Annotated in this window: 25 protein-coding genes and 1 pseudogene; 9 read left to right on the forward strand and 17 right to left on the reverse strand. The window is 72.8% G+C overall.

Features of this window, described 5'->3' with window-relative positions:
• Positions 1-1,171: 1,171 nt before the first annotated feature.
• Both mftE and MXD60_RS19045 read left to right on the forward strand, forming a co-directional pair.
• Positions 1,172-2,020 (forward strand): mycofactocin biosynthesis peptidyl-dipeptidase MftE, encoded by an 849-nt coding sequence (gene mftE, locus MXD60_RS19040; protein ID WP_248820675.1) that lies wholly within the window; start codon positions 1,172-1,174, stop codon positions 2,018-2,020.
• Entirely contained in the window at positions 2,017-2,820 is an 804-nt protein-coding gene (locus MXD60_RS19045) for a mycofactocin-coupled SDR family oxidoreductase (protein WP_248820676.1), read from the forward strand. Before mftE ends, MXD60_RS19045 begins: the two co-directional genes overlap by 4 nt.
• Positions 2,821-2,916: 96 nt before the next feature.
• Here MXD60_RS19045 and MXD60_RS19050 read toward each other — a convergent pair whose 3' ends face one another.
• The 3 genes from MXD60_RS19050 to MXD60_RS19060 all read right to left on the reverse strand — a co-directional run bounded on the left by MXD60_RS19050 (position 2,917) and on the right by MXD60_RS19060 (position 5,946).
• Positions 2,917-3,969 (reverse strand): ROK family protein, encoded by a 1,053-nt coding sequence (locus MXD60_RS19050; protein WP_248820677.1) that lies wholly within the window; start codon positions 3,967-3,969, stop codon positions 2,917-2,919.
• A gap of 216 nt (positions 3,970-4,185) precedes the next feature.
• Positions 4,186-5,148, reverse strand: coding sequence for an electron transfer flavoprotein subunit alpha/FixB family protein (locus tag MXD60_RS19055; protein WP_248820678.1), 963 nt, complete (start codon positions 5,146-5,148; stop codon positions 4,186-4,188).
• Positions 5,149-5,160: 12 nt separating this feature from the next.
• Positions 5,161-5,946 carry an electron transfer flavoprotein subunit beta/FixA family protein gene (locus tag MXD60_RS19060; protein WP_248820679.1) on the reverse strand — a complete coding sequence of 262 codons (786 nt, stop codon included), beginning with the start codon at positions 5,944-5,946 and terminating at the stop codon, positions 5,161-5,163.
• Positions 5,947-6,464: 518 nt separating this feature from the next.
• On the opposite strand from MXD60_RS19060, the gene MXD60_RS19065 reads away from it, so the two are divergent.
• Both MXD60_RS19065 and MXD60_RS19070 read left to right on the forward strand, forming a co-directional pair.
• On the forward strand, positions 6,465-7,850 hold the full coding sequence (locus tag MXD60_RS19065; protein ID WP_248820680.1) for an NsdA family TPR-like regulatory protein: 1,386 nt from the start codon (positions 6,465-6,467) through the stop codon (positions 7,848-7,850).
• A 153-nt stretch (positions 7,851-8,003) separates the two neighbouring features.
• Positions 8,004-9,074 carry an endonuclease/exonuclease/phosphatase family protein gene (locus tag MXD60_RS19070; RefSeq protein WP_248820681.1) on the forward strand — a complete coding sequence of 357 codons (1,071 nt, stop codon included), beginning with the start codon at positions 8,004-8,006 and terminating at the stop codon, positions 9,072-9,074.
• Between the two features lie 30 nt (positions 9,075-9,104).
• Here MXD60_RS19070 and MXD60_RS19075 read toward each other — a convergent pair whose 3' ends face one another.
• Entirely contained in the window at positions 9,105-9,881 is a 777-nt protein-coding gene (locus MXD60_RS19075) for an enoyl-CoA hydratase/isomerase family protein (protein ID WP_248820682.1), read from the reverse strand.
• Between the two features lie 175 nt (positions 9,882-10,056).
• Here MXD60_RS19075 and glgX point away from each other — a divergent pair, with 175 nt between their 5' ends.
• Positions 10,057-12,303: a glycogen debranching protein GlgX gene (gene glgX, locus MXD60_RS19080; RefSeq protein ID WP_308222536.1), complete on the forward strand. Its 2,247-nt coding sequence runs from the start codon at positions 10,057-10,059 to the stop codon at positions 12,301-12,303.
• Positions 12,304-12,347: 44 nt separating this feature from the next.
• Here the strand turns inward: glgX and glgP are convergent, their stop codons facing one another.
• The 13 genes and pseudogenes from glgP to MXD60_RS19145 form a co-directional block, all read right to left on the reverse strand.
• The gene (glgP, locus tag MXD60_RS19085; RefSeq protein ID WP_248820683.1) at positions 12,348-14,903 is read right to left on the reverse strand and encodes an alpha-glucan family phosphorylase; all 2,556 of its coding nucleotides are present in this window, start codon (positions 14,901-14,903) and stop codon (positions 12,348-12,350) included.
• 215 nt (positions 14,904-15,118) lie between these two features.
• Positions 15,119-17,119, reverse strand: a complete 2,001-nt coding sequence (gene acs / locus MXD60_RS19090) for an acetate--CoA ligase (protein WP_248820698.1) — start codon at positions 17,117-17,119, stop codon at positions 15,119-15,121.
• Between the two features lie 54 nt (positions 17,120-17,173).
• Positions 17,174-18,007 (reverse strand): annotated as a pseudogene (locus tag MXD60_RS30390) (HAD family hydrolase); the annotation flags it as partial.
• Positions 18,008-18,078: 71 nt separating this feature from the next.
• Positions 18,079-19,287: a cysteine protease StiP family protein gene (locus MXD60_RS19100; RefSeq protein ID WP_248820684.1), complete on the reverse strand. Its 1,209-nt coding sequence runs from the start codon at positions 19,285-19,287 to the stop codon at positions 18,079-18,081.
• The gene (locus MXD60_RS19105; protein WP_248820685.1) at positions 19,284-20,636 is read right to left on the reverse strand and encodes a phosphoribosyltransferase family protein; all 1,353 of its coding nucleotides are present in this window, start codon (positions 20,634-20,636) and stop codon (positions 19,284-19,286) included. Before MXD60_RS19105 ends, MXD60_RS19100 begins: the two co-directional genes overlap by 4 nt.
• Complete coding sequence (locus tag MXD60_RS19110) at positions 20,633-21,844, reverse strand: HpcH/HpaI aldolase/citrate lyase family protein (protein ID WP_248820686.1); 1,212 nt, start codon at positions 21,842-21,844, stop codon at positions 20,633-20,635. The genes MXD60_RS19105 and MXD60_RS19110 overlap by 4 nt, the downstream gene beginning before the upstream one ends.
• Before the next feature lie 334 nt (positions 21,845-22,178).
• Entirely contained in the window at positions 22,179-23,789 is a 1,611-nt protein-coding gene (locus MXD60_RS19115; RefSeq protein ID WP_308222537.1) for a glycoside hydrolase family 26 protein, read from the reverse strand.
• A gap of 628 nt (positions 23,790-24,417) precedes the next feature.
• Positions 24,418-28,242, reverse strand: a complete 3,825-nt coding sequence (locus tag MXD60_RS19120) for a zinc ribbon domain-containing protein (RefSeq protein ID WP_248820688.1) — start codon at positions 28,240-28,242, stop codon at positions 24,418-24,420.
• A 370-nt stretch (positions 28,243-28,612) separates the two neighbouring features.
• Positions 28,613-30,283 carry an Hsp70 family protein gene (locus MXD60_RS19125; RefSeq protein WP_248820689.1) on the reverse strand — a complete coding sequence of 557 codons (1,671 nt, stop codon included), beginning with the start codon at positions 30,281-30,283 and terminating at the stop codon, positions 28,613-28,615.
• 154 nt (positions 30,284-30,437) lie between these two features.
• Entirely contained in the window at positions 30,438-32,825 is a 2,388-nt protein-coding gene (locus MXD60_RS19130) for a hypothetical protein (RefSeq protein WP_248820690.1), read from the reverse strand.
• Positions 32,826-32,892: 67 nt separating this feature from the next.
• A complete protein-coding gene (locus MXD60_RS19135) occupies positions 32,893-33,567 on the reverse strand; it encodes a TerD family protein (RefSeq protein ID WP_248820691.1) in 675 nt (224 codons plus the stop codon).
• 227 nt (positions 33,568-33,794) lie between these two features.
• A complete protein-coding gene (locus MXD60_RS19140; protein ID WP_248820692.1) occupies positions 33,795-34,958 on the reverse strand; it encodes a DUF475 domain-containing protein in 1,164 nt (387 codons plus the stop codon).
• Between the two features lie 346 nt (positions 34,959-35,304).
• Positions 35,305-35,880 (reverse strand): TerD family protein, encoded by a 576-nt coding sequence (locus tag MXD60_RS19145; RefSeq protein WP_248820693.1) that lies wholly within the window; start codon positions 35,878-35,880, stop codon positions 35,305-35,307.
• Positions 35,881-36,770: 890 nt separating this feature from the next.
• Between MXD60_RS19145 and MXD60_RS19150 the strand changes: the two genes are divergently transcribed.
• From MXD60_RS19150 to glgB, 4 genes are all read left to right on the forward strand, one after another.
• Positions 36,771-38,765 carry an alpha-1,4-glucan--maltose-1-phosphate maltosyltransferase gene (locus MXD60_RS19150; RefSeq protein ID WP_248820694.1) on the forward strand — a complete coding sequence of 665 codons (1,995 nt, stop codon included), beginning with the start codon at positions 36,771-36,773 and terminating at the stop codon, positions 38,763-38,765.
• A gap of 149 nt (positions 38,766-38,914) precedes the next feature.
• The gene (treS, locus tag MXD60_RS19155) at positions 38,915-40,612 is read left to right on the forward strand and encodes a maltose alpha-D-glucosyltransferase (RefSeq protein WP_248820699.1); all 1,698 of its coding nucleotides are present in this window, start codon (positions 38,915-38,917) and stop codon (positions 40,610-40,612) included.
• Positions 40,613-40,744: 132 nt separating this feature from the next.
• Complete coding sequence (locus MXD60_RS19160; protein ID WP_248820695.1) at positions 40,745-42,136, forward strand: maltokinase N-terminal cap-like domain-containing protein; 1,392 nt, start codon at positions 40,745-40,747, stop codon at positions 42,134-42,136.
• A gap of 130 nt (positions 42,137-42,266) precedes the next feature.
• A complete protein-coding gene (gene glgB, locus MXD60_RS19165; RefSeq protein ID WP_248820696.1) occupies positions 42,267-44,708 on the forward strand; it encodes a 1,4-alpha-glucan branching protein GlgB in 2,442 nt (813 codons plus the stop codon).
• Positions 44,709-44,852 lie beyond the last annotated feature (144 nt).

Below are 44,852 nucleotides of genomic sequence, written 5' to 3' on the forward strand. Positions count from 1 at the left end.
CGACATCAACACCCACAAACCCCACACAACCGTGTGAGACCCACGAGCATCGTGTCCAAAGGAATCCCTCACAACCACAACCAGCCACACCCCCACAAACCGTGGAAGCACAACCAGTCAGGCCATGAACGGGGTCAAACATATTTGGCACTGACAATCGGCACGCTGTTGAGTTCTCAAGGAGCAGGCGCAACCAGCTCGCTGCCGTTTTGGCTTTGCTCTGGCGCTTCTTTAATTTACCGGCCGTTTCGGTCGGTGTCAAATCGCTGTTTTGTCTGCGATGTAGACCCGGTCGAGCTGGCTTTTTGCTTTGTTATGGTGCTTCTTTAACTTACCGGCCGTTTCGGTTGGTGTCAAATCGCCGTGTTGTGTGCGATATGGACCCAGTCGATGTGGCGTTTTGTTGCGCGCTCGAATCAACATGGTATTTCATGTTGATTTCGTGCGATGTCGCCAAGTTACAGGCTTTGGCTTGATTGTGTCAAATCGTCCCAGCCGCTGGATTTCTCCGAAGGAGGCTGATGATTGCCACTTTCACACCTTATCGCACCGTCCGCGGCCCGTTTCCTCGGGGGGTCTGTGCCCCCTCGGAGGAGATTTGGTCCTGCGCGACATCGAGCTCGAAAGCTCAGTGGGCGACGAAGGAGAACTATACACGAGAAGAGCCGCTGCGCACGGGCGCAGGGCGATAACTTTCCGCCACCATCGATGAACGGTGGGCCACGGGCCCGGCAGGATGCGCCGTGGACCGTGTTCCGGTCTTGCCCACCCACACCGAGGTGAGCCGCTACCACCAGGTCCAACGCCTCGTTGGCCGGCGCCGTTCCCGCTGCTGGAGCCCGTCCGCTGGCGAGCCCTGGTTACTGTTCTTCCCGCCCTCGCCGGCGCCAAACATCTCGATGCCCGGCAGTGCGCGGCACGGGGGCGCGGACACAGGTGCCGGCGCGGGAGGGCTGTCGACGCGACGCGGGCGCGCCCCGGTCCCTGTGCCGGACTCCGTTCCGTGCGGCACCGGTGGCGGCGCGGGCCCCCACCCCTGCTACCGCGCCAGGCAGGCCCCACGGCAGGAGCAGGAGGTGTCGACCAGGCCGGCACCACCGTGCTGGGATGGGTTCACTCCTCGGCCGGCAGCCGCGGTGAGCGACGGCCGACACGGCGGGGGGCGGACCACGTGGTGACTCTCGGCCGGGCCGCCTGGCCGGACCTCGCCGGCGCACGACCCGTCCTCGTCCTGCCACTCGGCAGCACGGAGCAGCACGGCCCGCACCTGCCTCTGGACACCGACACCCGGATCGCCGACGCGGTCGCCCTGGGGCTCGCCGAACGACTGGCCCCCCTGCTGGTCGCGCCCGCGCTGGCGTTCGGTGCCAGTGGGGAGCACGCCGGCTTCCCCGGCACGCTGTCGCTGGGCACCGAGGTGCTCGGCCGGGCGCTCGTCGAACTCGTCCGGTCGGCCGACGACACGGCGGCCGGCGTGTTCGTGGTCAACGGACACGGCGGGAACGCGGACGCGCTGCGCGCGGCCGGCCGGGTGCTGGCGGCGGAGGGCCGACCCCTGCGGGTGTGGACGCCCACCGTGGCGCTCTCGCGGACCGCCGGCGTGCCCGGCGCCGCCGGTGACCTGCACGCCGGCCGCGCGGAGACGTCCCTGCTGCTCCACCTCGCCCCCGACCTGGTGCGGCTGGACCAGGCGCGGGCCGGGCCCATGCCGGCGCTCGCCGATCTCGTCGCCCGGGGCGTCGCCGCGCTCAGCCCGTCGGGGATCCTCGGCGACCCGACCGGCGCGTCCGCCGCCGAGGGCGCCCGCCTGCTCGACGCCTACCTGCGCGACGCCACCGAGCACCTGCGGCGCTGGGCCGGACACCTGGGCCCGTGCGCGCCGCGACCCATCGCCCAGCCAGCCGTCGTCCAGCCAGCAGAGGGCCCGCAAGCCGAGGACTCGCCGGTTGAGGATCCGCCGGTTGATCCGCGGGCGGCGGCGACCCGGCCCACTCCCCCGTCGACCGAGAGGTTCGCATGACGCCCGGCCCCGACACACCGGCCGAAGCCGCCCCCGTTGCCCTGGTGACCGGCGCCGCCCGCGGGCTCGGCGCGGCGGTCGCCGCCGCCCTCGACGCGGCCGGCCACCGCCTCGTCCTCGTCGACCGGGCGCTGCCCGGCACACCCGCCGCGGGGTACCCCTACTCGACCGCGCGGGAGCTCGACGCCGTCGCCGGCCGCTGCCGGGACGCGATCGCGGTGCCGGCGGACGTGGGTCGGCAGGCCGACGTGGACGCGGCCGTCGCCGCCGCCCTCGAGCGTTACGGCCGGCTCGACGTCGCCGTCGCCGCCGCCGGGATCATCGCGGGCGGCCCGCCGGTCTGGGAGACCGACGACGAAAGCTGGCAGGCCCTGCTCGGCGCCAACCTCACGGGTGTGTTCCACGTCATCCGGGCCGCGGTCCCGCACCTGCTCGCGGCGAGGGCCGGACGGTTCGTCGCCGTCTCCTCGGCCGCCGGGACCCGTCCGCTGCCGCGACTGGCGGCCTACTCCGCGAGCAAGCACGGTGTCGTGGGTCTCGTGCGCAGCCTGGCCGCCGACCTCACCGGCACGTCGGTGACCGCGAACGTCGTCTGCCCCGGGTCGATGGACACCACCATGCTGCTCGAGTCGGCCCGGATCTACGACCTGGCGGACGCCGGCGACTTCGCCGGCCACGCGTACCTGCGGCGACTGCTGCGGCCCGAGGAGGTCGCGGCGGCCGTCGCCTTCCTGTGTTCCCCCGCCGCCAGCGCGATGACCGGCTCGGTCCTGGCCGTCGACGGGGGTTTCACCGGCTGAGCTGCCCCGGCCGCGGACAGCCGCCGCCGTCCGGGGAACCACTTGTGCCGGGAGCGCTCCCCGCACGGGTGACACCCCCGCGCCGGCGGGGTCCGGTCAGACCGGGTCGTCGTCCGACCAGCCGTACCGGTCCGGCGCCAGGACGAAGGCCGCGGCGCCGCGCAGCGCGCCGCCGGCCGGGTCGGCGCTGGGCATGATCCGCAGCCGACGGGCGAACGCCAGTCCCGCATGGCGCCGGAACGACCCGCCGACGGCCTCCCAGAAGATCGGGCCGGACTGGGCGAACCCGCCCGCCACAACCGCGGCGTCCAGATCGAGCAGGCTCGCGCAGGACGCGAGGCCGGCGCCGACCGCCGCACCGGCCCGGACCAGCTCCGCGCGGGCCACCGCGTCGCCGGCGGCAGCGGAGCGGGCCAGCGCCTGGCCGTCGGCGATCTCACCCGGCGCCGGGTTCCAGCCGGCCGCCAGGGCGCGCCGCACGGAGTGCGGGCCCGCGGCGATGGCCTCGACGCAGCCCTGGCCGCCGCAGGGACACGGCGGCCCGTCGGCCTCGACCACCACGTGACCGATGTGCCCCGCGTTGCCGGAACCCCCGTGCAGCAGCCGGTCGCCCAGCACCAGCCCGCCGCCGACCCCGGTCGAGACGGTGACGGCGAGCAGGTTGCGCACGCCTCGCCCGGCCCCGGACCAGTGCTCGCCGGCGGCGAGTGCGATCCCGTCGTTGTGCACCCGCACGGGCAGGTCGGCGTAGAGCTCCCCCAGCCGGGCCCGCAGCGGGAAGTCCCGCCACGCGGGGATGTTCAGCGGCGACACCTCGCCCACCGGCCAACGCATCGGCCCCGCGCAGCCGCAGCCGATCCCCGCCAGCTCCGCGCCAGTCATCCCGGCCGCGGCCAGGGCCTGCTCGGCGCAGTCCCGCACCGCCCCGAACACCGCCTCCGCGGAGGGCTCCCCCGCCGCCACGGCATCCGCGGGGGGGGCGGGCACGGGGCGGCGCGCCGTACCCCGCAGCGTTCCGGTCACGTCGACGACGGCAGCCGCGATCTTGGTTCCGCCGATGTCGAGCGCGAGCGCGCACGCCGACGCGGACAGGCGCGGGGAGTCCGCGGAGTCCGCGGGAGCCGCTGACACCGGCGGCGGAGACGACATCGCTATCTGAACACCTTTCGCTGACTAATCAGGCGCCGGCGCCGGCGCTGTCCGGCCCGCGACCGCGACCTCGAACTGACAACGGCCGGGCTCCAGCCTCGTCCGGGGACGGGTGGAGTCCGGCCGTGGTACAGCCAGGCGAGCCTGCTCAGCCGGCCTGTCTGGTCAGCCGGCCTGTCTGGTCAGCCGGCCTGTCTGGTCAGCCGGCCTGTCTGGTCAGCCAGCCTTGTGCTTACCGATCTCCTCGGTGAGCTGCGGGACGACGTTGAACAGGTCACCGACCAGGCCGTAGTCCGCGAACTCGAAGATCGGCGCCTCGGGGTCCTTGTTGACCGCGACGATCGTCTTGGACGTCTGCATACCGGCCCGGTGCTGGATGGCGCCGGAGATGCCGACCGCGATGTAGAGCTGCGGCGAGACGGTCTTGCCGGTCTGGCCGACCTGGTTCTGGTGCGGGTACCAGCCGGCGTCGGTCGCGGCGCGCGACGCTCCGACGGCGGCACCGAGGGTGTCGGCCAGCTTCTCCACCAGCGCGAAGTGCTCGGCGGCACCGAGTCCACGGCCGCCGGAGACGACGACCTGCGCCTCGGTGAGGTCCGGGCGACCGGACTTCGCCTCGACCACCCGGTCGACGATCTTCGCGCCCTTGGCGGCGTCGCTGACCGCGACGTCGACGATCTGCTCGGCCGGCGTGCCCGGCGCGGCCTCGGGGGCGGTGGAGTTCGGCCGCACGACGACGACCGGGACGCCCTTGGTGACCTTGGACGTGACGATCGTCGAACCGCCGAAGATGCCCTGGGTGGCGACGAGGTCGGCGCTCAGTGCGGTGGCGTCCCAGATGAGACCGGAGTCGATCCGGGCCGCGACCCGGGCGGCGATCTCCCGGGAGTCCGCCGTCGCGGCGACCAGGACGGCGACCGGCGACGCCGCACCGACGAGGTTCGCGAGCACCTCGGCGGCGGGGCCGCCGCCGTACCCGGCGATGTCGTCGGACTCCGCGACGTACACCTTGGCGGCCCCGTACGTGGCCAGGTACTCCTTCGCCTTGGCGTAGGTGCCCGGCGCGCCGAGGAACACCGCCGCCGGCTCGCCGAACGCGCGGGCGAGCGTCAGCAACTCGGCGGTGACCTTCTTCGGCTCGCCGTCGGCGTGCTCGACGAGAACGAGAACTTCAGCCATCGAACAAACCCCTCAGATGAGCTTCTGCGCGGCGAGGAAGCCGGCGATCTTCGTTCCGCCGTCGCCCTCGTCCTTGACGATCGTTCCGCTGGACCGGGGCGGCGCGGGCACGGCCGTCACGACCGAGGTGGCGGCGCCGGCGAGACCGACCGAGGCGGCGTCGAGGCCGGCGTCGGCGGCGGACAGGGTCGTCAGCGGCTTCTTCTTCGCCGCCATGATGCCCTTGAACGAGGGGTACCGCGGCTGGTTGATCTTCTCGACGACGCTGACCACGGCGGGCAGGCTCGCCTCGACGAGGGCGTAGCCGTTGTCGGCCTGCCGCTCGATCGTGACCTTGCTCGCGGCCGGGTCGACCGTCACCTTGCGGGCCTGGGTGAGCTGCGGCAGGCCGAGCCGCTCCGCCAGCAGGGCACCGATGACGCCGCCACGGGCGTCCGATGCCTCGGAGGAGGTGATGACGAGGTCCGGGGACAGCGTCGAAATCACCTTGGCGAGCGCCGCGGAGGTGGCCAGCGCGTCCGACCCGTGCAGCGAGTCGTCCGTGAGGTGCACGGCCTTGTCGGCGCCCATCGACAGCGCCTTGCGGATCGTCTCGACCGCCTTGGCCGGCCCCATGGTGACGACGGTGACCTCACCGCCGTGGGCTTCCTTGATCTTCAGGGCCTCTTCGACCCCGTACTCGTCCATCTCGTTCATGACGTTGTCGACGCTCTTGCGGTCGACTGTCTTGTCCGCGGCATCGAGCTTCTTTTCCGCCCAGGTATCGGGAACCTGCTTGACGGTAACGACGATGTTCACGCCTAGGGGCCTCCGTAGCCAACATCGGATGTCAGTGCTCTTGACATCGTCGCATCTGGGGCGCTTGCGCGCCCGATGATCGGTGGCGTGACGAGGGCCGCACCGAGCCCCTGACCTGGACGGTCGGACCGGACACCGACAGCAACTACACGCCGTCACCGAGGCTAGTCCGTGCACCTCGCCGGAGCCATCCCCAGTGACCGGGGTATCACCCCGCCCTCCGGGGCTCCCCCGCGGCGACCCGCGTCCCTCGAACGGCCGGACGTGGCTGCACGTGCAGAATATCCTGCATAGGCGAGTGCAAATGAGCCGGCCGACTCGATAGCGTGTTCCTGCGGAAAAGGGAACCAATCATCACGCTAGAACAAGAGTCCGGAGTCCCGGACGAGGCGTGCATTCCGTCCTCCTTGTGCACACCCTCTTCCCCTGTTCACGGCGCACCAACTACTTTCTGCCTTATGCGGTGAACATTGCGCAACCACCGCTACTCAGGTCGCTCATACTTCGACGGGGGAAAGATGTCGAACACGCCACCGGAAGATCCTTCAGTAAGTACGATGTTCGCCCGCCTTCTCCGCGAGGCCGGAGTCTCCGACACCCGCTTCGCCTGCCTGGTCAACGCCCGTGCGCGGCAGCAGCGCCAGGTCGAGCTGGGCCTCGCCCGCACCACGGTCGGTCACTGGCGGCGCGGCATGCGCCCACGAGATCCAATGGTCGCCGAACTCGCGGCCGCCGAGATGTCGGCCGCGCTGGGTTATCCCGTCCTTCCGGCCGACCTCGGTTGGCGCGGAGAGTCGTACCGCAATGACGACCTGGGGCTCACTGGCGCAAATGCCCCTGTTGAGACACTACGGACACTTACTGGCCTTTCGGGACGAGACATGCGTCGACGTGACCTTTTGCAGGAGGGAACCGCTTTCATCGCAACCGCTTTCGCCGACCCGGTTCTGTCCAGCCTCACCGGCGTCGTCGACCGGATCGGCCGGACCGAGCAGCCGGCGGTCGGCGGCGGAGCCCTCGTCCGCGATGTCACCGCGACCTTCCGCACCCTCGACGCCAAGTTCGGCAGCGCGGAGATCCGCCCGCAGGTCATCAGCTTCCTGCACGACCAGACCCGGGCGGCCCGCGACCGCCGCCCCGACCCGGACCTGTTCAGCGCCCTGGCCGAGCTCACCCAGTTCAGCGGCTGGCTCGCCCAGGACAGCAAACGCCACGCGCTCGCGCAGCGCTACTACATCCAGGCGCTCAGCCTCGCCGAGCACGCCGGAGACCACATGCTCGCCGGCCGCGTGCTGTCGGGGATGAGCGACCAGGCCGCCCAGCTCAAGCACCCCCGTCAGAGCCTGGCGCTGGCCCGCGCCGCGCTGAACCGTTCCCACCGGCACTCCACCAACACCGTGCGGGCGATGCTCTACGACAAGCACGCCTGGGCGTTGGCCCGCAACGGGGACGAGGCCGGCTGCCGGCAGGCCCTGGACCTGATGGACGACGCGATCGACAGCAGCGACGGGGAGGAGTCCCCGTCCTGGGCGGGCCACTACAACCGGGGTGACGCCGCGGAATGCCGCGGGCACTGCCTGCTGCTGCTCCAGCGCTCCCAGGAAGCCACCACGAACCTGCTGGCGGCTCGCGCCCTGCAGGGCGACGCCCGGGCCCGGACCCGCAGCTACGCCGAGGCGGACCTGGCCCTGACCTATCTGCTCGGTCCCAGCCCGGATCTGGAGGGCGCGCTGGAGGCCGGCTACCGGGCGGTCGGCGTCGCCGGGCAGATCACCTCGCAGCGCATCACCGACAAGCTGACACAGCTCGACCAGGAGCTCGGCAGCCACCACACCGTGGCCGTGCGGGAGTGGCGGGAGCGGACCCGGCCACTGCTCGCCGCCACCGCGGCCAGCCCTGTCTGACCCGCCCCGACCCGGGCTGACGTCGGCCCGTCCGTGGCCCCGGCCGGCGGCAACGGTGCGCGCCACCGGCGCCACCGTTGCCGCCGGCGCCACCGTGCCGCCCCGGGGTCCCCCGCCGGCCGTCCGACCCGGCCGGCCAGGCACTCTGGAACGGTGACCTCCGCGCAGGATTCGGGGCAGACCGCACCGGACACCCCACCCCGGATCGGACCGGGCGACATCCCGGTCGCCCCCGTCGAACCCCGGCACCGCACGCTTCCACGGCCCGCGGCGGTCATCACGGCCGTCGCGCGGGTCGTCGCGGTCGGCCTGGCCCTCCTGGCGCTGGGCCGGCTGGTCCACCTCGACGACGCGTTCGACTGGCCCTACTCGGCGATCAACGCGCTGACGCCGCTGCTGTACCTGCCGGCGTACGTCACCCTGGCGGTGTCCTTCGCGCGGCGGCGCAACCTGCTGTTGATCCTGTCGGCCGCACTGATCGTCATGCACCTGTTCTGGTCACTGCCCGAGGTGCTGCCCGGCAGCGCCGAGAACGCGGCGCCCGGCTCCGCCCGGCTGCGGGTGATGTCGGCGAACCTGTACTACGACAACGCGCACGCCGACCGGCTCGGCGCGCAGATCCGCGCGGCGAACCCCGACGTCCTGGTCCTCCTCGAGCTCTCCCCGCTCACCCTGGCGCGGGTGAGCGCCTCCGGCGCGCTGGGCGCCTTCCGCTACCACGAGGTCCGCGTCCGCGACGGGGCGTTCGGCGCCGCCCTCTACTCGCGGCTGCCACTGCGGGACGCGGCCGCGCCGATCGTCGGCGGCTCGATGTCGCTGCGGGCCACCGTCGAGGTCGACGAGCAGCGGCGTTTCGTGATGTACGCGGTGCACACCATCTCCCCGACGACCGGGCCGTACACCAGCCGGTGGCGCACCCAGCTCAGCGCGCTGCGCCAGGAGGCCCGCACGGCGACGCTGCCCGTGGTCATGGCCGGTGACTTCAACGCCACCCGCGACCACCGGCCACTGCGCCGCCTCATCGACGCCGGGGTGCGCGACGCCCATGACGTCGTCGGCGCCGGCTGGGACCCGACCTGGAGCGCCCGCGCGGTGCTGGTGCCGCCGGTGCTGCGCCTCGACCACGTGCTCGCCTCGCCTGCCTTCGCCGTCACCGGCTTCCAGGTCGGCGGGGACTTCGGCAGCGACCACCTACCGGTGATCGCCGACCTCGCGATGCGCTGAGCCGGGGTCCGGCTCGGGCGGGGCGTGCGCTCAGCGGCCGAGGAAGGTCGCCTTGCCCGGGCCGTCGGCGAGGAACGACTCCATCCCGATCCGGCGGTCCTCGCTCGCCCACAGGCCGGCGAACAGCGCGGCCTCCAGCCGCAGCGCCTCGGACAGGCCGACCTCGGCGCCGTCGTCGATCGCCTGCTTCGCCGCCGCCAGCGCCATCGCCGGCCCGGCGGCGTAGCTCCGCGCGATCTCCGTGGCCCGCTCGTAGGTCTGCTCGGCGGGGACGACGACGTCGACCAGGCCGATCCGCTCGGCCTCGTCGGCGCGGACCTGCCGGCCGCTGAAGACGAGGTCCTTCGCCCGTGACGGGCCGATCAGCCGCGGCAACCGCTGCGTGCCGCCGGCGCCCGGGATCACCCCCAGCAGGCTCTCCGGCTGGCCGACCTTCGCGTTCCGCGCGAGGACCCGGACGTCGGCGCACAGCGCCAGCTCCAGGCCGCCGCCGAGCGCGTAGCCGGTCACCGCCGCGATGACGGGCTTCGGGATGCGGGCGATCAGCTCGAACGTCGAGCTGAGGTCGCGGACCCAGGCGGTGGCCTCGGCGAAGTCCATCGGCGCCATCTCCTTGATGTCGGCGCCTGCGGCGAAGACCTTCTCGCCGCCGTAGAGCACGACCGACCGGATCGCCGGGTCGGTCGTGGCCCGCACGGCGGCCTCGCGCAGCCCCGCGGCGACCTCGGCGTTCAGCGCGTTCATCGGCGGCCGGTCCAGCCTGATGGTGCCCACGCCCCCGTCAACATCCAGCCGCACGACGCTCATCGCTGTCCTCCCGCCGCCTGGCCCCGCACTGGTCGGCGGGGCCTCCTGCCCGTCCGTCACGATAGGGCGGCAGGAGCTGATCTTCATCGGAGTCGACGATCCGCTGCCGGCCATGGGGCCGACGGGGCCGCGGATCGGCCGACGGCGCGTCGACGACTCGATTAGCGTCAGTGGGGTGTCAGACCCTGGCGGCCGTGTCCGCGCATCCGACCGGTCGGCGTCCGCCGGCGCCCACTCGGGCCTCGCCGACGCCGACGGCCCCGGTCCGGGGGCGGCCTGGCCGCTCGGGGTGAGCTGGGACGGCAGCGGGGTGAACGTCGCCGTCGCGGCGCCGGGGGCGGACGCGGTCGAGCTGTGCCTGTTCGACGCCGCCGGCGCGGAGACCCGCCATCGCCTGCCGGAACGTGACGGCGCGGTGTGGCATGGCCGCCTGCCCGGGATCAGGCCCGGGCAGCGGTACGGACTGCGCGCGCACGGCCCGTACGATCCCGAGCGCGGCCAGCGGTTCAACCCGGCGAAGCTGCTGATGGACCCGTATGCCCGGTTGGTCATCGGTACCCTGCGGGCGGACCCGGCGATCTACGGCTTCGCCGACGGCGACCCGTACGGCCGGGAGCCCGACGGCCGCGACTCGGCGCCGTTCGTGCCCCGCTGTGTCGTGACCGGTCCGGGCGGGCGGCTCGGCGACGGTTACCGGCCCGCCGCCGGGGATCACGGCCATCCGGCGGCCAACCGCCCGGGCATCCCGTGGGAGCGCAGCGTCGTGTACGAGGCGCACGTGCGCGGCCTCACCCGCTGCCACCCCGGCCTGCCCCCCGAGCTGCGTGGCACCTACGCCGGCCTGGGCCACCCGGTGATCGTCGACTACCTCCGCCAGCTCGGGATCACCGCGATCGAGCTGCTCCCGGTGCACGCCTCGGTCTCGGAGACGACGCTGCTGGCCCGGTCGACGTCGAACTACTGGGGCTACAACAGCCTGTGCTTCCTCGCCCCGCACGCCGCGTACGCGGCCACCGACGACCCGGCCGGTGAGTTCCAGGCGATGGTCGCCGCGCTGCACGCCGCCGGCATCGAGGTGATCCTCGACGTCGTCTTCAACCACAGCGCCGAGGGCAGCGAACGTGGGCCGACGCTGTCGCTGCGCGGCCTGGACAACACCGCTTACTACCGGGTGGAACCCACCGACGCGCGGCGCTACCGGGACGTCACCGGCTGCGGGAACACGCTGAACATGACCAGCCCGCACGTGGTCCGGCTGATCTGCGACTCGCTGCGGCACTGGGTGGCCGAGATGGGCGTCGACGGCTTCCGGTTCGACCTGGCCACGGCGCTCGCCCGCAATCCCGACGCGTTCGACCCCGCGGCGCCGCTGCTCACGGCGATCCACGCGGACCCGCTGCTGTCGTCGGTGAAGCTGATCGCCGAGCCGTGGGATGTCGGCTGGGGCGGCTACCAGGTCGGGTCGTTCCCGGCGCCGTGGGCGGAGTGGAACGGCCGGTTCCGCGACACCGCGCGCGACGTGTGGAACGGCCGCACCAGCGGGGTCGCCGACCTCGGCTACCGGCTGACCGGGTCGTCGGACCTGTTCCAGCACTCCGGGCGGCGGCCGTGGGCGTCGGTGAACTTCGTCACCTCGCATGACGGCTTCCCGCTGGCCGACCTCGTCTCCTACGCGGACAAACACAACGAGGCCAACGGCGAGGGCAACCGGGACGGCGAGTCGGACAACCGGTCGGCGAACCACGGCGTCGAGGGCCCGACCGACGACCCGGCGATCCTCGCGACCCGCCGCCGGGTCCGTCGCGGCCTGCTCGCCACCCTGCTGCTGTCGGCCGGCGTGCCGATGCTGCTCGCCGGCGACGAGTTCGGCCGCTCGCAGGGCGGCAACAACAACGCCTACTGCCAGGACAACGAGGTGTCCTGGCTGGCCTGGCCGACGGGCGACCAGGCCGGCGCCGCAGCCGATCCCGCCGGGCCGGATCCGGCCCTGCCCGGCCTGGTCCGCGGGCTGCTGGCGCTGCGCCGCGACACCCCGGCGCTGCGCGGGGACCGGTTCTTCCGGGGCGGTGAGTCGGCCCCGGGCCGGCTCGCGGACATCACCTGGCTGCGCGCGGACGGTCAGGTGATGTCCCAGGCGGACTGGAACGCCTCCCGGCTGGACACCGTCGTCGCCGTCCTTGCCGGCGAGGACGGTGGGCCCGGCCTGGTCTACGTCCTGCATCCCGACGACGCCGACGCCGCGATCGTCCTGCCCGGCGCGCCGTGGGCAGCCCGGCTCGACCTGCTGCTCGACACCACCGACGACGACCTCGCCGGCTTCCCGGCCAGCCTCGCCGAACCGGGCCGGGTGCTGCCCGGCGGCGCGGACCTGACGGTGCGCGCCCGCAGCGTCATCCTGCTGCGGGCGCATCCCCTGGGCTGACGGACCGTGCCGACCCCACGTGCGCCGGCACGGCCCGGGACGGCCTACGGGTTGGCGACCAGGCCGAGCTCGGCGACGCTCGCGGTCAGCCGGTGGCGCGGCAGCACCCGCACGGTGTAGCCGAACGCGCCGGTGTGGCCGAGCGGGATGGTGCCCTCGTAGCGCAGGGCGCCCTCGCTGTCCCCCACCGCCTGCAGCGACAGCGTCGCCGGGGCGGCGATCCGGTCGGACTGGTCGACCCGACCATAGGAGGCGAGGACAGCGACGTCCTCGGGGGCGAGCCCGCCGAGCTCGACTGTCGCCCGGACCACCAGCGACTGTCCCGCCTGGGGGGTGTCGCCGAGACCGGCGGAGTCGACGTTGAGCACCCGCACGCCCGACCAGGCGGCGCGGACCCGGTTCTTCCACGCCGAGAGGTCGCGGGCGCCGGCGAGGTCGTCGGCGGCGGCGGTCCGGGCCGAGACGGCGGCCGGGACGTAGTACCGCTCGACGTACTCCTGCACCATCCGGCTGGCGAGCACCTGAGGCCCGAGGGTCGACAGGGTGTGCTTGACCATCGCCGTCCAGCGCGGCGGCGGCCCGCCGGCCGGGCGGTCGTAGAACCGCGTGGTGACGGTGTTCTCCAGCAGTTCGTACAGGGCGACCGACTCGAGGTCGTCGCGGCGGTCGGGGTCCTCGACGCCGTCGGCGGTCGGGATCGCCCAGCCGTTCTGGCCGTCGTACATCTCGTCCCACCACCCGTCCCGGATGGACAGGTTCAGGCAGCCGTTGAGCGCCGCCTTCATCCCGGACGTGCCGCACGCCTCCAGCGGGCGCAGCGGGTTGTTCAGCCACACGTCCGAGCCGGAGTACAGGAACCGGGCCATGCCGATGTCGTAGTCGGGCAGGAACACGATCCGCGCGCGCACGGACGGGTCGTCGGCGAACTGGACGATCTGCTGGACGAGCAGCTTGCCGCCGTCGTCGGCGGGATGCGCCTTGCCGGCGATCACCATCTGGATCGGCCGCTCGGGGTGCAGCAGCAGGCGGCGCAGCCGGTCACGGTCGCGCAGCATCAGCGTGAGGCGCTTGTAGGACGGCACCCGGCGGGCGAACCCGATGGTCAGCACGTCCGCGTCGAACACCGACTCGACCCAGTCCAGCTCGCCGGGGGCGGCGCCGCGCTCCAGCCAGGACGCCCGGACCCGGCGGCGGACCTCGGCGACGAGCCGTTCCCGCAGCTGGCGCCGCATGCTCCAGACGACGTCGTCGGGCAGCGTGGAGATCTTCGCGAAGCCGGCGGCGTCGTCGGAGAGCAGGCTCGGGCCGGGTTCACGGTCGGTGAGTTCCAGCACGGCGCGCGAGACCCAGGTGGGGGCGTGCACGCCGTTGGTCACCGAACCGATCGGTACCTCGGCGGCGTCGAAGCCGGGCCACAGCCCGGAGAACATCTCCCGGCTGACGATGCCGTGCAGCTTGCTGACCCCGTTGGACCGCTGCGCGAGGCGCAGGCCCATGTGCGCCATGTTGAACACGTTCGGGTCGGGCTCGACGCCGAGTTCCAGGATCCGCTCGACGGGCACGCCCGGCCAGGAGTTGTCTCCGCCGAAGTGGCGGGCGACGATGTCGCGGGGGAAGCGGTCGATGCCGGCGGGCACCGGGGTGTGCGTGGTGAACAGGGTGCCGGCGCGGGCGGCCTCGAGCGCCTCGTCGAAGCTCAGCCCGGTCTCGACGAGCTCGCGGATGCGCTCCAGGCCGAGGAAGCCGGCGTGCCCCTCGTTGGTGTGGTAGACCTCCGGCGCCGGGTTGCCCGTCACGGCCGCGTAGGCGCGCAGCGCCCGCACCCCGCCGATGCCCAGCAGCATCTCCTGCAGCAGCCGGTGGTCGGTGCCACCGCCGTAGAGGCGGTCGGTGACGCCGCGCTCGGCCGGCTGGTTGTCCTCGACGTCCGAGTCGAGCAGCAGCAGCGGAACCCGCCCGACCTGCGCCTTCCAGATCTGCGCGTGCAGGGTGCGCCCCTCCGGCAGCCCGACCGCGACCTTCACCGGGCGACCGCCTGCGTCGGTGAGCTGGGTCAGCGGCAGACCGTGCGGGTCGATGCCGGGGTAGCGCTCCTGCTGCCAGCCGTCGCGGGAGAGCGACTGGACGAAGTAGCCCGCCCGGTACAGCAGCCCGACCCCGATGATCGGCACGCCGAGGTCGCTGGCGGTCTTGAGGTGGTCGCCGGCGAGGATGCCGAGGCCGCCGGAGTACTGCGGGAGCACCTCGGTGATGCCGAACTCCGGCGAGAAGTACGCGATCGCCGACGGCGCGCCCGCCAGGTTCGCCCGCTGGTACCACAGGTCCGCGGCGAGGTAGTCGGCGAGATCGTCGGCGACGTCGGTGAGCCGGCGCACGAACCGTCGGTCGGCGGCGAGTGCGGTGAGCCGGTCGTGGTCGACCTCGCCGAGCAGGCGGACCGGATCCCCCTTGGTGGTCCGCCAGAGCTCGGGATCGACCGACTCGAAGAGATCGAGTGTCTCCGGGTGCCACGACCAGCGGAGATTGAGAACAAGTTCCCCCAGCGGAGCGAGCTGCTCCGGGAGCTGCGCACGGACGGTGAACCGTCGTAGGGCTCTCACGAAGAGGTGAGCCTAGACAGTGTTGGTGACAACTACGCAGCCGGGTTCGACCGGCGGGTTACGTTCCCCGAACATCTCGCCGTCGGACCGGGGCGAAGGGCCCCGATCCTCCGGAAATGCCTGCTCTCCACGGTCAGATCGCAGTGCGCGGCGGGCCGGATCGCGCTGCGCGGCCGGTCGGATCGGGCTGTCCGACCGGTCGCGGGTCGGCGCTCCTACTCGTCGTCGTGGGCCGCCCGCACCGCCTCGGTGATGACCGCCATGACGGCCGGATCGCGCAGGGTCGTGACATCGCCGAGCTCCCGGCCCGCGGCGACGTCGCGCAGCAGCCGGCGCATGATCTTGCCGGAGCGGGTCTTCGGCAGGTCGTCCGCCCAGATGATCCGCCGCGGGCGGGCCAGCTTGCCGATCCGGCGGGCGACGTGCTCGCGCAGCTCGGCCTCGGTGGCCGCGTCGCCGGCGCGGTTGCCGGTCAGGGTCACGAAGGCGACGATCGCCTGCCCGGTCTGCTCGTCGGGCTCCGCGACGACCGCGGCCTCGGCGACGGCCTCGTGGGCGACGATCGCCGACTCGACCTCCGCGGTGGACAGCCGGTGCCCCGACACGTTGATCACGTCGTCGATCCGGCCGATGATCCAGAAGTAGCCGTCGGCGTCGAGCCGGGCCGCGTCGCCGACCACGTACGTCGTCGGCCCGAACCGGGAGAAGTACGTCTCGACGAAGCGGTCGTCGTCCTTGTAGAGGGTGCGCAGCATCGACGGCCACGGCTTGGTGATCACCAGGATGCCGGTGCCCTCGGTGACCGGCTCGCCGTCCTCGCTGAGCAGCGCCGGGCTGATCCCCGGCAGCGGCTTCGTCGCCGAGCCCGGCCTGGTCGGCGTCACCCCGGCCAGCGGCGAGATCAGCACCGAGCCGGTCTCGGTCTGCCACCAGGTGTCCACGATCGGGCAACGGCCGCCGCCGATCACCAGGTGGTACCACAGCCAGGCCTTCGGGTTGATCGGCTCGCCGACCGTGCCGAGCACCCGCAGTGACGACAGGTCGTGGCGGCCCGGGTACTCGGCGCCCCACTTGATGCAGGACCGGATCGCGGTGGGCGCCGTGTAGAACACCGTGACCCGATATTCCTCGACGATCCGCCACCAGATGTCGTGGTCCGGGTAGTCCGGCGCGCCCTCGTACATCACGCTCGTCGCGCCGTTCGAGAGCGGACCGTACACGATGTAGGAATGGCCGGTGATCCAGCCGACGTCCGCGGAGCACCAGTACACGTCGGTGTCCGGATCGATGTCGAACACCATCCGGTGGGTGTACGTCGCACCGAGCAGATAGCCGGCGGTGGAGTGCAGGATGCCCTTCGGCTTCGCCGTCGACCCGGAGCTGTACAGGATGAAAAGCGGATGCTCCGCGGGCAGCGGGATCGCCGGGCAGTCCGGGTCCGCGCCGGCGAGCAGCTCGTCGAACCAGACGTCACGCCCGGGAGTCATCGGCACCTCGCCGGGGTTCTCCCCCGGACCGCGCACCACGACGATGTGCTCCAGCGCCGGCAGTTCGCCGAGCTCGGCGTCGACGGCGGCCTTCACCGGGGCGCGCCGGCCCTTGCGCCGCGCGCCGTCGACGGTGATGAGCACCTTCGCGTCGGAGACCTCCATCCGCTCCCGCACCGCGGACGGCGCGAACCCGCCGAAGACCACGTTGTGCACCGCGCCGATCCGGGCGCAGGCCAGCATCGCGACCGCCACCTCGGGAATCATCGGCAGGAAGATGCCGACGACGTCGCCGGCGCGCACCCCGAGCGCACTGAGCCCGTTGGCGAGGCGCTGGGTGTCGGCGAGCAGGTCCGCGTAGGTCACGTCGCGGCGCTCGCCCTCCTCCCCACGCCAGTGGAACGCGACCCGTTCGCCGCGGCCGGCGGCGACATGGCGGTCCAGGCAGTTGGCGGACAGGTTCAGCTCGCCGTCGGCGAACCAGGTGTAGAAGGGCGCCTTCGTGTCGTCGAGGACCTGGGTGAACGGCTTGTCCCAGGTCAGCAGCTCGCGGGCGGCGTCGGCCCAGAACGCCTGCGGGTCGGCGTCGGCGGCGGCGCGGTCGGCGTCGACCGGCCGGCGCCGGGTGAACCCGGCCGGCGGGTCGAAGCTCTCCACGGCCAGCAGGTCTTCGAGCGTCGCCGCCAGGTCCGCCACGGTTCCTCCCACGTCGATGTGTCCGGGACCGATTCGGTCACCGATGATCACCGGTCTACCACGAACGCGGGCCCGCGCGCAGTCCTCAGCCGGCCGCGTCGGCGGCCGGTTCGGCCCGTCTGGCCGGTGGGTCGCGGCGCGGGCCCGGGCGAGCAGGGCCGTGACCAGTTCCTCGCCGGCGAGCGCGCCGGCCGCGGCGGTGACCGTGACGCGCGGCGCCGACCAGCCCAGCTCGTGCAGCTCGCCGTGCGCGGGCCGCACGGCGGCGTCGGCGGCCAGCAGCATCGGGATGTCCAGCACCGAGTCCCCGGCGGCGAGCAGCAGGCCCGTGCCGGCCCGGCGCCGCACCTCGTCGACGGCGCGCTGTTTGGTCAGCACCGACGGCACCAGGTACACCTTGCGCCCCTGGGCGGAGACCTCCCAGCCGGCCGCCAGCGCGTCCGCCGCGAACCCGGTGAGATCCGGGATGTCCGGCCGGGCGTGGGCGACGAGGTAGACGAACAGGTCGTCGGCGGCGCGCACGACGCGGGCCCAGCCACCGGCGGCGAACCGTTCGGCGAGGGCGCGCATCTCGGCGAGCGGGGCGCAGGCGGCGGTCACGTCGGCGGCCACCGCCGCGGCCCACGCCGGATCGGGTTCGCCGTCGACAAGCAGATGCCCGCCGTTCGCCGCGATCGCGTACCGGGGCCGGAGCCGCAGGTCGACCCGGCGGTACTGGGCGAGCGTGCGGGTCGTCACCGGGACGACGACGGCAACGCGGTCCAGCTCGGCGAGCAGCGCCAGCTCCCGGGCCGTGGCGAACGACAGCGGCGCGCCGTCGAGGCGTTCCACCTCGACGAGCTCGCCCCCGCCCCCGTCCGCGGGCAGCCGCGCCGAGCGGGCCGAGAAGATCAGCGTCTTGTCGAGGTCGAGCGCCGCCAGCGGTCGGGCCGGGCCGCCGGTGCCGCCGCCAGCCCCGCCGCCGGCGTCGTCGGCCGGGGTCCCGGCGGCGGTCACGAGGCCTCCGGGCGCCAGCGGGCGCCCGGGGTGTGGAACGTCGGGTTGGCGCCGAGCGGGCGCACCAGGCCGACGCAGGAGAACGGCAGGTCGGCCATCTCCTCGACGGGAACCCCGCGGTCCTCCGCGAGCGCCAGGACGTGGGCCAGTTCGTCGAGCCGGTCCGGGGCGACGAGGATCCGCCACGGCACCCGGCGCAGCAGCACCCGGGTGGTCTCACCGACACCCGGCTTCACCATGACGACGTCCGGGATGTCGTAGGCGGCGGCGATACGTTCCACCGCCGCCCAGCCGGCCCACGTCGGCGCCCGGTCGGCCGCCCACAGTCGCGGCCAGGTCGCCGCGACCTCGTCCGCGACGGCGTCGAACTGCGCGACGACCGTCTCGATGAAGTGCCGGGACAGGTCGTGCGGGGCGAGTTCGGCGTAGAACTTGGCGCCGTGGAAGTCATCCGGGCCGATGTGCTCGGCGTTCAGCACCGTCCGGCTGACCAGGCCGCTGACCGTCGAGTTCAGGCAGGCGCTCGGGATGAGGAAGTCGTCGCGGGTGCCGTAGAGCGGCACGCAGTGGGCCGGGTCGGCGAGCACGGCGAGGGTGTCGTCCAGCCCGAGGGGGGCGACGGCCTCGGTGAGCACCCGGGTCATCACGCCCTTGCCGGTCCAGCCGTCGACGAACTGGATCGCCGCCGGGTCGAACCGCTCGGTCAGGTAGCGCACGGCGTTCATGTCGACGCCGCGATCCTTGATCACCGAGATGGCGTGGTGCGGCGTGTCGAGCCCGTGCCGCCAGCCGTACCAGCGGCGCATGAGAATCCCGACCGGGGTGCCGGCGCGGGCGATGGAGACCAGCACCGGCTCGGGCCTGGTGACCCGCACCAACTCGGCGACCACGCCGGTGGCCAGCGCCACCCGCCGGGCCGAACGCTCCAACGCCTGGTGGTAAAGCCGCAGGTAGGAGGCGTCGGGCTGGTACTCGACCGGAAGATCCTCGGAGTAGTGGCGGCCGGCCTGCATCGCCTCCTCGCGGTCCTCCGTGGGGCGTTCCAGAGCCACGTCACTCAGGTCGGTCAGCAGGAACGTGACGTCGGCGGGATCGTACGAACCCGCGCCGATCGTCCGCGGCGCCGTCGGACCCGGCACCGCCGCACCCACCGGCTCGGCACTACCCACCGGGACAGCACTACCCACCGGGACGGACTCGCTCATGGGGTGGCTCCACTCGTGGGGGCGGCGGGGCGGGGGGCCGGTCGGTAGGAGGGGACGGTGAGCACGGTCACCGGGGCACAGCGGCGCAGGTGGGCGACGAGGCCGGTCGGATCGGCCAGCGCGGACGGCGATCCGGCGTCGGCGCCCGAGTCGACGGCCACGACGATGTCGTCGTAGCGGTCCGGACCGACGTTGTACACATGGCTGACCCGGCGGGGGTCGTCCGGCGCCGGGAAGGTCAGCGCGGCGCGGATGGCATAGCCGTCGACATCGACCGGGTGGACGGGCGAACGGGTCGTCGACTGGTAGCGCACCTCGCCCGGACCGCCGCGGGCCAGCTCGGCCGCGATCCGCATCGGCACGTACATGAACTCCTCGGTGCCCAGCACGAGCGTGCGACCCGCCGGCCGGGTCAGCGCGGACCGGACCGTGGTGGCCAGGGAGGCGAGGAGGTCCTCGAGTCGGCGCCGGTGCTGCGCCGACCACCCGTGCCGCCCGCCGTCGGGCAGGTCGGCCGGCCAGGCGGCGGTCAGCCACCGCACGCTCCCCTCCGCGGCGGTGCCGGCCCGGTCGATGCCGGCCCGGTCGGTGCCGGCCGCGGGGGTGAACCGGGCGCGGATCGCCGCGGCCCGCTCGGCGATCTCCGGGGGGACGGTGACCGTGGCGGCGACGAGGGCGACGACGTCGATCCGCACGCCGAGTTCGGCGGCGAGGTCGTCGAACGCCGCCCGGGCCGCCGTCGGCCGGGCGTCCACCAGGGCGGCCACGACGTAGTGCCCGCGGGGGACGTGCTCGTGCAGGATGCGGATGGTGCCGAGCGCCGTGCGCCCGGTCGACAGCTCGTCGTCGACGAGCACGATCGGCTCGTCGGTCGCCAGGATCGACGGGTCCTCGGGGACGAGCCAGTGGTGCGAGGCGTGCGAGTGCGACTCGGTGAACTCCAGCACCGGCGGCACGCCGGGCAGGTCCCGACGGGTGGTGTGCAGGTAGTGGCTGCCTGGCAGGCCGTCGGCGACCGTGTGGCCCAGCGCCGTGGCCGTCTCGCAGTAGCCGATGACGAGCCCGCCGACGCCCGGATAGCCGGGCAGGTCCCGGACCAGCCCGGCCAGGGCCGCGCCCACCTCCAGCCCGGCGGCCGGCGCGACCGGCAGGTGCTTGCCGAGAACGCGGCTGACCAGCAGGTGGGCCCGGCGCGGGTTGCGCCGCAGCGCGAGCCCCACCAGCGCGTCCAGACCGCCGCCACCCACGTCGGCGGTCACGTCGACGGTGAGCCCGAGCTCCGTCCACAGCCACCCCGCGTCCGCCGGGGATCGAGCGCCGCGGCCGGCTGCCCCGGTGGCCGTGGTCACCGGGGCACCCGTGCGTTTTCGAGAGCGGTCCGGGTCGCGGCGAGAACCTCGACGAACGTGTCGCCCTCGCGCAGCACGCCGAACGCCCGCGCCCGGCGCAGCACCGCCTCGGCCCAGGCCCGGTGCGGGCCCAGCTCGTTCATCTTGTTGGCGTAGCTGCTCGGCCGCACCCCGCCGGCACTGCCGGCAATGATCGACTCGGCGTCCGCGTACTCCTCCTGGCTGACGACCTGCAGCGCGTGCACCGCCGGGACATGACTGGGATGGATCACCGTCTTGCCGTTCAGCCCGTTGGCCTTGTCCAGGACGACCTCCCGGATCAGCCGGTCGAGATCGGCGGAGACCAGGGCGTTGCGCATCCGGATGGCGGACTGCCCACCGTCCGCCAGGTCGGCCTGCGCGAACGGGCCGACCCGCAGCGAGCTGACGAACAGCCGCTCCGGCTGGGCGAAGTACTCCCAGACAGGGCCGGTGACGATGTGCTCGCCGCCGCGGGCGCAGATGTTCACGATGTCGGCGATGCAGTCACGCACCACCGCGATGTCGTAGATCGTCAGGTCACGGTCGCGGCGCAGGCCGAACAGGCCGCACAGGTCGGTGGCCCCGAGGCGGATCGCCAGCACCTGGTCGGCGTGCTTGTCGACCAGGCGGCGCACCGCGGTCAGCGCGTCGATCCGGGTCTCCCGGTTGATCACGGGCGGGCTCTCCAGCACCGGCATCGCCCACAGCGGCCGACCGGCCGTCTCCCCGGCGCGCAGCACCGCGTCGAGGGCCGCCGCGCCGCTCTCCTCGGTGAACTTGGGCAGGACGAAGCCGGACAGGCTGGCCGTCCCCCGCGGGCCCAGCCGGGCGACGATGTCCGGAATCTGGCCGGTGGCCCGGACCCGGACGAACAGCAGCGGTGGCCCGCCGCCGTGGTCGGGCGGTTCCTCCGCCAGCCCGCGCAGCGCGGCGATCACGTTCGACTCGGCATCGGCGACGTCGGTGTCGGCGATCGAGTCCTCCAGGCACAGCACCATGGACGTCACCCCGGCCGCGGTCTGCCTGCGCACATCGTTCGCCAGCCGGGGCCGGGTGCCGGGCGCGTAGAGGGTGGCGCCCAGTGCGGTGGCCAGCAACCTGCGGTCGCCGGCCGGATCGATCGTCTCCGGCGGCCGGTGGAACAGTGCTTCGGCGGCGTGTGGGTCGAGGAAGGCGAAATGGCGCAAGCGACGGTCCCCTCGTTCTCCAGCGGCGGCGTCGCGCGACCCGGGTCCCGGGCCCCTGCCCGGCCGGGGCCGGGAAACCGGACCTGCCGACCGAACAAGGCAAGATCGTGAAACGTCGCCTTTGGGGTGACGGTACCCGCCCGGGGGTGCCTGACGACAGACAATGACGCGGGTCGGCCTACCGACACCCAGGCGTCACCGCGGGGCCACCGTCAGGCCGCCTACCTGCGACTTTGCCGACGCATCGGCGTCACCCCGGGAACGGGTCGAGGCGCGACGAAGGGCCGGGACGTGGTGATCCGTCCCGGCCCTTCGCCGCGTGCTGCCGCCGGTGTTACGCCTTGCCGAAGAGCTGCTTGTACTCGGCCGCCGCCTTCGGGTTCTGGCCACCGTTCGTGATCGTCGAACAGACGTTGCCGGGCGTCGGATCGCTGAAGTAGGCGTCGTATCCCATCACGTCGCCGGCCGCCTTGAACGTCTCGAACATCTTCTGGATGTAGAACGGGTTGTCGCCGCCGCCGTCACCGGAGCAGGAGGCGACCCCCCACTCGCCGACGCCGACCTTCTTCCCGTGCTCCCGGGCGAACCGGATCACGTAGCACAGCCCGTTGACGTCCTCGCACTGCTTGTTCCACGTCGCCTCGTCCTTGGACGGCGGGTAGTGGTCGTACGCGTCGATGCCGACGTAGTCGACGTACTCGTCGCCGGGGTAGGCGCTCCAGGGGCTGTTGCCGCTGGGCACCGGCGAGTTGTGCGCGTTGAACGTCCAGTCGATCAGGACCTGCGGGTCGGTGGACCGGATCGCGGTGGCGATCTTCTGGAAGCAGGTCCTGAAGACCGTCGGGTCGGCATCGGTGTGCCAGTACATGAAGGTCCCGTTGAACTCCCAGCCGATCCGGACGATCGAGTCGGCCCGGCTGTGGGCCACCAGGAACGAGCCGAGCTTCTTCCACTGGTCGTCGTAGGCGCCCTTGGCGCAGTCGCTGTTGCTGCCGCCGCTCCTCGGGTAGGTCGGCTCACTGATCAGCAGCTTGCCGGCGAAGCCCTTGAACAGGTCGACCGGCCAGGTCGGCTCGACCAGCCCGCCCCAGCCGGACGTGCGGTCGGTGTAGACGTGGACGAGGTCGTTGGGACGGCCCCGCCAGCTTCCGAACTCGGTCAGCTGGGCGACCTGGTGGGACTGGAAACCGGACAGCCAGGGCAGGCCGGACTGCGGGCCGCCGGCGTCGATGTCAGCGGTGCCGCCGGCCGCCGGGGCGGGCTTGGCTGCCGGGGCGGTCGGGGTCGCCGGTGTCGCCGAGGAGTCGGTGACCGACGGGAGGGGCGCGACCGTGGTCGACGGCGACGGGCTGGTCCCACCGCGCCGGCGTGGCGTCGCGGTCGGGGTCAGCGGGGTCGTGGGCGCGGCGGTCGGGCGCAGCGACGTCGGTGTCGGGAAGGGGGTCGTGGACACCTCGGGGCTGCTGGGCGTGGGCGAGAGACTCGACGAGGTCCCGGCGCCGGTATCCGTCGTGGCGCCGCTGCCGACCGGCAGGTCGGGCAGCGGCGGCGCCGCCTTGAACTCCTGGGCGGCGGCCTCGGGCCCGGTGACGTCGAGGGAGTTGCCGACGGCCTTGCCGCCCTGGGTCGCCCGGATGTTCACCGCGCCCTTGAAGTCGGCCGGCACCCGGAAACCAAGGATGAACCGTCCGTCGCCGTCCGCCTTGATCAGCGCGCTGCCGCCCAGGTCGGTGGTCTGCGCGGCGACCGTGACGTCGTCGCTGGGAGTGAAGTTGCGCCCACCGACCAGCACGATGTCCTGGTCGAACAGCACCATCGTGATGCTGCTGTTGGTCTGCGGGGTCATCGTCGTCAACGGCACCCCGGGCTGGGGGCTCGGCGTCTGCCCGGCGGCGTTGGCGACCGGGGTGAGCGCTCCCAGGGCGCCGAGGACAAACACGGACACGAGGCCGAGCCGGACGCTGGTACGGGCCGGGCCGCGGCGACGGCCGACCCGCGGTCGGCCCGGCCCGCCGCGAGGTCGGGACAGGGGTGAAACCGGACGGCCGACCGGAGGGGTTGGTCGGCCACGAGAGGTCGAGGCCATGCTCGCGCGTTGCCTTTCGACGTGGGCGTGAGACACCTGCCGCCCACAGCACCGACCGCCGGCGGGGCAGGCCGCATCACGAGCGCCCGATGAGACGTCCCCTCCGCGCGGGCCGCGGATGTGCGGCCGCTCAGCGTTCCATCAGGCTCGACGACACCGCGCCGGGTCGTCGATCGGGCGGCGCGAGGGCCGCCCGTTCGTGATGCCACCGACCCCGACCTCGCGGTCGGGACGGACCGACAGGTGCCCCGACCTGACGGCAAACACCCATCAGGCCGGTACTGGAACTACGCGTGACGGAACCAATCGTAAACGGAGCACCCGGGGCGAGGAACAGCGCCGGGGTGAATACTTTCCGTGGTAGTGACATTCTTGCCGATCTGATCGCATATCACCCCACAAGAGCAGCACAAGGCCAACATTCCGCCAATGGATCGTCGGGGCGGCGCTCCCCCGTACGGGCAGTGGTCACTCCCCCGTCCGGGGGTCAGCGGACGACCAGGTCCTCGTCGGCCGGATGCGCGACGGTCCAGCCGACCGGATTCATCGACGCCGGCAGCAGCCGCACTCCCCAGGGCAGCTGGGCCCCGTCCAGGGTCACGTCGATGGTCCGCGTCACCGCCTGGTCCACCGGCGCCAGCCGGGACAGTTCATGCGCCTCTACGGCGGCCCGCGGCGGCGCGGTGCCCGGCCGGGCGAACAGGATCAGCTCGCCGACCGGACCGGAGGTGCGGACCTGCACCCGCATCGTCCGCCGCCGCCACCCGGAACGGCTCACCGAATAGCTCACCGTCGGCCGCCGCGCAGCGGACTCACCGCGCTGACCACCCTCGTGGGGACCAGCGTCGTGCGGACCAGCATCGTACGGACCAGCATCGTGCGGACCAGTGGTCGCGGTGCGCCCCGGGCCGGTGCCGTCGGCCGTGCCCGGGCCGTCGGCACCGACGGCCAGCGGCCCCGTGACACCCGCCGGCGCACCGGCGTCCGCGGGAAAGACCCCTTCCCCGTCCCCGGGTGCCCGGTGGGGGGGCCGACCCACCCCGAACGGCATTCCCCCCGTGGGTGGACCCACCGGGCCGCCAGCGGGCACGACGGGCCCCTCCGCGGGGTGACCGACCGGCGCGACCAGCGGGTTTGGCGGTGCGTTGTGGCGCGCCAACGGGTTCGTCGCCGGGGTGGGACCGGTCCGTCCCGCCCGGGCGAGCGTCGCACCCGGGCCGCTCTGGCCCACCCCGACCGGAACGGGCAGCGGACAGGCCCCGCTGGGCGGGTGGGCCGGGCCGCCCCGCGGAGGCGGGGCGGTGATCGAGTCCTGGCCGCCCCGCGGCCCGGCGCCCGGGCGCGCTCCCGCGGCCCCGGGCGCGGCCGCGGCGACATGCCCGATGACGGGGGCCCCGGTGCTCGGGGAGATGGCCGCGGGGACGCCGGCCGGCGGCGGGTCGGCGCGGGTGGCGGCGCGGGCCAGCACGGAGGCACCGGCCCCCGCGATCCGGGCGATCCCACCGACCCGGTACACCGGGTAGGCCGCGACGTGGTAGGCCCAGCCGTCGGCGGGTGCCGCGAGATGCCAGCCGCCCTTGATCTCCAGGCTGGCGTTCGTCACCCTCGCGCTGGCGGCGAGCGGGTCGTCCGGACCCGTGGGCGGTCGGTCCCGCCGCCAGAACACCCGGGCCTCGTTCACCCCGGGCGGCATCTGGAACGACAGGATGATCGACTCGCCGCGGTCGTCGGCCCGCAGGTCACGCACCGGCTCGATGACGACGTGCCGCACGGCCCGGCCGACCACGGCCCTGGCCCCGTGGACCGTCACCGGGGTGTAGACGGCCTCGCCGACCGGCGCGGACTCGACCGCCTGGCCGGCGCGGCTCGCCGCCACCAGCCGGACGGGGCCGGTGATCGCGTCGAGCGCCACCTCGTCGCCCTCCACGCCGAGCCCGCCCAGCGGCAGTGGACCGGAGCCGGGCATGACCAGCGGACCGGAGCCGGGCGTCGGCAGCGGCACCGGCAGCGCGCCGCGGCCGGCGCCCGGGCCGGGCTGGGCGGACGTCGCGTAGATCCGCACCTCCCAGCCGGGCGGCGGCGTCCACCGCAGGGTGGTCCGCCCACCGGCGGTGACCGCCGCGAGATCCCGCACGGGCCGCGGCCGGGCGATCACCTCGATGTCCGCCGTGGCCCCGGGCGTGCGGGCCGGCTGCCCGGTCACGTCGTGGTACTCGACGAAGACGTGGTAGCGGTAGGAGACCCCGACGGCGACGTCGGTGTCGTGGAACACGCCGCCGGTCACCCGGGCGCGCCGGGGCGGCTGGGCCGCCGCGGACAGGTCGGTCCGCTCGACCGTGACGACCGAGGTCGCCCCGTCCAGGCGCCATTCCAGCCGCACGCCGCTGGCGCTGCGCTCGGCGCGCAGGTCGGCGAGGTCGCGGGTGCACACCACCGGCGCGGTGACCACCGGCTCGGACCGGCGTTCGCCGCAGACCGCGGTGATCTCATGACGCACCGGGGTCCACGCCGGGGCACCGGCGTCATACAGCTCGGTGGCCCGGGTGGTGCCCAGGCCGCGCCGGCCCAGGGTCGCGCCTCCATCCTCGACCAGGACCACCCGCTCGACCCGGTACGACACCGGTCCGCAGACCGACGGCGAGGGCCGCCAGCGCAACTGCACCGAGCCGTCGGCGCCGGCCACGGCGGTGAGCTCACCGGGCGGGGCGAGCGGCAGTGCGGCGAGGGCGGCGAGAGCCTCCCGGTTGTCCGCGGCGGTGGCGAGAACAGCGGCCAGCGCCGCTTCCTGCGCCTCCGCCGGCAGGACCCGCGCCGCCTCGACCCGGCGGCGGATGACGGCCTGCGCGGCGACGAGTTCGGCGAGGACCTCGGCCGGGCCGCGGCCGTCGGGGCCGGGCACGTCGGCCGCCTGCGCGGTGAGCCAGCGGGCGTCGTCGAGCGCGGCGTCGGCCCGGCTGGCCGCGCGGGCCTCGGCCAGGGCGCGCCAGCCGGCGTCGGCCGCGCCGCGCGCGGCCGCCACCCGGGCGCCGCGTTCCTCGGCGGCGCCGGCGACCGGCCCGCCGACGGCCGCCAGCACCGGACGCGCGGCGGCCAGGAGGTCCCCGGCGGAACGGGGATGCCCGCTCTCCAGCGCGCGTCGCACCGCCGCGAGTGCCTCTGCCGCCTCCCGCGCCTGGCGCAGGCTGTGGCCGCAGTGGCGGCACACGACCGCGGCGGCCTCGGTCATCGACCCGCAGGACGGGCAGCCGGTGTACAGGTCGGTGTCGCAGTACCGGCACTGGCGGGCCGCGCCCGCTGCCTCCGGCCGCCCGCAGCCCGGGCAGACCACATAGTCGACGACGCCGCCGACGTTCACCGCCGCGCCGAGTTCCCGGGCGACCCCCAGCACCACGGCCTTTGCCTGCGCCGCGGTGAGGCCGCGGCCGGTGGCGAGCGCCGCGCGCACGAGGCCCTCGAAGGCGACGGCGGTGAGCTCGCCGTCGAGCACGACGTGTTCCTCGACGGCGGGGCGCAGCTCGTCGGCGGCGTCGGCGAGCAGGCCGACGGTGTACGCGGCCGGGTCGCCCTCGATGAGCCGGGCCGAGACCAGCGCCAGCAGGTCGGCGGTGACCGTCTTCTCCCGGTCGTGCGGACGGCGGTTGTTGGCCGCGCCCGCCGCCGCGTAGGCGGCGCTGAGCCGTGCCGGCGAGGCGTCGGGGGCGAGACCGAGGAAGGCCCACAGCGAGGCGGTGGACACCCGGTCGCCGCCGCGCAGCGCGCGCAGCTCGCCGAGCCGTTCGGCGATCTGCCGGCGAACCTCGCTCGGCAACGGTTTCACCCCGCCACCGACGCCGTCGATGATGATCTGCTCGCGGCTGAGCCGAGCGTCGAACTCCTCGACGGTCACCCCGGCGGCTACCGCGAGCCGGCGCAGCCCGTCGACCCGCGAGGCGGGGATGCCGCCGAAGCGCTCCCGCACCGTGGCGAGGTAGCCGTCGACCTTGGCCAGTCGCTCGGCGTCACCGCTGCGGCGGGCGGCCAGCACTCGGGCGCGGACGCGCTCCCGGGTCTGTGTCTCGCGCAGCGGCTCCTCCCACTCGACGCGGCGGCGGACCAGCTCGGTGGCCAACGTCGCGTACTTGGCGGAGTTGCGCTCGCGTTGCAGGAAGGCCAACACCCGAACCAGATGCGCGCCGACCTCCGAGTCGGTATGACCGACCGTCGGGTCGAGACCGGCGATCAGAAAGGGGTCGGCCGTGTCCACGGAGGAGCCCGCCCGCAACGGCGCCAGCACGCGCTGGCGGTACCCGCTGCCATCGAACGCCGCGCTCAACGATCCACCTTCGTCCCACCTGCCCGTCGGGCCGAACGGCGATCCGACAGGTCCACGGACACCGAATGCGGGAGGCGGGGCGGCAGGTCAACCGCCCCCCACCCGCAGGCCCACACCTGAGAGTACGGAGCGACGCCCTGCCACGGGCCCGGACGTCGCGGACACCCGGTCCGGCCGCGGTGGGGGCCGGCCCGGCATCGCCGTTCCCGCCCGTTCCCGGTCATGTTTGGGTGTCTGCGGTGAACCATATCGACTTCCGGGCCGATACCCGAAAGCGCCCACGAAGATGGATGATTGCTTTTTAATAACTTACGAAGTTACTAATTCTTAAATGTAGTTCGGAAAAGCGCAGGTCGCAGAGAGGCGGTGGTCAGTCCCGCTGCTTGAGGAGGTTGACCTTCGCCGACTCCGCGGCCCGCATCTCCTCCGAGCCGACGCCCGCGTGCACCTGAAGTACCAGCGCGGAGGCGGCACCCTCGTGCGATGCGGTAACCCGGATGGTCTGGTCCGCGGCCATCGAGAAGGTCACCTCGACGGGCGTGCCGCGCTGGTGACCCGGCGGAATTCCGGTGATGGCGCCGGCGACGATCACCTTGTTGTCGTCGATTTCCGTCGACTCGGTCGTGGTGCCCTGCTCGAACACCCGGATGTCCACCTCGGCCTGGTCGTCGGTGACGGTGTAGAAGGTGCGGGTCACCGAGATCGGCAGCGCGTCGTTCTGATGCGCGAGGAAGGCCGCGACCGGCACTCCACGGTCCTCGGCGAAGATGCCAAACCCGCGGGATGTGACATTGGTCACTTTTGTTCGGACAAGATCGACCACCGAGGCCGTGGCGAGTCCCGCCTCGCCGGCGCTCGCCGCCGCCGCCTTCTCCACGTCCGCCGCGTCGGCCGCCGCGAGCTCCTGATCTGGCCGCAGTGCCCCGCTGGCGACGAGGTCGGAGTGCACGGCGCGCTCCAGCTCCTTCTTCTGCCCGAAGACCGCGGCGCCCTTGGCCACCGCGAGATCCGGATCGGCCAGCCGCGAGGTCAGCCCGAACGACTCCTGCAACCGCCGAGCCACCGCCGGCGTCTTGCTCATGCCGCCGACGAGCAGACACAGGTCGATCTTCTCGACCCCCTTCTCCCGGGCCCGTTCCAGCACGGAACCGGTCAGATCCAGGGTGCGCCGCAGCAGCGGGCCGGTGATCTCCTCGAAGGTCGCCCTGGTCACCGGCACGCTGACCCGGTGGCCCCTGTGCACGACGAGGACGTCGACGCTGTCCCGGCCCGACAGCGCGAGCTTGGCGTCCTCGGCCGCCGTCAGCAGCTCCTGCTCGTCGTAGACGTCGTCGAGCGGGTCGCCCGCCTCCGGCTCCGCCTCGGTGAACTTCTGCGCCAGGTAGCGGACCAGCTCGTTGTCCCAGTCCGCCCCGCCGAGCTCGTGGTCGCCGTCCGTCGCGACCACGGTGATCGCACTCTCGCTGAGCCGGATGACCGTCGTGTCGAACGTGCCGCCGCCGAGGTCGTAGACCAGCACGGTCGACTCCTCGGCGCCGTCCTGGCCGAACCCGTACGCGAACGCGGCAGCCGTCGGCTCGTTGATGATGTCGACGACGTTGAGGCCGGCCAGGTCACCGGCGAGCTTCGTCGCCTTGCGCTCCTCGTCGCCGAAGTAGGCCGGGACCGTGATGACCACGTCGGTCACCGGCGTGCCGGTGGCCCGCTCCGCGTCCGCCGCGAGCGCCTTGAGGACCAGGCTCGACACCGACGCGGCGCTGTACTCGACGTCATGCGCGACGAAGCGCCAGTCCGACGTCCCCATGTGCCGCTTGACCAGCCTGGCGACATCGTCGGGGCGGATGCGTGCCTGCCGCTTCGCCTGGGTCCCCACCACGAACGACGTGGCGCCCGCGGCGCCCTCGTCGAACAGGACCACCGACGGCGTCGTCGGCTGGGACTCGATGTTGCGGATCACGTCCGGTCGGCCGTACTCGTCGACCTGGGCGATGCAGGAGTAGGTCGTGCCCAGGTCGATCCCGAACACCTTGGTACCCGCCACCGTCTGAACTCTCCTCTTCGCACAATGTTGTCGCGCCTCGCCGCTCTTGCGCGGACGGGCCGTCTCTCACCCACGGCGGCGCTGCGACCACCCGGACGATCCGCAGCGCGGAGCCGGCCAGCCACTCGGCGCACGCCGGCCCACGGCCGCCCACTCAGCGGGCGCGGTAGACCTCGGTCTCGGCCGGCCGGACGACAGTCGTCTCGCCCCGGACGAAGCCGGGACGCACGGTACGGGCAATCGTCCCGTCCCGGCTCTGGTCGTCCGTGGGTACCCGCCGCACGCCCAGATGCCGTGCGGGGTCGAAGGTCCCACCCGGCACCGCCGTGTACGGCCGCACGTCCACGGCGAAGTCCAGGACCTGGAGCAGCTGCTTGCGCAGGATGCCGGCGACGCTCTGTGGATCGTCGGCCCCCAGGCTACCCATCTGGTCGTGCAGTCTGATCAGCCCGCGCAGGAGCGGGGCCATCGCCTCGGTGAGCTCCCCGGAACGCAGCCGGCTGTTCTCGGCGTGCAACCGGTCGACCAGATCGGAATCGAGGCGCCGCAGGCGGGCCAGTTCGTCGACCCGGCCGGCGAGCCGCTCCAGCGCGACCGCCTGCACGGCCCCGACCGAGTCGGCAAGCCTGTCGGCGGCCGCCGCGATCCCGTCGGGGGAAGGCTTCCTCACCCCGTCGTCCACCCCCGGTCCACCGCCACCAGCCACCTGGGCTCCCTCGGGCTCCGCCGGGCCGTCGAACTCCGGTGCGCCATCGATCTCCACAACCACGTCGGGTTCCAGAGCACTGTCGACCTCCGGAGCACTGTCGACCTCCGGAGCACTGTCGACCTCCGGACCACCGTCGAACCCCGGACCACTGTCGACCTTCGGGCCGCCGGCGAACTCCAGGAAGCTGGCGAGGTCGAAGCCGTCCCCGGCCCGATCACCGCTGTCCGCCCTCACTGCGGGGTCGATCGGCGGGAGGGCCTCCCCACCCGGCCGATATACCGCCGGCGCGGGGCCACGATCGTCCGCGTCGGGTGTCTCCGAACGGGTGCCCGCGGCCGCCGGGTAGCCGGCGGCGCCGTGCCCCGGACCGGTCGGTGACTCGCCACCGGACCCGAAAGGATCGCCGCGGCCGTCCTGGACGCGCTCGCCGTCGATGCCAAAGGCGGCCGGCTCCACCGACAGCGGAGGGTCCGGGTACTCCCGGGAGCGTCGGTCCGCCGGCCCCAGCGAATGGTGCCGGTCGTCGCCGGTGCGCCACGGGTCCGCCACGGCGACGCCCTCGGCGCCATGCGGGTCGGCATCGCGCAGGCCGGCATCGCGCAGGCCGGCGGGGCGAGCGGGATCGACGTAGGCGCGGGCGGTCGCCGGCTCGCCGCCGAGCTCGCCGTAGCCGCCGGACTCCCCGTGAGTGGCTGGCTCGCCGTAGGTGGCTGACTCGCCGTGGTCGCCGTGGCCGGCAGGTGCGGCGCCCGCCGACCAGCCGGTCGGGTCGTAGCCGCCGACCACCCTCGCCGGGAGCCGGGGCTCGCCGCCAGGTCGGTCGGCGCGCTCCGCGCGCGGCCCGGTCCCGCCAGTGCCGGGTTCGTCCCGCCGGTGCTCGTCCGCGCTGGCGCGATAGCCGCCGGAGACGTCTTCCAGAGCGTCGGACAGCGGATCGCGACCCGCCCGCGGGGGGCGTGCGTCGCCCGGCACGGACGACGGATCGTCACCGGACTGGGCCGAGCCGGACGGTGGCACGCCGAAACCGCGCACTCCGAACGGTGCGGCCACGTCCCAGCCTGGTGTGGGGCCGGCGCGACCCGCGTCAGGATGGCCGCCCGTGCCGTGCCGGCCCGGATCCCTGTACCCGGGCTCCGGCAGGCCGGCCGCCGGGTACTCGGATCCGTAGGACTCGGACGCCGCCCCACGCGGCCCCGGCTGGTCCGGCCCGGACTGGTCGGGCGCCGAGTAGCCGGGCCATGCGCGTCGGACGTGACCACCGGAGGGGTCGACGTAGCCGGGTACGGCGGCACGGGTCGCCGGATCCCGGCCGTAGGACGGCCCGTTGCCCGCGGGCCCGGCGCCGCGCCAGCCGAGCGGGTCGGACCCGGTGGCGTCCCGCCGGGCCGGGTCGTCCGCCGGCCGGTACCGCTCGCGCCGCGGCGCGTCCCGGCCGTGCGCGTCCAGACCCCGCACGTCGAGACCCCGCACGTCCAGTCCGGGAGCCGCGGGTTCCGGCGTCCCCGACCCCCGCGGTTCGGGCTCCACGACGTCCGCCTCCGCCTCGTCCGGGGCAGCAAGGTCCGATGCGGGACGGTCCGACCTGGACCCAGCCGGTTCCAGGACCTCCGGTTCCAGGACCTCGGGTTCCAGGACGTCGGGTTCCAGGACGTCGGGTTCCAGGACGTCGGGTTCCAGCATGTCCGGATCGCGGGCGCCTGAACGCGGTGCCCGCGGATCGTCGGGCGCGCCGCCCGGTCCGTGGCCGGCGGGCGGCCCGCCGCGCGCGGGCCCCGCGGGAAACCAGCGCGTCCGCTCGGTGCGGGGCGCGGGATCGCGGCGTGGCTGGAACATCGGGTATCGATCCTCCTCGCCGCCGGATGGCGGGACCGGGGGGGTCATCGCGAGGTGCCGGCGTGTCTCACTTACGGCCGGCGGTCCAGTTCAGCCCCCATCCGTAAGCCTGGTCGAGCTCACGGTGACCGCTTACGTACCGGACCTCCCGGCTCACGCTGAAGTCGCCACCAGTATTGGTCAGCAGGGCGATCGCGCACATCCTGGCCCCACCGGCCTTCTCGTCGAGACGTACCTCGATGGGGGCTCCCTGCGCGGGGGTCAGGGTGACCACCGCGTCGGCCTGGTCGAAGGAGGCGACGCCCTCGTAGATGAAGGCGAACACGAGCACCCGGCGGATCTGCGCGACCTGGGCGAGGTTGACGTACAGGTTCTCCCCGCCGGCGGTGGCGCCGGTGCGGTCGTCGGCGTCGAGGTGGATGTAGGGCGGCCCGTCGAAGGATCCGAACGCGTCACCCAGGGCCTGCACGACCCCCGCCCGACCGTCGGAAAGCTCGAACAGGGCGGCCAGGTCCAGGTCGGTCCCGCCGCCGGCCGCGCCGAGCACCCGCTTGAGGAAGCCGCCCTTCTGCGGGGCGCCGCCGCCCGGGTTCTGGTTCCAGTTCAGGTTGACGTGCAGCCGCCCGCCGCCGCCCTGCTTGCTCAGCGACACGGTCGGCGTGGCCTTGGTCAGGGTCACCTTGCTCAGGGAGACCGAGCCCGGGCTGGCCGGCCCGGGACGCTTGTTGTAGTCGATGCCCATGGTCCGCTCCCTCGCGGTCGCCAGCTGCCTGTGCGGTTTCGGCCGGAAGGGCCGTGGTTGAACAATGACGCTGCGGAGCCCGGGGGTGGGAGCCGACCCGGCAGGCGGATCGGCTCCGGCACGTCCGGTTACTGATAGTCCTCTGACAATGTCACATCGGCGTCGGACCGATTTCGCTTCGGGTCGCGTCCCCGGCGGGTCCCGCCGCCGCGATGGGCGCCCACGGCCTACAGCGGTGCGCCGACCGGCTGCCGGTCCGCGTCGTCGCCGTCACCGGCGGTCGTCGGCCCCTCGTCGGCGGCCAGGCGCCGACGGTGCAGGATGGACGAGATCAGCGCCAGCCCGATGAAGGCCACCCCGACGAGGCCGGTGACGATCTCCGGGACCTCCGTCTCGATCGAGATCGCGAGGATGATCGCCAGCGCTCCGATCGCGTAGTGCGCGCCGTGCTCCAGGTAGATGTACTCGGACAGGGTGCCCCGGCGGACGAGGTACACCGTCAGGGACCGGATGTACATCGCGCCGATGCCCAGACCGGCGGCGATGATGAAGATGTTCTGCGAGATGGCGAAGGCTCCGACCACACCGTCGAACGAGAACGACGCGTCGATGACCTCCAGGTACAGGAACAGGAACGCGGCGGCCTTGCCGGTGGCGAGCACGAGCTTCGGCGTACCCGACGCGGCGCCGGTCCGGGCGGCCGGCGCGGCGGCGGGTTCCTCGGCCTCGGCCTCGTCGTCCTCGGCCTCCTCACCGACCCCGCGGGACTCGAAGAACTCACCGAGGCCCCGCACCCCCAGGTAGGTGGCGAGTCCGGCGACGCCGGACGTCAGCACCTGCTGCGTGTGGTCGCCGGAGAACGCCTCGCCGACGACGAGCAGCGAGACGAGCGCGATCACGATCGGGATGACGTCGAGCTGGCCGGCGCGGCGCAGCGGTTCCTCCAGCTTCTTGATCCACTGGACGTCCCGCTCGGGGTCGAACAGGAAGTCCAGGAACAGCATGAACAGGAAGATCCCGCCGAACGCAGCGATCGCCGGATGGGCGGCGTTGAGCTTCTCCCCGTACTCGTCGCCGTGGTTGAGCGCCAGGTCGAAGACGTCGGCCGGGCTCAGGTGCGCGGTGAGCGCCACGATCACGATGGGGAAGAGCAGCCGCATGCCGAACACGGCGATGAGCACGCCGACGGTCAGGAAGATCTTCTGCCAGAACGCGCTCATGCGACGCAGAATCGTCGCGTTGATGACCGCGTTGTCGAACGAGAGGCTGATCTCAAGTACCGCGAGAATCGCCACGAGCGCCGCGTCCCGGGGGCCGCCGATCACTCCCGCGGCGGCCACCCCCAGCACGGTGATCGCCAGAGACCACCCGAAGATCCGCAGGGCGTGCACGCCTATCAACACCTTCCAGGACCAATCGCCAGACCCCGGTCGCGCCGCGTGGCAGATCCGCGGTCCCTCGGATCCATCCCCGTCGCCTGAACTCGCCGGCGACCGCGTCGGCCCGGGCCAGGCGGCCCCAGACGGCGGTCGACGGCATCGTAGCTGCAAGTTCGGCGGGCGCTACCTGACAAACGGGTTACAGCGGGCCTAGCACCCGCTACCCGTGCACGACGCCCCACAGCTACCGGTGGACCGAACGGCACGGCACGGCACCGGTGGTCCCGCACCGATGACGCCTGCGCCGGCTGAGCCGCCCCGTGTCAGACGACCGGGGCGGCCCGTCGACGGCCCCGCGTCAGACGTTGACGCCGAAGTCCCGCGCGATCCCGGCGAGACCGGAGGCGTAGCCCTGACCGACGGCCCGGAACTTCCAGTCGGCGCCGTGCCGGTAGACCTCGCCGAACACCATGGCCGTCTCGGTGGAGGCGTCCTCGGTGAGGTCGTAGCGGGCGATCTCGGTACCGCCGGCGCCGTTGACGATGCGGATGAAGGCGTTGCGGACCTGGCCGAAGTTCTGCTGGCGCGTCTCCGCGTCGTAGATCGAGACCGGGAACACGATCTTGTCGATCTCCGCCGGCAGGGAGGTCAGGGCCACCGTGATGGCCTCGTCGTCGCCCTCGCCCTCACCGGTGAGGTTGTCGCCCTGGTGCTGGATCGAACCGTCGGGGCTCTTGAGGTTGTTGAAGAAGATGAAGAACCCGTCCGAGACCACCTTCCCGTCGGCCCGGCACGCGATGGCGCTGGCGTCGAGGTCGAAGTCCGCGCCGGTCGTGCTGCGCGCGTCCCAGCCGAGACCGACGAGGATGCTGGTCAGGCCAGGGGCCTCCTTCGACAGCGAGACGTTGCCGCCCTTGCTGAGACTGACTCCCACGATGTCCTCCTGCTCCGTGTTGACCGCTGTTCGGGTGTGGCGCTGTTCGCTGGTGGCACTGTTCGCTGGTGGCGCTGTTCGTCGTGTCGCCGGGTGCTTCCCTGCGTCGCTGCGCTGATACTGATGGGGTCGAACTGGTACGGGTGCCGCTTCGGTGCTGGGTGTCGGTGGTGCCTCGCGGACGTCGGCGGTGTGCCCGGGGCCGGCGCCGAGCCGCCCGGCGCACGCGCCGCGGGTCCGTGGCACGCCCTGACTCCCTGACGCCGCCCTTACCCCCGCCGCCCGGCGCTCCGCCGGCCGGGCGCCGGCAGCGTACTGCCGGGCACGATCGTCGACGCGCCTCCACCCGCGGAGGCCACGCACCGGAGTACGTCTGCTCTGCGGGACGAACGGCTCGCCCGGGAGGTTCCCACCCGCCGTCGGGTGCCGGCACGGGTATACCCGCCCGGCGCGGCCGGCGCCGTCACGAATCCGACATCGGCCGGGCGGTCCACCGACCCGACCGACCCGGGAGCCGCGTCACACCGCTGTAACGCGCCCGGAACCCGCTCGGGCCGGCTTTCGGCCCGACACCCACCGGAATCACACCGACAGGAGGTGCTCCGAGCAGTCACCGGATGGCCCGCTGTCACCGGGCCCGATGGCCCACCGTCACCTGACGGACCGCGAAACCACCCGCCCGACAGCACAACGGACACGGTTCGGACGTTCATGGGTCCCGCAACTGGGGAACATCGGGTTCAGCGCGAACCATCCGGACGGGGCAGACAGACCCACCTCGACACCAACAATCACCCACGAGATGGTCGCAGGCCGTTCACGCAGAGGTGTCGTTATTCGCCACGTACAGGGCGGACCATTGGGGCGTGGTTCGTCTGGATAAGGTCGCCATGATGATCGGACGTTCAGTAGGCCGGGTTGTCATCTCCGACGTGACCCCGGTCGTGTCGTGTGGGCAGTGGCCCGCACGCGCGGTCGTGGGCGAGACTTTCACCGTCAGCGCGACCGTCTTTCGAGAAGGTCACGATCTGCTCGGCGCGAACGCCGTGCTGTCCGGTCCGGACGGCCAGGGCGCGCCGTTCATCCGCATGCACGCCGTGGGCGAGGGCACGGACCGCTACGAGGCGGAGATCACCACAGGCGAGGAAGGCCTGTGGGGGTACCGCGTCGAGGCATGGTCCGATCCCGTCGCCACCTGGCGGCACGGCATCGAGCTCAAGGTCGGGGCGGGGCAGACCGTCGACGAGCTCGCCGTCGACCTCGAGGACGGCGCGCGGCTGCTGCTGCGGGCGCTGCCGGGCGTGCCGGAGGGACGCCGGGCCGAGATCGCCCGGGCGGTCGCCGCGTTGCGCGACGACACCCTCGAGGATCCGCACGACCGGATCGCCGCGGCGGTCGACCCGCGCCTGGCCAGCCTGCTCGACGCGTTCCCGCTGCGAGAGCTGATCACCCGATCGCCGCTCTACCGCGTGTGGGTGGACCGGCCCAGGGCGCTGTATGGCAGCTGGTACGAGATGTTCCCCCGTTCGGAGGGGGCGACGCTCGACCCGCCCCGTTCGGGGACGTTCCTGACCGCCGCCGAGCGCCTGCCGGCGATCGCGGAGATGGGCTTCGACGTCGTCTACCTGCCCCCGATCCACCCGGTCGGCGAGGTCAACCGCAAGGGCCCGAACAACACCCTCGTGCCCGGCCCGGACGACCCGGGCTCGCCGTGGGCGATCGGCAGTGAGCACGGCGGCCACGACGCGGTGCATCCGGACCTCGGGACGATCGAGGACTTCGACCTGTTCGTCGCCCGCGCGCGCTCGCTCGGCATGGAGATCGCGCTCGACCTCGCCCTGCAGTGCGCGCCGGACCACCCGTGGGCGAAGGCGCATCCGGAGTGGTTCGTCGTGCGCAGTGACGGCTCGATCGCCTACGCCGAGAACCCGCCGAAGAAGTACCAGGACATCTATCCGCTGAACTTCGACGCCGATCCGACCGGGCTGTACCAGGAGATCCTGCGGGTCGTCCGGCACTGGACCGCGCACGGAGTGCGCATCTTCCGCGTCGACAATCCGCACACAAAGCCGGTCGAGTTCTGGGAATGGCTCATCGGTCAGGTGAAGGCGGCCGAGCCGGATGTGCTGTTCCTCGCCGAGGCTTTCACCCGGCCGCCGATGATGCACACCCTGGCGAAAATCGGCTTCACCCAGTCGTACACGTATTTCACCTGGCGGACCGAGAAGTGGGAACTTGAGGCGTACGTCCGCGAACTCGTCGAAGCCGGTCACTACATGCGGCCGAACTTCTTCGTGAACACACCGGACATCCTGCACGGCTACCTCCAGGACGGCGGGCCGGCAGCCTTCCGGATCCGCGCGGTTCTCGCGGCGACGCTGTCCCCGACCTGGGGCGTGTACGCCGGTTACGAGCTGTACGAGAACGTGGCGGTCAAGCCGGGCAGCGAGGAGTACCTCGACTCGGAGAAGTACCAGTACCGGCCGCGGGACTGGGCGGCGGCCGAGCAGGCGGGCCGATCGCTCGCGCCCTACCTGACCCGGCTCAACCAGATCCGCCGGGCCCATCCGGCGCTGCACTGGCTGCGCAACCTGCATGTGCACCACGCCGACAGCGACCAGATCATGGTCTACTCGAAGCGACTCGCGGACACCGGGACCGGCCCCGCCGACACCGTGCTCGTCGTGGTCAACCTGGACCCCCGCAACGCGTACTGGACCACGGTGCGGCTGGACATGCCCGCGCTGGGGCTGGACTGGCACGACACGGTCGAGGTCACCGACGAGATCACCGGGTCCACCTACCAGTGGGGCCGGGACAACTACGTGCGGCTGGACCCGTCGGTCGAGCCCGCGCACGTTCTCACCCTGCGGACCCGGTCGTGACGGACGAGCCGCGGTCCGCCCACGACACCTCGGTCCGGGACGAGGCATCGTCCGCCGGTGCACCATGGTCCACCGATGAAGGATCCGTTGGTGGACCGGAGTCCCTCGACGAACCGGCGAACCACGAGCCGCAGCCACTCAGCGAGCCGATGGGGGCCGACGTGCCCGGCCCGGGTCCTGCCGGCCCCGTCCGGGAATCCCCCCGCGACCCGCACTGGTACAAGCGGGCGGTCTTCTACGAGGTGCTGATCCGCGGCTTCGCCGACTCCAACGGCGACGGCACGGGCGACATCCGCGGGCTCATCGACAAGCTCGACTACCTGGAGTGGCTCGGCGTCGACTGCCTGTGGCTGCTGCCGATCTACAGTTCGCCGCTGCGCGACGGCGGCTACGACATCGCCGACTACTTCCAGATCCTGCCTGAGTTCGGCGACCTGGGCGACTTCGTCAGCCTCGTCGACGAGGCGCACCGCCGCGGCATCCGGATCATCGCCGACCTGGTCATGAACCACACGTCGGACGCCCATCCGTGGTTCCAGGCGTCGCGGTCGGACCCGGATGGTCCGTACGGGGACTTCTACGTCTGGTCCGACACGGACGAGCGGTACCCGGAAGCCCGCATCATCTTCGTCGACACCGAGAAGTCGAACTGGTCGTGGGACCCGGTGCGCGGCCAGTACTACTGGCACCGCTTCTTCTCCCACCAGCCCGACCTGAACTATGACAACCCGGACGTGCAGGAGGCGATGCTCGAGGTCCTGCGGTTCTGGCTGGACCTCGGGATCGACGGCTTCCGCCTCGACGCGGTGCCCTACCTCTACGTCCGGGACAACACCAACGGCGAGAACCTGCCGGAGACGCACGAGTACCTGCGCCGCGTCCGCAAGGAGGTCGACGCCAAGTACGCCGACCGGGTGCTGCTCGCCGAGGCCAACCAGTGGCCCTCCGACGTCGTCGAGTACTTCGGCGCCGACGACGAGTGCCACATGGCGTTCCACTTCCCGCTGATGCCACGCATCTTCATGGCGGTGCGCCGCGAGTCGCGCTACCCGATCTCGGAGATCCTGGCGCAGACGCCGCAGATCCCACCGAACTGCCAGTGGGGCATCTTCCTGCGCAACCACGACGAGCTCACGCTCGAGATGGTGACCGACGACGAGCGCGACTACATGTGGGCGGAGTACGCCAAGGACCCCCGCATGAAGGCGAACATCGGCATCCGCCGCCGCCTCGCGCCGCTGCTGGACAACAGCCGCGACCAGATGGAGCTGTTCACCGCACTGCTGCTCTCGCTGCCCGGTTCGCCGGTGCTCTACTACGGCGACGAGATCGGCATGGGCGACAACATCTACCTCGGTGACCGGGACAGCGTCCGGACACCGATGCAGTGGTCGCCCGACCGCAACGCCGGTTTCTCCACGTCCGACCCGGCCCGCCTCTACCTGCCACTGATCATGGATCCGGTGTACGGATACCAGGCACTGAACGTCGAGGCCGGACAGCGGATGCCGACCTCGTTCCTGTCCTGGACAAAGCGGATGATCGAGGTGCGCAAGCGGCATCCCGTCTTCGGCCAGGGCAGTTACGAGGAGCTGGCCGCATCCAATCCGTCGGTCTTCGCCTATGTGCGCGAGTTCGGCGACGACTCCGTCCTGTGCGTCGCGAACCTGTCCCGTTTCGCCCAGCCCGTCGAGCTTGACCTGCGCAGATTCGCCGAAATGGTGCCGGTCGAGCTGCTCGGCCGGGTGCACTTCCCGCCGATCGGCGACCTTCCCTACCTGCTGACACTGCCCGGTCACGGACATTATTGGTTCGCGCTGACAAGAACGGGGGAATTCACCCCCTAGACACTTCCGTGCGGGCGACCGCCACGGGCGCAGGGCGATCGGTACGCACCCGGTGCACCGATGATCACAGCCGGCTTACTCGGCGTTAGGTTGACATCATGACAGTCGTGCACAGGCACCAGGAGGCCGAGGATGGGTGACCACCACGCCGAACTGGCGGGCCTGCTGAACGACTGGCTGCCCCGGCAGCGCTGGTTCGCCGGCCGGGGACGCGGCACCGGGCGGGTGCACATCCGCCGCGACGTCACGCTCTTCGCGCCGCTGCGGCTGCTGGTCGTGGACGTCGACTACGACCGGGGCCCCCGCGACCACTACCAGGTGCCGCTGGTGATCCGGTCCGACGCGCCCTTCGGCCACGAGGGCTTCCTGCTCGGCGAGTGCGCCGGCGGGCTGGTGTACGACGGCCTGCAGGACCCCGACGGCGCCGCCGCGCTGCTGCGGTTCCTCGGCCGCGCGACCCATCGCGACGATCTTGTCGCGGAGCTGCGCGCGCCGGCGGCCGAGGGTGCTCCGGCGCTCGAGAACCTGCCGTCCCATCCCGTCGGCGCCGAGCAGTCCAACACGTCGATCATCTACGGCGACGCCTACATCCTGAAGGTCTTCCGCCGGCTCTGGGCGGGCGTCAACCCCGACCTGGAGGTCACCCGGGCCCTGGCCGACGCCGGCAGCCAGCACGTGGCCGCCCCTGTCGCCTGGTACTCCGGCGACGTCGAGGGTCGCCAGACCACCTTCGGCTTCCTCCAGGAGTACCTGCGCAGCGGCACCGAGGGCTGGCGTCTCGCCCTCGCCAGCGTGCGCGACCTGTACGCCGAGGCCGACCTGCACGCCGACGAGGTCGGCGGCGCCTTCGCCGCCGAGTCGGAGCGGCTCGGCGCCGCGACCGCCGAGGTCCACGCGGACCTCGCCCGGGCGCTGCCGACCCGCCCGCCGACCACCGACGACCTGCGCGCCCTGGTCGCCTACCTGCACGGCCGGTTCGACGCCGCGGTCGAGGCCGCCGCCAGCCTGCGACCGTTCGAGGCCGCGGCGCGAGGGACCTACGACGAGCTCACCGGCGCGGCGCCCGAGGTCATCCATCCGCGGCCGTTCCAGCGGCTGCACGGCGATCTGCATCTCGGCCAGGTGCTGCGGGTCGACTCGGGCTGGGTGCTGTTCGACTTCGAGGGCGAGCCGGCGCGTCCCGTCGCGGACCGGGTGGGGCTGGAGTCGGTGCTGCGCGACGTCGCCGGGATGCTGCGGTCGTTCGACTACGCGGCCCGCTCGATGCTGCTGGAACGCGGCGACGAGCCGGCGCTGAAGCACCGCGCGCAGGAGTGGGCGGACCGCAACCGGGAGGCGTTCTGCCGCGGCTACGGCCAGGCCGCCGGCCGCGACCCGCGGGAGGACTCGGCGATGCTGCGCGCCTTCGAACTCGACAAGGCCGTCTACGAGGTGCTGTACGAGACGCGGCACCGGCCGTCCTGGGCGGTGATCCCGCTCGCCGCGCTGGAGCGGCTCACCGCCGCCGCGCCCCTCAGCACGTGACAGTCCCCTACCGCGCCCAGGCCGAGAACACCGACCCCGAGACCACCGACCCACGACTTCCAGCGAGCACGAATCCCAGTGAGCGGACGCGCGACGCGGACCGCGGGCGGAGAGAGGCAGGGGTGTCCCAGTGAACAACGGCGACGTCAACCACGACAGCGACCGGACGGGACGCCGGCGCGCCGAACGGGCCGGCGGTCGGCCGGAGCCCGCCTCCCAGGACTTCCTGCGGGGGGCGAACGCGGCGAGCGGCGACCCGCAGGGCCGGGTGGCCCTCGCGGACCGCACGCCCGGCGGCCGGTTGGCCGGCTTCGGCGATCCGGCGCCGGAAACCCAGGTCGCGAAGCCCGCCGCCCCCGGCGGCCCGGTCTGCGCCGCGCCCGACACCGGGCTGCCCGCCGCGGAGCTCGGCCGGCTCGTCGGCGGCACGCACCACGACCCGCACACCCTGCTCGGCGCACACCCACGCGGCGAGTGGACGGTCGTGCGGGTGCTGCGCCCCGACGCCCGCGAGGTGAACCTGCTCGTCGGCGACGAGCGTCACCCGGCCACCCGGCTGCACAGCGGCGGGGTGTTCGCCGCGGCGCTGCCCGGCCACCTGCCCGACTACCGGGTCGAGGTCATCTACCCGCACAGCTCGGTCATCGTCGACGACCCCTACCGGTACCTGCCGACGCTCGGCGAGGTCGACCGGCATCTGATCAGCGAGGGCCGGCACGAGCAGCTCTGGAAGGTGCTCGGCGCACACGTGCGCAACCTGACGACCCCGGGCGGCCGGGCGGTCACCGGGGTGAGTTTCGCCGTGTGGGCGCCGTCCGCGCGAGGGGTACGCCTCGTCGGCGACTTCGACTTCTGGGACGGCCGGGCGTTCCCGATGCGCTCGCTGGGCGGCTGCGGGGTGTGGGAGCTGTTCGTCCCCGGCGCCGGCGCCGGGCTGCGCTACAAGTACGAGATCCTCGGCTTCGACGGGGTCTGGCGGCAGAAGGCCGACCCGATGGCCTTCCGCACCGAGATCCCCCCGGCCACCGCGAGCGTCGTCACCCAGTCGGACTACGCCTGGAACGACACCGACTGGATGGAACGGCGCGCCCGCACCGCGTGGCACACCGAGCCGATCAGCGTCTACGAGCTGCACCTGGGCTCCTGGCGGCGCGGGCTGTCCTACCTCGAACTCGCCGAGCAGCTCACCGAGTACGTGCAGGCGAACGGCTTCACCCACGTCGAGATGCTGCCCGTGGCCGAGCACCCCTACGGCCCCTCCTGGGGCTACCAGGTGTCCGCCTACTACGCCCCGTCCGCCCGGTTCGGCAGCCCGGACGAGTTCCGCCACCTCGTCGACGCGCTGCACCGCGCCGGCATCGGCGTGATCATCGACTGGGTGCCGGCGCACTTCCCGCGCGACGGCTGGGCGCTCGGTCGCTTCGACGGCACCCCGCTCTACGAGCACCCCGACCCCCGCCGCGGCGAGCAGCCGGACTGGGGTACCTACGTGTTCGACTTCGGCCGCCCCGAGGTCCGCAACTTCCTCGTCGCGAACGCCCTGTACTGGTTCGACGAGTACCACATCGACGGACTGCGGGTCGACGCCGTCGCGTCGATGCTCTACCTGGACTACTCCCGGCCCGACGGCGCCTGGCTGCCGAACAGGCACGGCGGCCGGGAGAACCTGGAGGCGGTGGCGTTCCTTCAGGAGGCCAACGCGACCGTGTACCGCCACCACGCCGGCGCCATGATGATCGCCGAGGAGTCGACGGCGTGGCCGGGCGTCACCCGCCCCACCCATCTCGGCGGCCTCGGCTTCGGGTTCAAGTGGAACATGGGCTGGATGCACGACACGCTCCAGTACAATTCCCACCAGCCCGTGCACCGCAGCTACCACCACAACGAGATCACGTTCTCGATGGTGTACGCCTACGCGGAGAACTACGTCCTGCCGTTCAGCCACGACGAGGTCGTCCACGGCAAGGGCTCGATGCTGCGCCGCATGCCGGGCAACCGGTGGGAGCAGCTGTCGAACCTGCGGGCCCTGTACGCCTACATGTGGGCGCATCCCGGAAAGAAGCTGCTGTTCATGGGCTGCGAGTTCGCCCAGGACAACGAGTGGAGCGAGGCGACGTCGCTGGACTGGCCGCTGCTCGACGAGCCGGGCCACCACGGGATCTCTCTGCTGATCCGCGACCTCAACGCGCTGTACCGGTCGTCACCGGCGCTCTACCGGCGTGACTACGACAAGACGGGCTTCTCCTGGATCGACGGCAACGACAGCACCAACAACGTGCTGTCGTTCCTGCGCTGGTCCGGCGACGAGGGCGAGCCGGGCACCGAGGTGTTCGCCTGCGTCACCAACTTCGCCGGCACGACCTTCCACAACTACCGCATCGGCCTGCCCTTCGCCGGCCGCTGGCGGGAGGTTCTCAACACCGACGGCAGCCGCTACGGCGGCGCCAACGTCGGCAACCTGGGCGCCATCGCGGCCATCGACCAGCCCTGCCACGGCCTGCCGGCGTCGGCCAGCGTCACCCTGCCGCAGCTGGGCGCCGTATGGTTCCGCTACGACCCTGAGGATGCCTGAATCCCTGCGGGACCTCTGAGACCTGAGCACGCCTGAGGCCCTGCGGCGGCCTCAGGCCCGCGCGCGGGGCCGCCGCCGCCCCGCGCCCCCCCGCGCGGGGGCCCGCAGCACCCCCCCCCGGGCCGCGCGCGGCCGGGCCGGCCC

Source organism: Frankia sp. AgB32 (genome assembly GCF_023243045.1).
GTDB lineage: Bacteria > Actinomycetota > Actinomycetes > Frankiales > Frankiaceae > Frankia.

Coding starts and splice junctions, on each gene's coding strand:
- MXD60_RS19130 (WP_248820690.1), bottom strand. CDS start 32,825: ATGTTCCAGCCACGCCGCGATCCCGCGCCCCGCACCGAGCGGACGCGC.
- MXD60_RS19100 (WP_248820684.1), bottom strand. CDS start 19,287: ATGAGCGAGTCCGTCCCGGTGGGTAGTGCTGTCCCGGTGGGTAGTGCC.
- MXD60_RS19150 (WP_248820694.1), top strand. CDS start 36,771: ATGATGATCGGACGTTCAGTAGGCCGGGTTGTCATCTCCGACGTGACC.
- MXD60_RS19135 (WP_248820691.1), bottom strand. CDS start 33,567: ATGGGCATCGACTACAACAAGCGTCCCGGGCCGGCCAGCCCGGGCTCG.
- MXD60_RS19055 (WP_248820678.1), bottom strand. CDS start 5,148: ATGGCTGAAGTTCTCGTTCTCGTCGAGCACGCCGACGGCGAGCCGAAG.
- MXD60_RS19050 (WP_248820677.1), bottom strand. CDS start 3,969: ATGTCGTCTCCGCCGCCGGTGTCAGCGGCTCCCGCGGACTCCGCGGAC.
- treS (WP_248820699.1), top strand. CDS start 38,915: ATGGGGGCCGACGTGCCCGGCCCGGGTCCTGCCGGCCCCGTCCGGGAA.
- MXD60_RS19075 (WP_248820682.1), bottom strand. CDS start 9,881: ATGAGCGTCGTGCGGCTGGATGTTGACGGGGGCGTGGGCACCATCAGG.
- MXD60_RS19045 (WP_248820676.1), top strand. CDS start 2,017: ATGACGCCCGGCCCCGACACACCGGCCGAAGCCGCCCCCGTTGCCCTG.
- MXD60_RS19065 (WP_248820680.1), top strand. CDS start 6,465: ATGTCGAACACGCCACCGGAAGATCCTTCAGTAAGTACGATGTTCGCC.
- MXD60_RS19160 (WP_248820695.1), top strand. CDS start 40,745: ATGGGTGACCACCACGCCGAACTGGCGGGCCTGCTGAACGACTGGCTG.